Origin of the sequence: Glutamicibacter sp. JL.03c, from assembly GCF_025854375.1 — a bacterium.
In the GTDB taxonomy this organism is placed as follows: Bacteria; Actinomycetota; Actinomycetes; order Actinomycetales; family Micrococcaceae; genus Glutamicibacter.
In genome coordinates this window covers 3,325,958-3,381,269 of sequence record NZ_CP107575.1, presented here as the reverse complement: position 1 = coordinate 3,381,269, position 55,312 = coordinate 3,325,958, and the positions used below count along the sequence as shown (strand labels likewise).

The window sequence follows — 55,312 nt, the reverse complement described above, 5'->3', positions numbered from 1 at the left end:
CACCGCAAAGGGAAGCAGCAACTCATGAGCCAGCGCATCCACCTGAACGCCTTTGACATGACCTGCGTCAGCCACCAAAGCCCGGGGCTGTGGCGGCATCCGCAGAATAGGGCCGATGAGTACAACACCCTTGACTACTGGGTTGATCTGGCCAAGACCCTGGAGCGCGGTGGATTCGACGCGTTGTTCCTGGCCGATGTGCTGGGCATCTATGACGTGTACCAGAACTCCAGCGGGCCTGCGCTGCTCGATGCCGACCAGGTGCCGCTGAACGATCCCTTTATGCAGGTTTCCGCCATGGCCGCGGCCACGAAAAACCTCGGCTTCGCGGTGACCAGCGCGCTGACCTACGAGCAGCCCTACGCCTTGGCCCGGAAGTTCTCCTCGCTGGATCACCTCACCCGCGGGCGCATCGGCTGGAATGTAGTGACCAGCTACCTGGAGTCGGCGGCCCGCAACCTGGGCATGACCCGGCAGCTGGATCACGATGCCCGCTACGACATCGCCGATGAATTCATGGACGTGGTCTACAAGCTCTGGGAAGGCTCCTGGGAGGAAGGCGCGGTGCTCAAGGACCGCGAACGCGGCGTCTACACCGATCCTTCCAAGGTGCATCCGATCAACCATCACGGCGAGTACTTCACCGTGCCCGGCATCCACCTCTCCGAGCCCTCCATCCAGCGCACCCCGGCGATCTTCCAAGCCGGCGCGTCTTCCCGCGGCCGGCGCTTCGGCGCCCAGCATGCCGAGGGCATCTTCCTGAACTCGATCAACACCGCGGTCACCCGTCGGCAGACCGACGCGATCCGCGACGAATTCGAACTGGTCGGCAGGCCCCGGGATGCGGCCAAGATCTACGCGCTGATGACCACCGTGGTGGCCGACTCGGATGCCCAAGCCGAGAAGCTCTACCGCGAATACCAGTCCTATGCCTCGCGCGAGGGCGCCATGGCCTTCTACGGCGGCTGGTCCGGGCTGGATCTGAGCCAGTACGCGCCGGATGAGGAGCTGCAGTACCTGGAAACCAATGCGGCCCGCTCGGCGGTGTCGATTTTCACTACCGCGAACCCCCAGCAGAAGTGGACCCCGAATGCCATTGCCGACTACCTCGGGGTGGGTGGCATCGGGCCGGTGCTGGTGGGCTCGGCTCAGACCGTGGCCGATGAAATCGAGCGCTGGGTGGATGAATCCGGGCTGGACGGGATCAACCTGGCCTACGCCATCACCCCCGGCTCCTTCGAGCAGTTCACCGATCTGGTGGTCCCGGAGCTGCGCAAGCGCGGGCGGACCTGGGCAGGATACGAAGGCAATACCCTGCGCGAGTACCTGACCGAGCCTGGCACCACGCGGGTGGCTGGGCACCACCCGGCAGCGGCCTACCGCGGAGCCTATGCGGGCAAGGCCTCGGCGGCCGATGCGAAGGCCAGCCAAACCCCTGAAGCGGTATTGGGCGCACCGTGACATATGAGGAAATATGACGGATTCTTTCGCGGCTTCAGGGCCGCGAAAATGTCGATACATGACGATGTTCCGCCCTGTGACGCCGTCACTGCCAACGGGCAGGCCCCGATGCTTCACTGGTAGGGCAAACCATCCAGAGCGGCTGAGAGACCTGGCTCCGCGACGCCGCAGCAAGCCTGCCTTCCGCAGTAAGTGCTAACGCCAGGTTCGATGGATTCGCAGAATCTTTCTGCATCCTTCGGAATCCATGAAGATGAGGAGAACGAAGATGACCGTACTGAGCACCCAGCTGCCGCGTGTGCCATACACCGGCACCGCCGATGAAGCAGAACTCGCGCAGTGGCGCGCAGCAGCCCGGAAAGTTGCCGACCAGCTGGCCGCCGATGCCCTGGAGCGCGACCGCAAGAACGCCCAGCCTTTTGCCGAAGTGCAGCTGCTGCGCGACGCTGGCCTGCTGAACCTGTTGGTTCCAGCGCAGTTCGGGGGAGCGGGAGCTCACTGGGAAACTGCTTTTGAGGTGGTTCGTATTCTTGCTGCCGCCGATGGCTCTATTTCCCAGCTGCTGGCCTACCACTACGTGAACCAGTCGGGCATCGCTTTCTACGGGGCACCGGAAACCCAAGCCGAATGGTGGACCCGCACCGTGGAAGGCGGTTGGCTGTGGGGCGACTCGGTCAACCCTGTCGACCCGACACTGACCCTGATTCCGGAAGGCGATGGATTCCGGCTCAATGGCTCCAAGCGTTTCTCCACGGGCTCCGGGGTCGGCGAGGTCATCGTCATCAATGCCGAGGTCACTGAAGGTGAACGCAAGGGTCAGGTTCTGGCCTTCATCATTGATAGGAACCGTGAGGGCCTGGAAATTGTCGATGACTGGGACTACCTGGGTCAGCGCCTGAGCGCTTCGAACTCGCTGAAGTATCACAACGTGCGTATTGAGCCGACGGATCTGCTCGGCGAGGTGACCGAGGAACCAGTCTCGACACTACTCACCCCTGGCATCCAACTGGCGTTTGCCAACTTCTATCTGGGCATTGCAGAGGGCGCGCTGGCGCGTGGCAAGCAGATTCTGCTTGGTCGCAAGAACGCGTGGCTGTTCTCGCAGGCCGAGACCTACTCGCAGGATCCGATCTTCCAACGCACCGTGGGCGAGCTGAAGGCGCGCACCGCAGCGGTAGCGGCGCTCACCGAAAAGCTGGGACGCAAATTCGATGCGCTACTTGCCAAGGGCGGGGACGTCACCCAGCCCGAGCGCGCGGCGCTGGCCGTGGACATTGCCGAAGCCAAGGTGGTCTCCACCGAGGTCGGTGTCGAGGTGGCCAACCGCATTTTCGAAGTCACCGGTTCGTCCTCCACCGCCAACTCGGTGGGCCTGGACCTGTTCTGGCGCAATGTGCGCACCCACTCCCTGCATGACCCGGTGGACTACAAGAAGATCGAAGTCGGCGCCTACTTCCTGCGCGGGGAGTCCCAGCCGCTCTCGCTGTACACCTAAGAACTTTTCTACGGACAGGATCCTGTGATGACTTTATTGACTACCGATAATCGACTGAATCAACTCAAGGCCCGCTTCGCGCCACTCTTTGAACAGATTGCCGAGGGCGCTGCCGAACGCGACCGCAGTGGCGAGTTGCCCTACCAGCAGATTGCCGACCTGGCTGCCGCCGGTTTCGGGGCGGTGCGCGTGCCGGTGTCCCATGGCGGCGCGGGCGCCACCCTGCCGGAGCTCTTTGAGCTCTTTGTTGATTTGGCGGCCGCTGACTCAAATATCGCCCAGGCGTTGCGCGCCCACTTCGCCTTCGTGGAAGATCGGCTGATCGCTGCCCCCGGGGCGGGCCGGGATAAGTGGCTGGCACGCTTCGTGGCCGGCGAGCTGGTCGGCAACTCCTGGACCGAGGTAGGTACGGTGAAGGTCGGGGACGTGATCACCAAGGTCACCCCGAATGGGGAAGGTGGGTTCCGGATCAACGGCACCAAGTACTATTCCACCGGTTCCATCTTTGCCGACTGGCTGGATACCTACGCGGAGCGCACCGATACCGGCAAGCGCGTGATCGCCGCGGTCAACCGCCACCAGCCTGGCGTGGAATTGGCCGATGACTGGGACGGTTTTGGCCAGCGCACCACCGGCACCGGGACCTCGACCTTCACCGATGCGATTGTGGCCGAAGAGGATCTGATCGACTTCGATACCCGCTTCAAGTACCAGACCGCTTTCTATCAGCAAGTACTGTTAGCGGTGCTCGCCGGGTCAGCTAAAGCTGCCGAACGCGACTTCGCTGCAGAGCTGAAGGCTCGCAGGCGCACCTTCAGCCACGCGGCGGCCAATGTCGCTGCCGAAGATCCGCAGCTGTTGCAGGTGATTGGTGAGGTTTCGGCGGCTGCCTTTGCTGCGGCGGGAACCGTGGAGCGCGTGTCCCAGTCACTCCAAGGAGCTTACGAGACGGCGCTGGCCCTGCAGGCGGGCGAGATTTCCGTGGACGAGGACGAGGCGGCCAATGACGCCGCCGAGCTGGCCAGCGCGCAGGCCCAAGTGGTGCTCACCCCGCTGGTGCTCAACTCCATCACCCATGCCTTTGATGCGCTGGCCGCCTCGGCCACGAGCGTGTCGAAGAACCTGGACCGGCATTGGCGCAATGCGCGCACCGCGGGCAACCACAATCCGTGGGTGTTCAAGGCGCGGCTGATCGGCGATGTGGCGGTCAACGGGGCCGAGCTGCCGCGGATCTGGGCCATCGGCGCCTCGAAGTAGCCACCGGCCAGCGGTGATTGTGTAGGCTGATCCCAAAAGGCAGGGTCCGAGGGGAGAAGCATGGCCGATGAGAAGCGCAGCGCCCTAGCACGGTGGCTCTTGCCCGGGGGGACCGATCCCGATCCCCGGTTCACGCTGGCCAATGAGCGGACGTTTCTGGCCTGGATCCGCACCTCGCTGGCCTTTGTCGCCGGGGGCACGGCCTTGGAAGGATTCACCGCGGAGGTCTTCGCCGCCCCCTTGCGCACCATCGTCGCGGCACTGGTCATCGGCATCGGCATCCTGATCGGCACCGGCGCGGCCATCCACTGGCTGCGGGTTGAGCGCAGGCTGCGGCACGGCCGCTCGCTGCCGGTGCCGGCGATTGTCCCGCTGCTTTCGGCCGGTGCGGTCCTGGCGTCCGTGGCGGCCCTGGCCATGGTCCTGGGTGCCACCCGATGAGCGACGGATTCCCCGCGCCGCGCGATCCCGGGTTGCAGCCCGAACGCACCGTGATGGCATGGAGCCGGACGATGTACTCGTTCTTCATCACGGGCGCCATCTTCCTGCATTGGCTGCCTGCCATCGGTGCCTCGGCGATCTGGCTGTGCGCGCTGTCCGTGCTGGCAGGACTGGGAATTCTCGGCTCCCAGCGGACGCGCTACCGGCGCATGGACCAGCAGCTGCGCAGGCAGCGGATGCAGGCCGATGCAACCGCCGTCCTGGCCACCACGGCGCTGCTGGTCATCGTGGCCGCCGGCGCCCTGGCCCTGGTGCTGCTCGGCTAGGCCGGGCCCCGGGGCTAGCGATCCCAGCTGGGGGCCGCGGGCTTGCGCTGGCTGCCCCAGCAGCAGGTCGCCGAGCAGGCGCCGCTGCCCGGGCGCAACGCGCCCTCAGCGGTCACTGCCGGCGCCTCGACCGCTTCGCCGCGAACCTGGGCGGCCCGTTCCAGCACCGCATCCACCAGGCCCGAGACGAACACCGGGTCGACCCCGACCGTCGCGGCACGCACATACGCCAGCCCGAGGTCCGCGGCGGTCTGGGCGGCCTCGGTATCCAGGTCGTATTTCACCTCCATGTGGTCGGAAACGAAGCCCAGCGGCACGACGACCACGCCCTCGATGCCCGCCGCGGCGAGTTCCTCCAGCCGGTCGTTGATGTCCGGTTCCAGCCAGGGCGTCTGCGGCGAGCCGGAGCGCGAGCAGAAGACCAGTTCCGCGGTCAGCGGCTGCTGCCCTGCGAGCTGCTGGTCGATCCATGCCATCAGCTGCTCGTGCTGCGCGCGGTAGCCGATGGTTTCGCGCTGCGAGGCTTGCAGCATGGCCTCGGGAATCGAATGCGTGACATAGAGCAGGGCGTGCTTGGCTGGATCCAGCGTCCCGGCCTGTGCCGCGAGATCGGCCAAGCCGCGGCGCACGCACTCCAGCTGTGCGGCCGCGAAGCCGGGGTGGTTGTAGTACTGGCGGATCTTCTCGAAGGACACCTGCAGCCCTTCCTCGGCCAGCGCCTGCTCGGTGCGGGCGAAATCCTCGCGGTACTGGCGGCAGGAGGAATAGGAGGAGTAGGCGGAGGTGTCGATGGCGAGAAAGCGCGAGCCCGAGGTGCGCCGGGCGAACTCGCGCACCGTGTCGGTGAGGAAGGGGTCCCAGTTCCGGTTGCCCCACAACACCGGGGTGGCGATTCCGCGGCGCTTGAGTTCTTGCTGGAGGGCGGCGAGCAGTTCGCGGTTTTGGCCATTGATCGGCGATTTGCCGCCGAAGCCGTAGTAGTGCTCGCCGACCTCGACCAGCCGTTCATCGGGGATGCCGCGGCCGCGGGTGACATTCTGCAGGAAAGGCAGGACATCCTCTTCGCGTTCCGGTCCGCCAAAGGACATGAGCACTAGTGCGTCGAAAGGTTCGATGTGGGTGGGTTCCATAGGCTGGATTTTACAAAGCGTAGAAAATGAAGCGGCGGTCCTTTCAGGATCCGCTCAGGTTCCCGGGCTGGGACAACGCCTCGGTGTGCAGGCGCTGCACCTGCTCGATATCCTCCGGCGCGTGCAATGCGTGGCGGGCCCGGTGGAAGGACTCGATGGCTTGTGCGCGCAAGGCCGGGGCCCACTGCGCATCCGCGGCGGCGAGCAGCGCGCCCAGTTCCCTCTGGATGCGCATGGCCACTTCCACCGTTGCGGCGCCATCGCGCGAGACCGGGCGGAACGCGTCCTGCACCAGATCCTGCGGGTCCAGGGCCTGGAGATAGACCCGGGGCGCTGTGCGGGACGCGTCCAGATCGGTGCGCAGCGCCGGCTGCAGCACCCGGTGGGTGGCGCTGAGCACCTCGATCGCGGTGCCCGGATCGTTGACGGCCGGGGAGAGCGCGCGGCTGGAGATCTCTGAGAGCGCAATCAGGCCGAGCCGGGGGTCCTGGTCGAAGGTGCGGTGGGCGGCGATGGTGAACGCGTGGGTGATGGCCTCGCAGGCCGAATCGGGCAGCGCGATGCTCGTGAAGCCCAGGGGCTGGCCAGCGAAAATCCGGGATCCACCACGCCGATCCACCCAGATCATGCACTGCTGCTGTTCAGCGATCCGCTGCAGGGCGGCCACATCCACATTGAGCACGAACCCCGAGTCCTGGCCGGTGACCGGGTGCGCGGTGCTCGGCGGGGAGGCCCAGGGGCAGGCGCCCATCAGCGGGTTGTGCGCGTAATCGCCCATGGCCTTGGCCGCGGCGTTTTCCACGCGGTCGATGATATCGGACATGCGGCCAAAGCGGGTCAGGAAGGAAATCCAGCGCAGCAAGGTGATCAGGACGGCGAGGATGACCGCGACGGTGCCCAGCAGCAGGAAAGCCTGCCCGCCGTCGCCGTAGACGCCGGCGGATTGGGCGACGATGCCGACGATGGCGAAGGCGAAGGCCCCGATGAACGTGGAGAGCGCATGGTGCGAGGTGCGGTCCGCGGCGAGCAGCTGGATGGACCTCGGGGTGCCGATCTGGGTCGCCGTGGCGTAGGCGGAGACCATGGTGGTCAGCGAGAAGGTCGTGACCGCGAGCATCGAGGTCGCCAGGATTTGCAGGATCGAGGCCGTCGAATCCTTGCCCAGGGCCCGGGAGAGTTCGGGCGGGACCAGGTGCCCGAAAAGGTGCGCCGCCATCACCAGCGCAATGCCCAGCACCGTGAAGAGGGTTGCCGGGAACCATATGCCCCGCAGTGCCTGCCTCACATGCACAATCCATCGGTTCATCTGCGCTCCTCGGTGCTCTGCGGCGCGGGCTGCTGGAATCCGGTGCCTGGCCTGCTTGATGCTTGGAGTGATTCTAGCGCCCAATGACCCGGAACCATCCACGGGCCAGCGAATTGTGCGGTTCAGGGCTGTCGCCAAGATCACGGGGCAATGAGAGCCGGGGCACGGGAGGGTGAACCTAGAATTGTTGAGGACTTTCAACGATTTTTGAGGAACACCATGACCGCTCAGGGACAACCCAACAGCCCGTTCAACTACATTCAGGTCGTCATCGCCGCACTGGGCGCAGGCTACCTCAATGTGATCATCTTCTTCATCGGCATCGCCTCGGGCGCGTCGATGAAGGTGGGCAGCAATCCGGAGGAGATTGTCGGCTTCGACAACATCCTGCAGTTCACCTGGCTGCCCCTGCTGGTGCTGGGCCTGGTGGTCTTCCTGATCGGCCGCGCCAAGAAGGGTGTCACCAAGGTGGCCCAGTGGGTCGGCTTGATCGTTGCCGTCGTCTCGAGCCTGGCGGCCATCCTGTCCGCCGCGGATGCGGCCACGGCACTGACGCTGAGCCTGATCCACATTGTCACCGGCATCGCCTGGTTCTTCGCCGTGCACTACGGCAACAAGAAGCTGCACGTTGCTTCCAAGGACGTTGTGCTCGCCTAGCGAAGATGGCGCCCCAGCTGCGGCACCGCAGATCAGCGATGATCTGCGGTGCCGCGGTTTTTTGCCCGGTGGCCGCGCTATCCCAGAACCAGCGCCGCCCGGTAGCGGCCATCCTCGAGCACCGACATGGAATCCAGCTCCTGCGCCGCGATGGGCAGGCAGGTTGCATCAACCCAGCTCTCGGCACTGCTGTCATTGACCCAGGAATCCTCGATGACCACCACAGGCCGTTCAGCCGTGCCGGCGATCCCGTGGCACAGGACCCAATGCGGCACATCGAAACCGAGCATCCGCTCCAGCGACACCAGCAGCAACACCTGGGCGCCACCGGCCAGGGCCTCCACGATCTGCGGCATGGCCAAGCGTTCGGTGCGCAGATCCAGTCCGGCGGTGTCGGCCTGCAGCCGCGACTGCCGCTGCAGCACGGCACGCCAATCGCGGTCGGCCTCGGAATAGTAGTCGACCATCACCGGCTCGCGGGTATCCAGCCAGACCCTGACCGGGCTGCGGGGCCAGCGCCGGGCTACGGCAAGCCCCAATTCAATCGGTTCGCAGGCCATGAAATTGGTCGCCTCGCGCCACAGCATCAGCTCCGCGACGCGCAGTTCCCCGAGGGACTGGATGCGGGAGGTTTCCTGATGCGCGGTGAGCGCGGCGACCGCAGCGCAGGTGAAATTCTCCGTCTGCTGGTAATGCGGATTCCGGAGGTAGCGGGCCGGCGCGAGCCACTGGACGAACCCGGCGGCCGACGCCCGGCCGGTGCGGTGCGCGGAGCGCCGGGGCGCCGGTAAGCGCTCGAACCCCAGGTTCTGGGCCAGGTCCTGCAGGTCGGGATGCCCTAGCCGGATCTCCCATTTGACGCAGGCCAGCCCCTGCTGCCGCGCGTGATCGAGCACCGCCTGCACCACCTGCCCCAGATGCTCGGTCGTGCGCCCCAGGACGCTGGAGATTTTCAGGTAGGCCCCGGCCGAGCGGGCGGTCAGCAGCGCGCACCCGTCAATGGCGCCTTCGGCCGAGCGCATCGCCAGGATCTGTGCGTTGGACGCGGAAAGATCACGTTCCCAGGCCTCCCCGGGCGGAGCCAGGTGTCCCAGCTGCTCTGGATGGCTCGAGGGATCGAAGTCCTCGAGGGTGATGCCGGGGGCAAAATTACGGGCCATGCTCTCTCTCTTTCGCCGGCTGCCGAGGGTGCAACCCGGTCTTCGGTGTTATCTAGCCGCGCGAGCGGTAGAGCAGCCAGATGAAATACGGGGTGCCCAGCAGGGACACCACCAAGCCTGCGGGGATCTGGGCGGGGGCTATGACGGTTCGCCCCAGGGCGTCGGCCAGCGCCACGAGGACCGCCCCGAAGAGCATGGAAACCGGAATCGCGCGGTGATGCCGGGAACCAACCAGGGACCGCGCCAAATGCGGGGCGATCAACCCGACGAAGCCAACAACACCGATGGCTACGACACTCAGCGCGGCCAGCCCCGCCGCAAGGCTCAGGGCGATGAGACGGGTCCGCGCCGGGGCGACGCCCATGATCCTGGGCAAATCCTCGTCAACGGCCAGCAGATCAAGCTTGCGGCCCATCAGCACTGCGGCCGGAAGGGCGCCGAGGAGCATCACCGCCACCGGCAGGACATCGGCGAATTCCCTTCCGTAGGTCGAGCCGGAGAGCCAGGTATAGATTCTCGGGGTCTGCCAGGAATTGATGCTCAGCAGCAAATAGGTGGTCACCGCCGAGAGCGTGTATCCCGCGCCGATGCCAATCAGCACGAATCGTTCCGGGGAGAAGCCCCGGCGCCAGGCGAGCGAGGCGACGGCAGCGAAGGTCGCCAGGCCGGCAACCACCGCGAAAACCACGAGCAAGGATCGGGAACCGCCGAAGACGGTGACAACAATGGCCGCACCCAAGCCGGCGCCGGCGGTGATGCCCAGAATCCCGGGTTCTGCCAGCGGATTGCGGACGGTGCCCTGCACCAGGCAACCAGCCAGCCCCAGGGCGGCCCCGGCGCACAAGGCCGCGGTGGTCCGCGGTGCGCGCTCGGAGAAGGCCCGGTCGATCAGCGTCGGGGCGGCATCTTGGAGCCATAAGGCCAGATCGCCCAGGCGCAGCAGCATGCTGCCGGACAGCAGCCCGAGCACGGCGGCAACGACCAGCAGGAACACGCCCCATCCGAGGGTGAACGCGAAGCGCCGCCGGCTGCGCAATTTGCTGGCGGCGTGCAGCGCATTTCCTGTCCTGGAAGCCTCGGGCAGCCTGAACGCGAGCACGATAATCAGCACTCCACCCAATATCGCCGTGGGCACCCCGGTGGGGATGGAGGCCGCACCCTGTGCGCCGAGCAGCGCGCGCAGCACCACGTCGGCCAGCAGAATCAGCAAGGCGCCGATGAGCCCGGTCGCGGGGAGCAAGAACAGCTGCCGGCGCAAGACGGTCAGCTTGCGCGCCAGCAATCGGGCGAGCACCGGAGCCCCAAGACCCACAAAAGCGATGGGACCGGCCAGGGAAACCGAGACGCCGGTGAGCAGCACCGCGCAGAGCAAAGCCAGGATGCGCGTGGAACGAACTGGAATCCCGAGGACCACCGCGTTGTCATCCCCCAGGGACAGGACATCGAGACGGCGTGAAAGCAGCAGGCACACGGCAAGCACCGCCAGCATCACCGGCAGGCTGCGCAGGAATGCATCCAGATTCAGCTGGGCGAGCGAGCCGGAGCCCCAAGCGTACAACCCGGTGGTGTTTTCCTTGAAGAGCAGCAGGACGATGCCGCTGCCGGCTTCCAGGGCCATCGCGATCGCCGAGCCGGCCAAGATCAGCCGAGTGGTGGCACTCCCGGTACTGCGACCGGCCAGCGCCAGCACCGTGCCGGCGGCAGCTATGCCACCGGCAAAGGCCACTGCGCTGGAGGCCAGGGTGGAGAGACTGAGCCCGAAGGCAGCCACGATGCATAGCGCAAAATAGGCGCCGGAGGTAACTGCCAAGGTATCCGGTGAAGCCAGCGGATTGCGGGTCACCGATTGAAGCAGGGACCCGGCCACCCCGAGGGCGAGGCCCACCGCGGCTCCCGCGCAAAGGCGCGGCAGGCGGGAACCGGTGAATATGTCGGAGGCCCGCACGCCGCCAACACTTGTGCTCTCTCCGCCCAGGGCGCGCCATAGCTCCGGCAATCCCACCCCGGACGTTCCCTGGGTCAGGTGCCAGGCCCCTGCCAGCAGCACCGCGGCCAGCAAGGCTGCCAGCACCCCCGCCCCGGCCGCGGCGCGCGCGCCGATGACCGGGGGCATCGCCGAGTGAGGCAGGGGAGAAGGCGAGGCCGCATTGCCGTGCCGGGCTGGCGACTGAGCGGTTTTTTCAGCAGTGTTCATTGCCGTGGTGAACTACTCGGCTTTCGCAGCGGAGGTGAGTGCATCGGTGAAGGCATCCACCGCCTGGCTGGTGGATTTTGGTCCACCGGCGCCCCAGATGTTCGGGAACTGGTAGGTGCGTCCTTCCTTGACCGCCGTCAGATTCTTCCAGATCGAGCTCGATTCAAGCTCCGTCGTCCAGCCGGTGCCCGCATCATTGGAGTAGAAGAGATTGGCATCGCCGACGCCAGCCAGGCCCTCGACGTCGGTTTGGGCCAGGCCGTACTCCTTGTTGACACCGCCTGAACCGAAGGACTCATTGACCTGGTCGTTCCAAGCGGGAGTCAGGCCCAGTTCCTTGCCCAGCTCGGTGAACAGGGCGCCATCGGTATATGGGCGGATGGTGAGATTCGAGCCTTCAACCCAGCCGTCGAAGAAGAGGAAATCGGTGGTCTGGGGTTTCACGTCGGCGACTTCCTGCTTTTTCTGCGCCAGGTGGGCATCGAACTCTTTCAGCACCGCCTCGGCCCGTTCAGTGCGGCCCGTGGCCTGTGCGACCTGGGAGAAGACGTTTTTCATGTTGCCGATGGGATCCGACGAGTCGTTGCCTTTCAGCGCGAGGACCGGGACATCTGACTTGTCGAGCTGGGCCAGTACTGGGTCGTCTTCGCTGAAGGCGTCCACGATGATCAGATCGGGGTTGAGCGCGTAGATGGAATCCAGGTCCGGTTCCCCGCGCTCGCCTACTGATTCAACCCCCTCAGGGAGCTTTTCGGCGGTGACATAGGTGCTGTAGCCCTCTGGCGAAGCCACACCGACAGGGTTGATGCACAGAGTCAGTGCGTCTTCAATCTCCTGCCATTCCAGGACGACCACGCGTTCGGCGGGCTTGTCCAGATTCAGGCTTCGTCCCAGGTCATCGGTCATCGATACCGGGTCCGTGCTGGTTTTTGTCGTGTCCTCGGCGCAGCTGGCCGAGGCGACCGTGGTGCTTTGCGTTGCCGCTGAGCTGGAAGTGTCGGTGACGCCACAGGCGGTGGCGGAGAGGAGCAAGGCGAGGCCGGTCAGGCTGACAACGGCGCTACGTGCGAGTGTAGGCATGAGTTTCCCTTGGTGTTGGATGGGGTAATGGCAAAAGTGCGGATCAGTTTTGATGGTGGCGGCTGACCGGCTGGACACGGAGTGCTCCGGTCGCGGCATCGGCGTGCACCTGCACGGTGATCTCGTAGACCTCCGTGAGGTTCTGTGCGGTGAGCACTTCAGACGGGGTTCCGGTTGCATAAACGCGCCCGTGCTTCATCAAGACCAGGGAATCGGCCAGGGCCGCGGCCTGGTTGAGGTCATGCAGCACAATGCCGATGGCCAGCGCGTTGTGCTGGGCGAGGTCATGGACCAGGTCCAGGGTCTCAACCTGGTATTTCAGATCCAGGTGGTTCGTTGGTTCATCCAGCAGCACCACGTTGGTTTGCTGCGCCAGGCACACTGCCAGCCAGACCCGTTGGAGTTCGCCACCGGAGAGTTCTCCGGCGGCCTTGGCAGACATGTCCGTGGTTCCGGTCAATTCCATGGCCCAGGCAATCGCTGCGCGGTCTTTGGCGGAAAGCCCTGCGAAACCGCGCCGGTGCGGATGCCGGCCAAAAGCGACGATGTCGGCTACCGCCAGGCCTTCCGGCGTGGCATGGGATTGGGCGAAGAGCGTGACTTCATGTGCGAAATCCCGCCCGTTCAGGGTGCTGATTTCGCGGGACGTCCCCTGGGAATCGGTGAGCGTGATCGTTCCCGCGGCACGCTCGTGCAATCTGGCCATGGATCGCAGCAAGGTGGATTTGCCGCTTCCGTTGGGGCCGATGAGCGCGGTGACATGTCCCGGGGAGAGGCTGATGGATGCGTTCTCAACAACGGTGTGCTTGCCGTAGCGCAGTACGACATTTTCGGCTTTCATGCTGCCGGTGGCACTGATGGTGGCTGCGGTCATGGGAGCTGGCCGGGATTGCCGAAGGACCAAATACGTCCGTGCTGAGTATGGATTTTCACTTAGGTAAGTCTAAGTTAAGTTCTTCCTGTCAGCAATCGATGATTTCAGACAGGTAATCAGGTTTTTCGGTCACATATGTGCGTTTCCACTAGTAAATGCGCCAGGAGTAGATCCCATAATGCGGCGAAATGCATCGATAAAGGTGCTCGGTTGCGCATAACCCAGCAGGTCGGAGACGTCCTGGACGACCTCGCCACCTGCCAGCAGCTCCAAGGCGCGGTGGATTTTCACCGCTTGACGCCACTGGGCGAAAGACAGGCCGGTGGATTCCCGGAAAGCGCGGGTAATGGTCCGGGCGCTCACCTTGCTATCGGCGGCCCATTGATCGAGGGATCGCTGATCTGCCGGGTCAGCCAATAATTGATCAGCGATGGCACTGATCCGCGGATCATCTGGCAGGCGCAGCGCCAGCTGGTTCGCAGAAGGCGTGAGCACGTCAAAAACGACAGATTCGGCTCTCGCCCTTTCCTTTTCTCCGAGTTCCGTGCGGGAGAGGTAGACCAGCAAAGCCTCCAGCAGCGGCTCCATCGTGATGACCGTGGGGTCTTTGAACGCAGCGGACGTTCGTTCGACGGCGAAGAAGGCGCTGAAAAGCTTGATGTGCGCGGTGAGCCGCCCGCCGTGGAGTTTTCCCGCCGGGATCCACAGGCCGTACCCTTCGGAGACGGTGAAGATCTGGCCTTCGATTTGGGCAGTCAACGTTCCTTCGTGCGCCCATAGCAACTCGTGGGCTTGATGGAAGTGAGGTTCCCATTCCGTGGAAACGTCTATGGCGTGGGCTTCGCTCAGAATCACAAAGGACGACGTGGCGCCACTGGGCAGGGCTGAAGCCTGTGCCAAGGCAGTGTCTGGTTCGCGCGGCCAGGCGCCGAGCCCAGAAACTGGGGCAGAAGGGTAGGTCATGTCTAGCAGTATAGAAAGCGAATCAGGGCGAAGGATAAGCCCGTGGGGTGGGGCTCACCGCGCGGGCAGGTTCAATACGTATTGCTCCAGTTCGTCACTGCTGCTTTCGAGGACAAAACCCCGTGTGGTCAGCAAGTGCGCGGAGACCGTATTCCCCGCGGCGACACCCGCGCTGAACGTTGCGACACCGAAGAGCTCAGCCGTTATCGCCAGCGCGCGGTCGAGCATCGATCCGCCGATTCCGCGTCCCCAGTGCTCGGGGGAAACCCAGTAGCCGATTTCTACGCTGCTGTCCTGGCGAGTTGAAAAGACCACGCCAACCCGGTGGTCCGCTTCCGTGGCCACAAACCAGCGTGATGCGCCGATATGCTCCAGATTCTCGTGGTGAAGAGCCGCTTCGACGCACGAGTCGATCTCCAGTTGGCTCCACGGTTGCCCGTAGCCAATGAAGCGCACGACTCGCTGGTCCGAGGCCAAGGCGGCAAAAAACTCTGCGTCGGTGTCGAGAAATGGGCGCAGCTCAAGCCAGGAGCGGGGCATTGGGTGCTCGCTTTCAAGATCGGAGAAATCAACATCAGTGCGAGGGGCTGATGATTGGTGTTGCGTGCAACCAGCTTACTCATCGCCGCCATGCCAGCAAGGCAGGAACTCGCGATCGGGGCTACCCCAGTTTCGCTGCGCGCGCCAAGGTGGCACGGGCTTGACGCAGAAGCGGTTCGTCCACCATCTTTCCGTCCAGGGAGAAGACGCCGGGATGGCGCTTGGCCTCATCCAGGACGCGCTCGGCCAGTTCCACCTCTGCCGCGGTCGGTGCGTAGGCGCGGCGGATGATCTGCATCTGGCTGGGGTGGATTGATGCCTTGGCCGCGAAGCCGGAGGCCTTGGCGTCCTGGGCTTCGAGGAACAGTCCGTCGGTATCCGGGATGTCCAGATAGACCGAATCAATGGCTGCCTTGCCCTGGGCGGCCGCGTGGATCAGCACGTGGGAGCGGGCGAAGCGGGCCACCTGCCGGTAGCTTCCATCGCCATGGCGTGATGAGGTTCCGCCCAGCGAGGCAATCAGATCCTCGGCGCCCCACATCAAGGCCACCACATTCGGTGCCGCCGCAATTTGCGCCGCGTTGGCGACGCCGGCCGCTGTTTCGCACAGCGCCACCACCGAATAGTCCGCCAGCTGGGCGCAGTCTTCCGGGGATTGGGCCTTGGGCAGCATCACGGTGGAGTACGTGGTGCCCTTGAGCGCATTGAAGTCCTCGGCGAAGTGCACGGAGTCCACCGGGTTGACGCGCACGATCGTGCGCGCGGGGTGCAGTTCGCTCTCGCGCAAGGCACGGCGGGCGGCCTCTTTCTGGTCTTGGGCGACGGCATCTTCCAGGTCGATGATCACCGCGTCGGCCCGGTCGGCCGCCTTGGCGAAGCGCTCGGGCCGATCGCCCGGGCAGAACAGGATGGCCGGGCCCATCATGAACTCATTCATCCCCGGCCGCCTTCCTGGATGCCTCATGGGCCTGTCGGGTCCACATCAGGCAGGTGCGGGTGGCCGTGGCAACGATCTGGCCGTGCTGGTTGCGTCCGGTGTGAGCCATCGAGGCCAGCCCCTGCCCGGGCCTGGACTTCGAGGGCCGCAAGGCGGTGATCTCGGTTTCGGTGTACAGGGTGTCGCCGTGGAACATCGGATGCGGGAAGCGCACGTCGTTGATTCCCAGTTGCCCGATGATCGTTCCTTCGGTCAGCTGGGCCACCGACTGGCCGATCATCGTGCTCAGGGTCAGCAGCGAGTTGACCAGCGGCTTGCCGAAGGGCTGGGTGGCGGCCCACGCGGCATCTAGGTGCAGCCCCTGAGTGTTCATGGTCATCGTGGTGAAGGCGATGTTATCCGCTTCGCTCAGCGTGCGCCCGGGCTTGTGGGCGTAGGTGGCACCGAGCACCAGCTCGTCAAAGTACAGTCCACGTTGTTCGATCCGTTGTGCGCTCATGCCGGTTGCTCCTCTGCTTCGGGATCTGCTGCTTCGACGGTGGCGATGACCTGCTTGGCCTTGACGGTGTCTCCCGGGGTCAGCGCCGCCAGGTGCACGATTCCATCGGCCGGTGCCAAAAGTTGATGCTCCATCTTCATGGCTTCCACGATGGCCAATAATTGCCCGGACACCACCTGCTGGCCGTCGCTGACCTGTACCGAAATGACGGTTCCCGGCATCGGGGAGAGCACATCAGGGCAGTAGGCTCCTGACTGCTGGGCCCGGGAGGCGAGCTGTTGGTCCAGGACCTCTTCGCGGCGCAGCTTGCGCACCGCGGCGCTCCAGCCGGATTCACTGAACCACCAGGTGCCATCGGCCGCCAGCGCCTGCTTCGTGGTGCTGCGCGCGGCGTTGATTTCAAGACCGGAATCCACGGCTCTCACGAGGAATTGCTCCCCGGACACCGTGACGAGGCTGCCCCCGGGGGTGGGCAGCAACGTGGTTTCCACGACCTGCCGGCCGTCGTCGAAATGCTGGGTGATCGGCCGATGCTGCCCAGCCCGCCACCCATCTCGCGCGCCCCAGGGCGTGCGGCTGGCGGGAAGGCTCTGGCAGTGGAGATGCGCGGCCAGAGCCAGTTCACGTGGGCCAGGGGCGCGGAAGGTGAACTCGCCCATTTTGCGTTCGATGAGGTTGGTATCCAGCCTTCCTGCCACCACATCCTCCTCGGCCAGCAGCAGGCGCAGGTACTCGCCATTGGTCAGCACCCCGAGCACTACGTTCTGCTCGAGGGCGCGATCAAGCCGTGCCAGGGCACCGGCGCGATCCGGGGCCCAGGCGATCAGCTTGGCCAGCATCGGGTCGTAGTGGGCGCTGATTTCCAGCCCGCTGCGCAGCGAGCTGTCCACTCGCACGCCATCTGGTTCCCTGACCTCCAGGATCCTTCCCACCGAGGGCAGGAAGTTCGCCGAGGGGTCTTCGGCATACAGGCGGGCCTCGATGGCATGGCCGTGCAGCGTCAGATCATCCTGGGCGAAATCCAGCCGCTGGCCGGCGGCGATGCGCACCTGCCAGTCCACCAGATCCAGCTTCTGCCCGCGCACCCGCACGACTTCTTCGGTGACCGGGTGCTCCACCTGCAGCCGGGTATTCATTTCCATGAAGAAGAATTCGTCGGGGTTCTCATCGCTGACCAGGAATTCAACGGTTCCGGCACCGACATAACCCACCGATTGCGCGGCGGCCACCGCGGCGGCACCGATGCGCTCACGGATCTGCGCACCGCGTTCCAGGTGCTCGAAGAGCGGGGCGGGAGCCTCCTCGATGACCTTCTGGTGGCGCCGCTGCAGCGAGCACTCGCGTTCACCCAGGTGCACCGTGGTACCGTGCGCGTCGGCCAGGACCTGCACTTCGATATGCCGCGGGTTGCGCACCAGGCGCTCGAGGAAGAGCGTGTCATCGCCGAAAGCCTTCAGCGCGGTGCGCCGGGCGCTGGCCAGCGCCTCGGGCAGCTGCTCGGCGGCGTCCACGGCGAACATGCCCTTGCCGCCGCCACCGGCCGAAGGCTTGATCAGCAGCGGGTAGCCCACCTCGGCCGCGGCGGCCAGCAGCTGCTCATCGCTGAGCGAGGGTTCGGCGATGCCAGGAACCACGGGGACCTGATGGGCCTGGACGTGGTTCTTGGAGCGGATCTTGTCGCCCATGAGGTTGATGGCGTGCACCGGGGGGCCGATGAAGGTGATCCCCGCAGCCTCCAGGGCACGGGCGAAGTCCACATTCTCGGAGAGGAAGCCGTAGCCCGGGTGGACCGCTTGGGCGCCACTGGCCTGGCAGGCGGTGATTACCGCCTCGATATTCAGGTAGCTGTCGGCCGCTGGGGCTCCGCCGAGGCGGATGGCGGTGTCTGCCTGGGAGACATGCAAGGCACCGGCATCCGCATCGGAGTACACGGCCACCGATTTGATGCCCAGGGCGCGCAGGGTGCGGATGATGCGCACCGCGATTTCTCCGCGGTTGGCCACCAGGACCGTGTCAAAGAGTGGGGTGTTCATGGTGATCTCCTCGCCTACATCCGGAACAGGCCGAAGCTGGTCTCCGGCAGTGGGGTACGGGCGCAGACCTCCAGGGCCAATCCGAGCACCCGGCGGGTATCGGCAGGGTCGATGACTCCGTCGTCCCATAATCGGGCGGTGGAATAGTACGGGCTGCCCTGGGTCTCATACTGCTCGCGGATCGGCGTCTTGAAGCGTTCCTCGTCCTCGGCGCTCCAGGTGCCGCCGGCGGCCTCAATGCCATCGCGCTTGACCGTGGCCAGCACGGAGGAGGCTTGGGCTCCGCCCATGACCGAAATGCGCGCATTCGGCCACATCCACAGGAATCGCGGGCCGTAGGCGCGCCCGCACATGGAATAGTTGCCGGCGCCAAAGGAGCCGCCAATGATCACGGTCAGCTTCGGCACCCGGGCGGTGGCCACCGCGGTGACCATTTTCGCGCCGTGCTTGGCGATGCCGTCGGCCTCGTAGTCCCGGCCCACCATGAATCCTGCCAGGTTCTGCAGGAAGAGCAGCGGGATGCCGCGCTGGTCGCAAAGCTCGATGAAGTGGGCCCCCTTCATCGCCGATTCGGAGAACAGCACCCCATTGTTCGCGATGATCCCGACCTGGTGGCCATGGAGGTGGGCGAAGCCGGTGACCAGGGTGGTGCCGTACTCGGCCTTGAACTCGTGGAACCTGCTGCCGTCCACCAGCCGGGCGATGACCTCGTGCACATCGTAGGGGGCATTCACGTCGACCGGAACGATCCCGGCCAGTTCGCTGCCCGGGTAGAGCGGTTCGGCCACCTGGGGTTCGACCTGCCACGCGGGGGCGGGGTTCGGCGGCAGCGTGGAGACGATGTCGCGGATGATCATCAGGGCATGCTCGTCGCTTTCGGCCAGGTGGTCCGCTACGCCCGAGGTCCTGGCGTGCAGGTCGCCGCCGCCGAGCTCCTCCGCGGTGACGACCTCGCCGATGGCCGCCTTGACCAGCGGCGGGCCGCCCAGGAAGATGGTGCCCTGGTTGCGCACGATCACCGTCTCGTCGCTCATCGCCGGGACGTATGCGCCGCCCGCGGTGCACGAGCCCAGGACCGCAGCCAGCTGCGGGATCTTGCGCGCGGAGAGCTGTGCCTGGTTGTAGAAGATGCGGCCAAAGTGGTCGCGGCCCGGGAAGACCTCGTCCTGCATCGGCAGGAACGCGCCGCCCGAGTCGACCAGGTAGATGCAGGGCAGCTGGTTCTCCAGGGCGATGTCCTGCGCCCGCAGATGCTTCTTGACGGTCATGGGGAAATACGTTCCGCCCTTGACGGTGGCATCATTGGCGATGACCAGCACGTGCCGGCCGTGCACCAGGCCGATGCCGGCAATGATTCCGGCGCCGGGGCTGGCATCCTCGTACAGGTCTTCGGCAGCCAGCGGGGCGATCTCCAGGAAAGGCGAGCCTTCATCGAGCAGCTGGTCGACCCGTTCGCGGGGAAGCAGCTTGCCGCGCTCAACGTGGCGGGTGCGGGATTTTTCTGAACCGCCGCGGGCCGCGCGCTCCAGGCGCTCCTGCAGCTCGGCCAGCAGCGGGGCGTTGGCCGCGGCGTTGCGTTCGAATGCTGCGGGATCCGGGCGGGAAGAAAGCGTCTTCACTAGTCAATCCTTAGGTTCGGGTTCGCTGGCAAGGGACGGGGGGATCGGCAGTTCGCCGGCATCCAGCGGATGCTCGTCGGCGACCCCGAGCATCCGCATCACCAGGGTGACGAAGTTCAGCTGGACCTCGGGCAGGGTCAGCCGCCCGGTCGGCCGGTACCAGTGCGAGGTGCCGGTGCCCATCTCCATGATGGCCAGGCGGGCGATGCCCAAATCCGCCGCGTGGAGCTGCCCGGCCGCCTGGCCCGCTTCAAGGGTCCTGGCGAAAAGCCGTTCGTAGGCATCGCGCAGGGCCTGCATGCGAGCTGCGTTCTCCGGTGCCAGTGCGCGCATCTCGTGATCGGCTACCCGGGATGTCTTCGGATTGCTGGCGGTGAAGCCCACGTGGAAGGCCACGAGCATCGCTAGTTGGCGCAGCGGATCCGCGCTGGTGGACAGCGCCCGCTGGGCGCCTGCGATCATCGAATCCAAGCAGTTTTCGATGAGTCCGACCAGAAGCTCCTCTTTGCCGCCGACGTAGTGGTAGAGGGTTGCCGAGTTCAGGCCCACGGCGGCTGCAAGCTCGCGGATCCCGGTGGCTGCGAAGCCGCGCTGGGCGAAGCAGGTGACGGCCACCTGCTGGATTGCGCTGAGCTGCATGAATCGTTCCCCCGGATTCCCAATCAATCGATTGATAATTCACATCCAACTCCAGAAGAGGTGTGTTGTCAATCACACCTAGGCGGTGGTCCGGCCCCGCGGAAGCGAGTTTAACGTCCGCGAAATCATTCTTTGCTAGCGTTCGATCCGTGGAACTTGATATCCGATGGGCAGATTTTGATGATCCCGCGCTGAGCGCATTCCTGGCGGCCCACCTGGCCGACATGGCACCGCAGTCTCCGGTTGAATCCCAGCACGCCCTGGCCCTCGAGGCACTGCGGCGGCCGGGGATCAGGATGTGGGTCGCGATGCTCGACGGGCGCATCGCCGGTACCTGTGCCCTGGCCGACGTCGCTGCGGAGCACGAGGAGCTCAAGAGCATGCGGACCGATCCGGCCTTGCGAGGGCGCGGCGTGGCGTCGAGGCTGCTGCGCCACGTGCTCGACGACGCTGGGAGGCGCCAGCTTGAGCGCGTGTCGCTGGAGACCGGGGCTGCGGAATTCTTCGCCCCGGCACGAGCGCTGTACCGGAAATTCGGCTTCGCCCGTTGCCGGCCGTTCGGAGCCTATGCCGAAGACCCTCACAGCGTCTACATGACGCGCTATCTGCGTGAAACGGACCGTTCCGGCGTCCCGGCCTGAGGGCGATGCGGTGGCGGGCCGGGCAGCGGTGTAAGGCCTGGAGCAAGCATCAGCATCCGGGAGGCGGAGAGATCCGCTGCTTCCGCAGGGTGGTGCAGCGAGGATAATGCGTCAAGATTTCTGCTGGGGTCGTCGTTGAACACCGAAATCACGGCGCTTAGTTGATAAATTCTTCCAGAATATCTTGCGGTGATGCCTCTGTTAATTCTCCGCGTTTCTGGCAGCCGCGGCACCGTCCAGGGTTGGCGGAACAGTACCAAAGCTGGCTTTGGGAATGTAGTAAACAATTCCTGGCTAAATGAATTCATGCGTCCATCCCGGACAAAAGCATTAATTCTCGGCAAACAAGACTAATATTTTCCGCCAGAACAGTGTATTACTGAATCATGACTGGTGAACCCCGCGAGAACTCCCTTCCCGGTGATGCGCGCGCTGCCTCCCGCGATTCCTTCTTTGCCTCCATCTGGAATGCCACCGATGCCGCGGGCCTGCAGCGGATGCGCGAGCGCCTGTATCTCTCCGAGGGGCTGGCGGCCAAGAACCTTTCAACGTTCTGCGTGCTGCTGTTCTTGTCGGCCGTTATCGCGACCGCCGGAGTCGTGGCAGACTCGACGGCCACCGTCATCGGAGCCATGATCGTGGCGCCGCTGATGACCCCGATCCTTGGAACAGCGCTGGCGTTGACCCTGGCGAACCGCAAGCAGATTGTCCACAACATAGCGCTCGTGGCCGCCGGATCCATCGGAATCATCTGCATTGCGTACCTGATTGGGCTGGTAACCCCGCTGGATGTCACAGCCACGACAAGCTCATAGACCTCGTCTCCGCTTTCGCGGTCGCCCGCATAGACATCTCCGACGCGCTTCCTGTCGTTGCCGTCGCCATTTCGCGGGTGCCGCCCTCAGTCGTTGTCGGATTAACGATGGATGCCGGAGACTATGGCCATTCGGTGGGGGTGCTGTTGCTCTCTGGAAAGAAGTGCGAGAAGTTGATCCCTGCTACCCATCTGGAGAAGAACAGCGTGCTGGTTGTTTTCGGCCGTCGGAAAATAACATCAAGACTGCTGCGATAATCGGGACCGAACCGATGGCTATGCCCGCATTTAGTGGTAGTAGTTCGCCAATAATTGACGTGATCAGGTTGCGCTCTTCGATTAGATCGAGGCCTTTTCAGATGAATTTTTCAATTCCCTGTTAATTGAAAGGAAGTCTCTGTCTAAACTGCTTTACCTCAAGCCGTTGATGACTAGATTCGTGATTAAAGTAATTCCCAATTAATTCCAAAGGAGCACCTCAGTGGCTGCACTTTCTGTGTAGAAGACCCCGCAGCACCCGGCGCACCGGATGCCCGATGCATCCTGCGTGACCATGAACGACAAGCGCATATTCGCTTCCACGGTGCCGCTGTGCTGTACTGGGAATAGAACGATAAGAAGCCGAGGAGGAGGCTCATTCTGGGGCTTCCTCTTCGGCTTGCTGTTTTTCGTCCCGCTGCTGGGTGCGGCCATGGGTGCAGCGCTCGGTGCCCTCAATGGTTCGCTGGGCGACGTGGGCATCGATGACTCCTTCATCAAGGAAACGCGCGACAAGATCGTTCCCGGCACCTCCGCGCTATTCGTCTTGTCCTCCCGCGGCGTCACCGGCCGCGTGGCCGAGGCCTTCAAGGGGACCGACGTGGAATTGATCCACACGAACTTGAGCCATGATGAAGAGGAGTGGCTCCGTTCGGAGTTCGAAGAGGGAGCGCCGGCTGAGAAGTAGTCCCTCAGCACGCCGCGCATGATTTCCTGCGCGGCTGGCTACGAAGCGTCAAGAAAAGTGCCATCCGCAGTGCATGGATCATGCAGTGCGGATGGCACTTTTCTGCCATGGCGCAGGGGTGCTTGGCGTTCAGGGCTGGCTGCCCGTTCCGCCCGCCGGCGCCCGCGTGCCGGCTAGCCTTCTTCCCGCAAGGTCACTGATTCGATGGGTCGGCCGTGCAGATCCTCGACCACCAGGTCGACCACCACCTCATTCCAGGCAAACAGCGGGGTGATGGCCTCCCGGACCAGGTCCAGGACTTCCTTCTCGATCACGGGCACCGATGTTTCCTCGGCCATGCTGATCCAGCATTGCACGTTCCATTGACGATGCGGGGCTCCGGTGTCGGTGGCCTTGATTTCGGTGTAGTTCAGCTGAATCGTGGTTGCTTCGGCGAAAACCCGCCGAATGGCCTTGACGATGTCCAATGACGACAGACGTGTGTGTGCACCCGTTGAGGCATCTTGGACGTCCCAGAGCTTCTGACGCGGAATCAATTGGGAGATTTTTCCCAGGACGCTGTCCGAAACGGCTTGGGGTTCATGCTGAGGTGTCGAGGATTCCAGCAGGTGGGTAATGAAGCTGTTTTGATCCTTGAGCCGCTGGCGTTCGGCATGGCACCACTGGCACTGCAATTCATGCACGTCGGCTGGCTCATCCAGCTTGAGTGCGACGTCTTCGGCGGAACGCCCACAGGGAAGAATATTCATGACACAGCCTCGCTGATTGCATTGCGTGCCCGTGCAAGGCGTCCTCGCACAGTCGATTCTGAAACGTTGGTGACCAGAGCCGCTTCCTTGTAGCTCATGCCTTGGAGCGCAATCAGCACGAATGTCTGGCGCAGTGCCGATGGCAATCCATTGATGATGGCCCAGGCATCGTCAACCTCTCCGCGCTGCAGGGCCAGGTTCTCGGGCAGCTCCCTGTCGGGAACGGGGGTTTGCTCCAGCACCCTATCATCCACGGATTGCTGGTCATTCGCACGTTGGCGAATGCGGTCGAGGCAAATATTTCGTGCCAGCCGGAAGAGCCAGGTCTTGAAAACCGAACGGTCGCGCAGCGAGCCCAAGGATTGCCAGGCGCGGATCCAGGCATCCTGTGTCGCATCCTCGGCATCGTGCCAGCTGCTGAAGAACGTCTTGCAGTATTGGCGCAGTCCCGGGGTCAGCAAAGTCACGAGCTCGCCAAAGGCCTCGGGATCGCCCTCCAGGGAGCGGCCCACCAAGCCGGTCAACCGGGGTGAATCCAAGCAACTCTCCTTAAGTGATCTATATCACATTAAAATTGTGTGATGATTTCAAACAAGATCTCGTCTGTATGAGTGTAAGACACAAGAGATCCCTTCAAAGTACGAGGAGACGCAGTCATGTCACAGCACGATTCACAAGGACCAATCGTCAAGCCAACCGGCGAGGAGCTGGAGCGCCAGGCCAAGGCGAAAGCCGCAACGGAGCAGCAGGCCAGCACGGAATTGCGCGGCCCGCTGCATACCGAGCTGGGCAAGACGACCATCGAGGACCGCGTCGTCCAGAAAATTGCCAGCGTCGCAACCCGGGAAGTGCCTGGCGTCTATGCGATGGGCAATGCCGCACGCCGCACCTTCAACTCGCTGGCCGAGCGCATTCCCGGCGCCCAAGCCAATACCGCCGGGGGAGTGAGCGTCGAAAAGGGCGAGCAGCAGACCGCCATCGACGTGTCCATCGTTGTCGCCTACGGATTCTCGATTGTCGAGGTTTCCGATGAGATCCGTTCCAATATCGTCACCCAGGTGGAGCGGGCCACCGGGCTGGAAGTGATCGAAGTGAACGTCGATGTCACCGACGTGCACCTGCCCGAGGACGATGACGACGACACCGAAACCCGCGACGGCCTGAAATAACGGTCCGCATCTAAGGAGCAGAACATGTTGCACGTCAAGTGGGGTTTGGCGATAGGCTGCCTGGCCGGTCTGCTGATTGCCTTCGGATCATTCACCCAGTTCATCGTGGTGGCCTTCTTTTCCATCGTGGGTGCCGCGGTGGGCTGGCTCTTGCAGGACAGGGTTGATCTTGGCCAAGTGTTCAGCAAACGCCGGCGGTGACGCAGATGGCACAGCTGTCCTTGAACCGTGGACGCACCACGGTGAACACGGCCGTCTACTCAAAGATCGCCGCCCAGGCCGCCTACAAGGTCCCGGTGGTCGGGGCGGCCGCCGGAGGAATCCTGGGGCTGGGGAAATACAAGGATTTTGATCGCCGGCCCAAGGCCAAAGCCGAGGTGCTGGGACAAACGGTGGTGATCGGCCTGGACCTGGGCCTGAGCTACCCGAGCAATGTCCAGCAGGCCTGCGAAGACGTGCGGAACATGGTCGCCGCCGACCTGCACCAATTCCTCGGGGTTGAGCAGGTGCAAGTCGATATCCGGGTGAGCTGGATGTCGGCGCCGGAAGAAGGAACGGGAAACAGGAGGCTGAGATGAACAGGTTCTGGCATGTCCGCAGTGCCCGGACGCTGGCCTTGATGGTGAGCTTTGCCTTGGTGCTGACTGCGAGCACACTCGTGGCGCTAGCCTGCATCCTGCGCTTGGCCACCGGCCAGTGGCCCGGGGCCGCCGAGCAGGGCATCAGCACGGTCAGCAACATGCACTTCACTGACCCCCTGGCTGTGATCGCCATGGTGGTCCTCGCGGTGCTCGGTCTGCTGCTGATGTTCAGTGCGCTCCTTCCGGGGCGCCGGCAGAGCATCCTGCTCACCAGCGATGATCCCGCTGCCGGGTCGGAACAGGCGATCTCATGCCGTGGAATATCAGCCTTGGTGGGACATGAGGTTGAACGAACTGATTCGGTGACCCGGGCGAGCGTGATAACCAGCCCCGGCCTGGTGCACGTGAGGGTGCAGACTCCTGCCCACTCGGTGCAGCGCGTACGGGATAACGCGCAGGCCCGGGTGCAGCGGGTGATCGATGGCTTGCCATTGCGCCGCGCTCCCAAGATCAAGGTCTCGGTGCAGCGGCGAGGAGGGAACTAGGAAATGTTCAGAACGCATGTGGTGCGCCAGCGACTGATCCTGGCGGTCCTCGGCCTGGTGCTGCTGGCCGCCGGCTGCCTGGGGCTGGCCGCGGTCTGGTGGGGGCTGGGCGGGAGCGCCAGCCTGGCCCAAGCACGGATTGGCAGCAGCCTGCCGATCGGCCAGAAGTATCTGGTGCCGATGGGAGTGGCCCTGGGGCTGCTCGGCATGGTGCTCTCGTTGGCCGTGCTGATCACCGCCATTCCGCGCCGCCCCTCGGCGCATGAATTCAGGTACGCATCGAGCTCCGAGGGAGTTAGTGAAATCGAAACTTCGGTCATAGCCAAGGCTGTGGAAACTGCCGCGCAAACGCAACCGGAAATCGTGGATGCGAATGTCCAGATCGGTGGCAACGCCAGCGAACCTGTGTTGTATGCACGGTTCACCTTGCGTGCCGACGCTCCGGCGAATCGCGGCATCGACCTGGTCAACGGGCGCGTCATCCCGGACATCGAAATGGTGCTGGGCGTGCCCTTCGCCAGCAAGCATGTTTCCTTCAGTTTCCAGAAGCCGGAAAAACAGGATCCGCAAAAGGCCGTGCTCATCTGAGCCGTCCTGGGAGAGCAAGAGCAAATTACTAGCGGCACGCTGAGCGTGCCGTAACACCGGGAAAGCAAGAACAAATGGGAATTATCGGCTGGATCATCCTCGGCCTCATCGCTGGAGCGATCGCCAAGGCCATCAAGCCCGGGAAGCAGGGCGGCGGCTGGCTGGCGACGCTCCTGCTGGGCATCGTCGGCGCGCTGCTCGGAGGCCTGATCGGGTCGGCAATTTTCGGTGTCGGCGTGAGCCAGTTCTGGTCGCTGTCTACCTGGCTGCTGGCCATTGGAGGTGCGCTGCTCGTATTGATCGTCTGGGGCTGGGTGACCGGAAAGCGCCACTAGGACTTCAAGCAGCGGGCGGGATCCTCGGATCCCGCCCGCTGCTGCGTGTTCTGGAATGCTCGCATGTTCCAGCTGGGCGGTGCCTTCAGCGGCGCGGGTGATGGGTCCCGGGATCAGCCCGCGACGATGACCTCGACGCTGGCTTCCCTGAAAGGCGCGAGTTGGCCGGTACTGGCCTGCGCATCGGTGATCAGCGTCCAGCCTTCGGGCAGTTTGGCCCATGCGTGGAAGGGATGCTGGTTGAGCTTGGTGCTATCGGCAAGCACGAAGACGCGCTGCGCCCGTGACGCCATTTTCTCCTTGAGGCGGGTTTGCACCAGGTCGGCCTCGCAGATGGCGTCCGGCGTGACCGCATCGGCACCAAGGAAGACGGAGTCGAAACTCATGCGTTCCAAGCTGTACTCGGCCAGCGGGCCAACGAACGCCGCACTGCGATGGCGCAGGGTTCCCCCGAGGCATTCAACGTGCACCGACTCGGCTTCGGCCAGTTCCTCCACCACCACCAGCGAAGTGGTGGCCACGGTCAGATCGCTGGCGTCGCGCAGTTCATGGGCCAGGGACGCGATGGTTGATCCCGAATCAAGCAGGATGGTTTGCCCCTCGGCCACCATTGCGCGCGCCTTGCGCCCGATGGCATTCTTCGCGTCCGCGTTCTGGAGGTTGCGCTGCCGGAAGGTGGACTCGATCACCGGCGCGGTCAGCGGCATGGCGCCACCGTAGGTGCGGGCGATCTTGCCTTCTTCGGTCAACCGGGAGAGATCCCGGCGGATCGTCGAAGCGGTGACACCGAAACGTTCGGAAAGTTCCTCGACGCTGGCCAACCCGCTGGTATGGGCCAGCTCGAGGATTTGCCCTTGGCGTACCTTGGCGCTGGTTGACATGGAGCCCCTTTCCCTTCCTGGATCGGTGAAGCTACTACGCCGAGTGTATCGAGAATGGAACCATTCGTTTACTTAACCGGGATCGACGCCAGGTTCACCGACTGCTGCAGGGCCTCGATCATGCTGCCTACTTCCACGATGCCCTTGCCGGCAATATCGAAGGCCGTGCCGTGGTCCACGGAGGTGCGGATGACGGGCAGGCCCACGGTGATGTTCACGCCGGCCTCGATGCCCAGGACCTTCACCGGGCCGTGGCCCTGGTCATGGTACATGGCCACAATCAGATCGTAGTCGCCGCGTCCTGCCAGGAAGAATGCGGTGTCGGCCGGCAGGGGGCCAATGGCGTTGATGCCGTCGGCCTGCAGCTGCTGCAGCGCGGGAATGATCTTCTTCTCCTCCTCGCCGTAGCCAAAGAGGCCGTTTTCCCCGGCATGGGGGTTGATGGCGCAGACACCGATCTTCGGATTCGGATTGCCGGCGCGGACCAAGGCCTCATGGCCGCGGCGGACGGTGCGCTCGACCAGGCCCGGCTCGATTTTCTTGATCGCATCGATCAGGCCGATATGGGTGGTCACGTGGATGACCTTGACCTTGGGGGTGGAGAGCATCATCGATACTTCTTCAATGCCCATGAAGTGGGCGAGCAATTCGGTGTGCCCCGGGTAGATGTGGCCGGCTTCATGCAGGGCGGCCTTGTTCAGCGGCGCGGTGCAGATGCCCTGGACCTCACCGCGCATGCCCAGCTCGCAGGCAATGCGGATGTAGTGGTAGGCGGCGTTGCCGGCTTCTGCCGAAACCTTGCCCCATTCAAGATCGTCGGACAGCAGATGGGGGTCGATGACATTGATGCGCCCTGGGGTGAATTCGGCCTGGGAGACCTCGGTGATTTCCACGATCTCGACATCCAGGCCCAGTGCCTTGGCGCCCAGGGCCAGGCGGTGGCAATCGCCAATGACAATCGGGCGGCTGATCTCGTAGGCGTTGGCATCAACCAGGGCGCCGACGGTGACCTCCGGGCCGACACCGGATCCGTCTCCCATGGTTACGGCAATGAATGGGCGGGTATCTAGGGTGGTAGTGCTCATGGATTCTGGCTCCTGTGAGAGAGGGGCGCGTAATGTGCGCAGGGTGGCTAATGCGTGGGTGAGTATGCGGGGGCTGCCGAAGGAGCCGGGTTTGCTCCCGACCAGCCGGCCGTGGGCGGTGCGGCAGATGACCACACCGGGTTCCAGCTGCTTCAGCGGGGTGAGCGACCTGATGCCGAGGTCATCGAGCACGGCCCGGGCGGTTTCGCCACCGGTCAGGAAGAGGTCTGCGTCCGGGTGCGCCAGCAGGAATTCGGCCGCCTGCGACCGGAGTTCGGCCAGTGCTGCCGCAGGTTCGGTCCTGGTGCGCGTTGCGTGCAGGATCACCGGCTCTCCGGGCGCGGGGCTTGGCAGCTCGTGCGCGGTTTCGCCGCAGGGAATCCCGGCTTTGCCGGCAATCCCGAGCTGCTCTCCGGCCGGTCCGGAGGCCGAGCCAACCACGCCGAGGATGTGGCGAGGACCTGCATCGATCTCTGCCTGGCCTGGCACCCGGCCCCCAGCGGTGCCTGCGCCCGTTGCTGCCAGCGTGCCAGCCAGCGCAGCGTTCAAGGCGCCGGTGCCTACCAGGATGCTGTGCTGGAATGCCGGCGTGTTCTCCGCCCGCAGCTCCAGCCAGGTTGCTGCGATGGCCTGCAGGTCGGCTTCGGTGGCGCAGTCCACGATGACGGCGGAATGGGTGCTGGCCGCCAGGGCGAGCCGCTGCGCGAAATTCTCGACCGGGCCCAGGGTGGCGGGGCTCGGGATGCTGGTTGCTTCCAGGTCGCTGAGCAGTTCGGCGATTGTTTCGGGGGCTTGGGCCGCCTCGACCTGCCAGGCGTCGGTGGACGAGAGCGGTTGGCCATTGATCAGCGGGCGTCCATTGGCCACGGTGCGGTTCAAGTGCGGCAGTGCACCGGCAATAATCAGCGTGTGCCCCTGGCGGGCCAGGGCCGCGAGTTCTGCGTTGAGGTTGCCGCGCCAGAGGGAATCGATCTTCTTGAAGATGGTGGTCCCGGCCGGCTGAGCGTGGCAGAGGGCCTGGATGCGATGGTACGCGTCGGCCGGTTCGAGATAGCGGCTGTTGGTATCGATGACAATCGCCTGGTGCGTGTTCTGCGAAGTGGCGCCGTCGTCGTCAAGGGAAATCCGGGTCGAAAATCCGTGCTCGCTCCACGGCAAGGACACTTCGCAAGCGCCGGAGAAATCGTCGGCGAGAATCAGGAAATCCGCGTGGTTATTGGTCATTTGGGTGCTTGTCACCTCCTTGGGTCTCGTCCCGGGCTGTCCCGGGACTCCGTGTGCTTCTGGAGTCATCATGACATAGTTGCGCGAAATGCGCTATGCCTATTGCGCATTTCGCGCAATCGTGACAAAGTGACATGAGTTACACACCACGGAGAGTGTATGGCCCTTGAATCACCTGGGGCGAAGCGCTCCAGAAAAGTCGATTGGGAGGTCGAAGATGACCGCAAGATTCTCAGCTCCTGGGATGTCGCGACGCCAGCTGCTCAAGCTGGCCGGCGCCGCCGGGATCTTTGCTGCAGTGGGAGTCAGCGCCACCGCGTGCGCAGGGCCCACCGGGTTGCCGGGCAAGGATACGCTGACCCTGGCCCTGAACCGTTCTCTGGTATCGCTGGATAACAAGCTCAACCAGTTTGATGCCGCGGTGACGGTCCAGCGGTCGGTGCGCGAGGGGCTGACCGCCATCGGACCGGACATCGCGCCGATTCCCATGCTCGCCGAATCCATGGAAATGACCTCGCCGACGCGCTGGACCGTCAAGCTGCGCGAGGGCATCACCTACTCGGACGGGCGCGCAGTCAAGCCGAAGGACGTTGCCACCGCCCTGGAAATGTACTCCAAGGTGCAAGGCTCCTTCGTCGCCAGCTTCTTCCCGGAGTTCCCCATGGTCACCGAAGTCGATGCCCGCACGTTCCACCTGGATTCCAAGGGGCCGATTCCCATCCTGGATGCCCTGATGGCACTGATCCTGATCTCGCCCGCCGAAGACAACAAGGCCGAGGAATTGCAGACCGGCGTGGGCACCGGACCCTATCTCGTGCAGTCCTACGACCGCGGAGCTGGAACCTACACCCTGGTGAAAAACGAGAACTATTGGGGCGAACCTGCGCCGATTCGCCAGGTCAACGTGCGCTTCCTGCCAGAAGAATCCTCCCGCGTGATTGCGCTGCGCAGTGGCGAGGTCGATGTCATCGACTCCATCTCGCCGAACTCCATGGAGCAGCTCCAGGGCCTTCCGGGAGTCAGCATTGAAACCGCCTCCTCGCTGCGCTTGAACCAGATTTTCTACAACTTCCGCAAACCGAAGTCCCACCCGCTCTCCGATGCCAAGGTGCGCCAGGCCCTCTCCTTCGCCGTGGACGGCAAGTCCCTGGTGCACGATGTGCTGATCGACACCGTGGAGCAAGCCCAGGGGGTCACCGCGACCAGCCTGTCCGGGTTCGCCAAGACCGGCGACTACATCTACGATCCGGGCAAGGCCAAGTCGATGCTCTCGGACCTGGGGGTGGAGAACCTGAAGCTCAAGATCATTTGGGAGACCGGCGAATTCCCTTCGGATACCGCCATCATGGAAGCCCTGGTGCAGATGCTGGGCGACATCGGCGTGACCACCGAGCTGCAGCAATTCGAGCCCGGTGGCAACATCCTGCAGTGGCGCCAGGGCAAGGAGGGGGATTGGGACCTGCTCGGCAACGGCTTCTCCAGCCCCACCGGCCTGGCCATCACGATGCTGCAGGGCATGTACGCCGGGACCGCGGAAAAGGAAAAGACCCGCGACACCTACCAGGGCTACGTCATTCCCAGCGTCGAACGCAAGATCGTGCGCGCCGCCTCCGAAGTCGACGAAGCCAAGCGCACCGCCTACCTGGAAGAAGCTCAGAAAGCCGTCTGGGACACCTGGCCCTGCGCCTGGGCCTTCACCCCCAAATCAATTCTTGCCCGCCGCAACCGCGTGCAAAACCTGGAACTATCCGCCGCCAACGCCTATCCGCTGGCTCGTGTTGGATTGGAGAGCTGAGCTGTGTTGACCTATCTACCCAAGCGTATCGGTCAGGGACTGCTGACGGTATTCCTCACCGTCTCCGTCGTCTTCCTGCTCATCCGCATGGCGCCGGGCGACCCGGCGGCCTCCTTCGCCGGCCCGCTGGCCACCAATGAGCAACTGGCTGCTGTGCGTGAGCAGTTCGGCTTGGACAAGCCGCTATTGCAGCAGTACGTGATTTTCCTCGGCCAGCTGTTCACCGGCCACCTCGGCCAGTCCTATTCCTTCCAGGCCCCGGCGGTGCAGGTGGTCATGGACCGCCTGCCCTACACCCTGACCCTGGCCACCAGCTCCATCCTGCTGGCAGCGCTGGTCGCGATCCCGCTGGGCATGTGGATGGCCCGTCGTGCGGATACCGATGCTGAACTGGGCGTGAACGTGTTGACCATCGCCGGGCAGTCCATGCCCGACTTCTGGACCGGCATCATGCTGCTGACCGGATTCTCCGTGATCATCCCGCTGTTCCCGGCCTCCGGCTTCACCACCTGGGGTGGCCTGGTCCTGCCGACCATCACTGTCGCCATCTTGCAGATCGCCTTGGTCTCACGCATGGTCAAACGCGAGATGGTCACCAACTTCAACGCCCCGTATCTCACCATCGCCCGCTCCCGCGGTGTCAGTGAACGCACGCTGACCTGGCGCTACGCACTGGGCAACGCGGGGATCCCGGTCTTCACCGCACTGGGCACCCGGTTCGCGGCGATGCTCAACGGCGTGGTGGTTGTCGAAGTGGTCTTCGGCTGGCCCGGCGTCGGTTCGCTGATTGTCCGCGCGCTGGAAACGCGCGATTACCCCCTGATCCAGGCCACCGTGCTGATCACCGCCCTGCTGGCCGTTGCCGTCCAGCTGCTGATCGACCTGGCCTACCCACTGCTGGACCCACGGGTCCGCCTCGGAAAGGCAGCTTCGGCATGAGCACCACCATCCAGAACCCCACCCAAGCCCCGGAGCCGGTCCGCCGTTCGGCGGTCACCAAGGAGCTGGCCAGGAAGTCATCGGCGGCCCGGCGAGCCCGCTCAACGCGCATCAAGCTCTGGTTGGGCACCATCCTGACACTGCTGGTGGTCGTGCCCATCGCCCTGGCCAACCTGCTGCCCATCGCGGACCCGAATATGCAGGACCTGGGCGCGCGGCGCCTGGCTCCGCTGGTTGACGGGCACCTGTTCGGCACCGACCAATTGGGACGCGACCTGCTTTCCCGCGTGCTGTTCGGAGGACAGACCTCGCTGATGATCGGCGTGCTCGCCGTGGTCGTCTCCGGTGCGGTGGGCGTGATCCTCGGATCCATTGCCGGCTTCTACGGCAAATGGGCCGATGTGATCATCTCCCGCCTGCTTGAAGCCCAGCTGTCGTTGCCGCTGCTGATGATGCTGCTGCTGGTCGTGGCCCTCTTCGGCCCCTCGATTCCCGTGATCACCGGCGTGATCGCCATTGCCCAGTGGCCCGAAGTGGCGCGCCTGACCCGTTCGCTGGTGCTGGTGGAACGCGAAAAGCCCTACGTGGATGCGGCCAGGACCCTGGGCCTGCCCAAGCTGCACATCCTGGCCCAGCACGTGATCCCCAACGTCTTCAAGCAAGCCAGCCTGGTCATCCTGCTCCTGCTGGCGCAGGCAGTGCTGCTGGAAAGCGCCCTGTCCTTCCTTGGCGCCGGACCGCAGCGTCCCTTCTCCACCTGGGGCAGGCTGATCTCCGATGGCCAGGACTACATCACCACCTCATGGTGGATGGTGACCCTGCCGGGCCTATTCATTGTGGTTCTCGTGGTCGGGGTCAACCTGCTCGGTGACGCCCTGCGCGACGGCAACCTGCGGCGCACCCCAAGGAAGGAAGGCAAGTGATGAGCGAACAGAACACCGCAGTGCTGGAAGTGAAGAACTTCAGCGTTGAACTCATGACCGACAACGGCGTGTTCAAGGCGGTCAACAACGTCAGCTTCCGCATTGGCCACGGAGAAACCGTGACCATCATCGGTGAATCCGGTTCCGGCAAATCCACCACCGCCATGGGCCTGCTGCAGCTGTTGCCCCCAGGCTTGGCGGCGCTCTCCGGACAGGTAGCCATCAAGGGCGAGGACATCCTGTCCAACCCGAAAGCCATCACCAAGTTCCGCGGCCGCGGCCTGGCGCTGATCCCGCAGGATCCGATGACCGCACTGAACCCGGTGGCAACCATCGGCTCGCAGCTGCGCGAAGCGATCAAGGTGGCCGGGCGCATCACCGGCAAGCAGCAGATGCACAGCAAGGCCGTTCAGCTACTGGAGCAGGTGCGCATCCCCCGGGTGGAAGAGCAGCTGAAGAAGTTCCCGCACCAGCTCTCCGGTGGCATGCTGCAGCGGGTGCTCATTGCCATCGCGCTGGCCAGCGAGCCGGAACTGCTGGTCGCGGACGAACCCACCAGCGCCTTGGACGTCACAGTCCAGGCGGGAATCCTGGATCTGCTGCTGGAACTGCAGCAGCGCCGAGGGATTTCGGTACTGATGATTACGCACGACATTGGCGTCGCACGGCTGGTTTCCGACACTATTCATGTGATGAAGTCCGGCCAGTTCGTCGAGTCCGGCGCGGCAGCGCAAATCGTTGACGCGCCGGCCGAAGAATACACCCGCACACTGCTTGCGGCCGTGCCGCGGCTCGGGGAGTGGGACGAAACATCGTTGGCATCCAAGGGAGCATCATGAACCAGCAAGCACCGTTCCTCTCGGTCAGGAACCTGACCGTTGAATACCCCACCCGTGATGGCCTGTTCCGCGCCGTCGATGATGTGTCCTTCGACGTGCAGCGTGGCCAGACCCTGGCCGTCGTGGGCGAATCAGGCTGCGGCAAGTCGACCATCGCCAAGTCCATCATGCGGCTGATCAAGCCCGCCCGGGGGCAGATCCTGCTTGACGGCACCGATTTGGTGTCGCTGAATGAAAAGCAGCTCCGTCCCCTGCGGCGCAAGTTCCAGATGGTCTTCCAGGACCCCTACGGTTCCCTGGATCCCAGCCATAGCGCCGAGCAGATCATCACCGAGCCACTGCGGATCCACAAGGAGGGAACACCGCGCGAACGCACCCGGGAAGCCAAGCGGCTGCTGGACCGGGTCGGGTTGCCCGAGAGCGCGCTGCACAAGCGCGCCAATGAATTCTCCGGGGGCCAGCGCCAACGCATCGGCATCGCCCGGGCGCTGGCCTCGAAACCCGAACTGCTGGTCTGTGACGAAGCCACCAGCGCCTTGGACGTCTCGGTGCAGGCCCAGGTGCTCAAGCTGCTCGCCGAAATCCAGGCCGATACCGGCATCTCCTACGTCTTCATCACCCACAACCTCGGTGTGGTGCAGGAAATCAGTCGGCAGGTGATGGTGATGCAACGCGGGAAACTGGTCGAATTCGGCACCACCGAACAGGTGCTGACCACGCCGGTGGAAGAATACACGCGCACACTGCGCCGAGCAGCCCTGGACCCCAGCGTGATGGACGGCGTGAAACCGCGCCATGTTCTGGCTGGGCTCACCAGCTAGCAACGCACACGACGAGCAAGGAATAGAAGAGAATGAACCAGAAGAAGCCAGCCGAATTAGTCCTGGGCACCATGACCTTCGGGGATACCGCGGATGCCCAAGCCAGCGAGGCCATGCTGAATGCGGCACTCGATGCGGGAATCACCCATATCGACACGGCCAATGCCTATGTGGCCGGTGCCACCGAAGAACTGCTGGCCACCTTATTGGAAGGCAAGCGTGATTCGGTGTTCCTGGCTTCCAAGGCGGGCATGCCGCACGCTGATGCCGGGGATGACGCGCTGCTCTCGCCGGCAGCCGTGCGCCGAAGCGTTGAGGCGTCGCTGCGCCGGTTGAAGACGGACCGCTTGGACCTGTTCTACCTGCACCAGCCGGACTACTCCACCTCATTGGAGGACACGCTGGGCGAAGTAGCCAAGCTGCACCAGGAAGGCAAGATCCTGTCCCTGGGCGTCTCCAACTTCGCCGCCTGGCAGGTGGCCCAGGCCAGCCACATCGCCGAGGCCGTCGGCGCGCCGAAGCCCGTGGTAGCCCAGCAGCTGTACAACCTGGTGGCACGGCGCATCGAAACCGAATACCTGCCCTTTGCCCAAGCCAATGGCGTGCAGACCATGGTGTACAACCCCTTGGGCGGCGGCCTGCTCACCGGGCGCCACAGCTTCGGACAGCAACCGGCAGAAGGTCGCTTCGGCAGCTCCCGGCTGGCTAGCATGTACACCGAACGCTACTGGGACGAAGAGCTGTTCAAGGGCATCGAAGCGCTGAGCACCTTGGCCAACGAGGCTGGCATCACGCTGATCGAGCTGTCCTTGCGCTGGCTGGCCTACCATCAGGGAGTCGACGCGCTGCTGCTTGGCGGGTCCAAGGCCAGCCAGCTCGAATCCAACATTGCCGCCATCAACAGGGGGCCGCTGGAGCAAGGACTGGCCGAGGCGGCCGCCGCTGCCACCGCCTCGCTGCACGGCCCGATGCCCGCCTACAACCGCTAACCAGAAAGAGATCCCCACACCATGACTTCAGCAGTTGCCACCGAATTCGCCCGCAAGATCCGTGAACGTGAACCAGCCGTCGGCTACTGGGTGGTGCTCGACTCGCCGGTCTCCACCGAGCGCATCGCCCGCCTGGGCTATGACTATGTCGCCCTCGACGCGCAGCATGGCCTGCTCGGATACAACGGGATGCTCACCGGGCTGATGGCCATTGACGCATCCGCCCAGGCCGCCGGCGTGGTCCGTGTAGAAGCCAACAACGCCACCGCGATCGGCAAGGCGCTGGATGCCGGGGCGGTGGCTGTCATCGTGCCCCTGGTGAATAACGCGCAAGACGCGGCCGAAGCGGTGAAGGCCGCCAAGTACCCACCGCACGGCATCCGCTCCTACGGCCCCATGCGTTCGGCGCTGCGCGTGGGCCCGGTGCCCGCAGAATCCGATGCCACCACCATGGTCTTCGCCATGATCGAGACCCCCGGCGGCCTGGAGAACGTCGAGGACATCGCGGCCGTGGAAGGACTGGACGGGCTCTATGTGGGACCAAGCGACCTCGCCTTGGCCATCGGAGCGGCCTTCCCCGGCGATCCGGCCATCAAGGACGAATTCGAAGCAGCGCTCAAGCGCGTCAGTGCCGCCGCGCAGCAGGCCGGCATTGCCGCAGGCATCCACAACGCCAACGGTGAACTGGCCAACCAGCGGCTGGGCGAGGGCTACACCTTTGCCACCGTGGCCTCGGACCTGACCCATTTGGAAGCAACGGCCGCTGCGCACCTGCAGCAGGCTCGCTCCTAGCAAGCATTCAAGAGCAAGGAATCAGAGAATGTCGGTGACTGAATTTTCCACCATCACCCCGGACGGGCACGTCCACGAGGACAGCTCGCTGGCCTACGCCTACCTGCCCGCGCCCACCGTGCAATCCCACGCCGCCAACCTGATGACCCTGGGCAACGGGGACCTGGGCTGCGTCTGGTTCGGCGGAACGCAGGAGGGGGTGGCAGATATCAGCATCTACTTTTCCACCCTCCAGCGCCTGGCCGATGGGCAATGGGCCAGGAGCTGGTCAACAGCGCAGCAGCTGTCCTCCGATTCGACCCGCTCCGAGCAGAATCCCATCCTGTACCGCCACGGCGAAGAACTGTGGCTGATCTACACCGCCCAGCATGCGGGCAACCAGGACACCTCCGAGGTGCGCCGCCGGATTTCAACGGATGACGGGCAGAACTGGTCCGAGCCCGAAACCCTCTTCGCGGCCACCGAGCACGGCGGCGTCTTCGTCCGGCAGCCGCCGGTGCAGGTGGGGGAGCGGCTGATGATTCCGATCTTCCGCTGTGCCACGGTTCCCGGGCAGAAGTGGGTGGGGGACTTTGATGACTCCGCCCTGATGGTCTCCACAGACGGCGGGGCGACCTGGAGCGAGCAGATCATCGAGGGGTCCACCGGGTGCGTGCACATGAATGTCGCCGCGCTCGCCGATGGCAGCCTGCTGGCCTTGTACCGCAGCCGCTGGGCCGACTGGATCTATGCATCGCGTTCCGAAGATGGCGGGGTGACTTGGAGTGTTCCCGAGGCCACCGAACTGCCGAACAACAATTCCTCGATCCAGTTCGTTGCCCTGGGAGATGGACGCCTGGCGCTGATCTACAACCACTCGCAAGCCGACGAGCACACCGAGCGCCGGCTCTCGCTCTACGATGAGATCGATGACGAGGGGCTGGATTCTTCGGTGGACGGACCGGTGGCCTTTGAACCGGTGCCCACCCAGGACGGCGCTGAGCGCAAGGCCTTCTGGGGCACCCCGCGTGCGCCGTTGACCGTGGCGATCTCCTCGGACCAGGGACGCAGCTGGCCAGAGCGCCGCAACCTGGAAGTCGGCGACGGCTACTGCCTGTCCAACAATTCGCGTGAAGGGTTGAATCGGGAATTCTCCTACCCTTCGATCCATGAAGGACAGGATGGGGCCTTGCATTTGGCCTATACCTACTTCCGCCAAGCCATCAAGTATGTGCGCATCGACCCATCGTGGGTCGGTGCCCAGGATGGCGGCGCCGATGCCTAGCGCGCTGGTGACCGGGGTCAGCTCGGGCATCGGGGAAGCCATCGCCAAGGCCTTGCTGGATGCGGGATTTGAAGTCCTGGGGCTCAGCCGCCGTGCTCCGTCCTTGGAGGACAACCGGTTCAGCTGGCTCGGCATCGACCTGGGCGACCTGGCCCAGGTGAAGGCAGCCGCGGAGCAGATCGAAGCCCCGGATCTATTCGTGCACGCCGCCGGGTTCATGGCCACCGGTGCGCTGGGCGAGCTGAAGGCCGACGACCTGGCCGCGATGCATGCGGTGCATGTGCAGGCACCGATGGTGCTGGTCAATGCCTTGGCGCCGAAGATGGCTGATGGCTCGCGGATCATCCTGATCGGCAGCCGCACCATGACCGGTGTGGCCGGAAAGAGCCAGTATGCCGCCACCAAGTCGGCGCTCGCCGGGCTCTCGCGCAGCTGGGCCATGGAGCTGGCTCCTCGCGGCATCACCTGCAACGTGGTGGCGCCGGGGCCGACCAACACCCCGATGATGGTGGATCCGCGTCGTGCCGGAGTCCCGCCGGTCACCCCGCCCTTGGGCGCGCTGGTGGACCCGGCTGATGTTGCCGCGCTGGTGCTGTTCCTCGGCGGGGCGCATGGCAAGTCGATCACCGGCCAGGTCCTGACCATCTGCGGCGGGGCCTCGCTGAAAGGCTAGTAGTACACCGCCAACGGTCCGTTGGGGCCGGGGATGACGCTCACCGGGGTCTCGAACACCTCGGTGAGGATCTCGTCCTGCATGATCTGCCCGGGGGTGCCGAACTGCACGACCTTGCCGTGCTTCATGGCGCAAATGTAGTCGGCATAGTGCCCAGCGAAATTGATGTCATGCAGCACGATGACAATGGTGCGATTCAGTTCCGCAGCGGCGCGCTTCAGGTGCTGCATCATGATGACCGAATGCTTCATGTCCAGGTTGTTCAGCGGCTCATCCAGCAGGACCGTATCGGTATCCTGGGCCAGCACCATGGCCACGTAGGCGCGCTGCCGCTGGCCGCCGGAGAGCTCATCGAGGTAGCGGCCTTCCAGCTCGCCGAGGTCCAGGAAGTCGATGGACCGCGAGATGATCTGCTCATCGGCCTGGTTCAGCCGGCCCTTGGAGTGCGGGTAGCGGCCGAAACCCACCAGCTGGCGCACCGTCAGCCTGGTGACGAAGTGGTTTTCCTGGCGCAGGATCGACACGATCTTCGCCAGGTCCTTGGAATTGGTTTTGGTGACGTCGTAGCCGGCGACTTCGATGCTTCCCTCGTCGATGCCCAGCAGGCGTCCGACCATGGTGAGCATCGTGGACTTGCCGGCGCCATTGGGACCGACCAGGGCGGTGAGCCCGCCGCTGGGGATTTCAAGGGTGACCGGGCCGATGGCCACGGTGGAGCTGTAGTTCTTGCTGACGGCGTTGAGGGTAATCACAGTCGGCCCTTTCGCAGGATGAAGATCAGGAAGGTGATGCCGCCGACGGCTTCAATGATGATGCCCACCACGCCTTGGGCGTAGAAGACGTTCTTCATGATGAAGTAGGCGCCGGCCAGGACGACGAAGCCGATCAAGAATGACATCGGGTAGATGTAGCGGTGGTCGTAGGTGTCGGCCAGCTGGTAGGCCAAGGTGGCCACGAGGAAGCCCAGGAAGGTCAGCGGGCCCACCAAGGCGGTAGTCACGGCCATCAGGATGGAGACGAAGAACAGCGTCTTCATGACCTCCTTGCGGTGGTTGATCCCCAGATTGATGGTGGTTTCCTTGCCCAGGGCCAGGATGTTCATCTTCTGGGAAGCCAGTACCAGGCAGCCGCCGGCCACCACCACCAGCCCGATGGCCACGGGCATGTAGCTCATATCCGCATTGGCCATGGAGCCGAAGAGCCGGGCAGTGAGCACATCGAATTCGCTGGGCGTCAGCAGGCGCTGCATGAAGCTGGAGATCGAGCCCAGCCCGGTGCCGATGATGATGCCCACCAGCAGCATGATCTGGATATTGCCGAGCTTGCCCGACAGCAGCCACCCGTACAGCGCCACCGACAGGCCCACCATGATGGCCACCTGCAAGATGAACTGGCTGACCCCGGTGAAGAAGGTGATCCCGGCAACGCCCAGGAAGAACACCGCCCCGGTTTGCACCACCCGGTACAGGGCTTCGAAGCCCATGATGGACGGGGTGATGATGCGGTTGTTGGTGACCGTCTGGAACGCGACGGTCGCGATGGACTGGCAGGCGGCCACGACCAGCATGGTCAGGATATTGCCAGCTCGCAGCTTCGCGATCACCCAGAACCCGGTGGAGCCCACCGGCATGGGGTTGTCCCAAGCCAGCAAGCCGAAGGCGAAGAGCACGGCCAGGCCCATCAGGATGCCCAGGGTGATCCAGTAGCGCTTGCGGACCTTGGCGCTGGGCAAGGGGCCTGAAGAGCGGCCGGGATGGTGGGCCGGCAGGACGGGGGAAGTTACGAGATTAGCCAATTTTGCGCTGCCTCAGCAGAAGGAAAATGAATACGATCGCGCCGAGCACGCCCAGGATCAGGGACACCGGAACTTCGAAGGGCATGATGATGGTGCGGCCGATCAAGTCGCACACCGTGGTGATGGCGATGCCCAGCAGGCACACCCACGGCAGGTTGCTGCGCAGGTCGTCTCCGCGGATCAGCGAGACGATATTCGGCACGATCAGTCCCAAGAACGGCAGGTTGCCGATGACCACGGTGACCACGCCGGTGGCGATGGCGATCAGCGCGGTGCCCAGCAGCATCACCCGGCGGTAGTTCAATCCGACGTTGGTGGCGATCTCTTCGCCCAGCCCGGCCACGGTGAAGCGGTCGGCCACGATGTAGATGGCCACGGCGACCAGGGCAACAATCCACAGGACTTCGTATTGGCCGCGGATCACCGAGGTGAAGGAGCCTGCCATCCAGATGCCCAGCGATTGCAGCTTGTCGGTGGACAGCGCCAAGAAGGTGGAGAATGCCCCCACAACGGATCCGAGCATGATGCCCACAATCGGGACGGTGAGCGAGGCCTTGAGTGATACGCGCTGCAGGAACAGGAAGAAGACCATGGTGCCGATGAAGGCGAAGGCGATGGCTACGCCCATTTTTGCCAGCAGGCTCGCGGTAGGGAAGAGCACCAGCATGGTGAGCAATCCCAGGCCCGCCCATTCGGTGGTTCCGGTGGTGGTCGGTTCCACGAAGCGGTTCTGGGTCAGCAGTTGCATGACCAATCCGCTCATGGACATGGCCGCCCCGGCGAGCACCAGGGCGATGGTGCGGGGGATGCGGGTGATGGCGAACATCTGCGCGCCATCGTCCTTGCCGAAAATGTCATAGACGCCGGTGAACAGCGAGAGGGCCAGGAGCAGCAGGACCCCGAGGATGCCTAATGCGAGTTTGCCGGTGAAGACCTTGGGTTGCGTCCGCACGGGCGTGGTGGTGATTGTCATGGTGCCGCCGTGAAAAGTGTGGTGGGAAGACAGCTCTAGTGGCGAAGCCGAAGCAAGGCTTCGCCACTAGGACTGCGTCAGAGGCGTGGAGGCTACTTGGCAGCTTCCAGGGCGTCAGCGAATTCGTTGAGGAATTCGGTGTAGGTCTGGATGCCCTCATTCGTGTAGGTGTCGGCTGGCATGACCACCACGTGGCCTTCCTTGGCCGCGGTGACATTCTGCAGCGCCTCGGAGTTTTCCAGCAGTTCCTTGGCAGGCTTGTACTCTTCCCCGTCGGAGCCGACGGCTGCGTCGCGGTCCATGACGATGATCCAGTCCGGGTTGGACTTGGCGATGGCCTCGACGGAGACGTCGTCGCCTTCGTGGTCGGTGGAGGATTCCTCCAGTTCCAGGGCCGGGGTCAGGCCCAGGAAGTCGAACATCGGGCCAACGGTGCGGCCGGTGCTCGGGGCGGAGTAGCCGAGCTCGCCGCCGGAAGCGATCAGGCCCATGACGGTTTCATCCTTGTCGTAGGCATCGGTCACCCGCTTCTGGGCTGCTTCGAAGTCGTCGACGAGTTTCTTGGCTTCGTCCTGCTTCTCGAAGATGTCGCCCAGGGTGGTGACCTGGCGTTCCAGCTCCGAGTCGAAAGGCTCGCCTTCGCGGGGATCCAGCGAAACGATGGTGGCGTTGGGGGCGAGTTCCTTGAACTTGTCCGCGTACTGCGTGAAGCGCTGGCCGTTGATGATCAGATCGGGGTCCACGGTCACCACGGATTCCAGGTTTGGCTCCTTGTGGTTGCCGAGATCCAGGATGTCCTTGTCCTGGGTGTAGGAGATGGTGTCTGGCATCAGGGAAACTGCGCCGGCGCTGAGCTTGATGCCCCAGGCATCCAGGGTTTCAAAAGTCCGGTTGTCGGTGGCGACGACGGACTTGGCTGGCACTGCGACGCTCTTTTCACCGTCGTTGTCGGTGAAGGTCACGGTCTTGGTGTCCTGGGCATTGGCGTCCGCGGCCGTGCCGGTGTTGGAACCGCAAGCGGTGAGGGACAGGGCGGCGATGCCCAGAAGGGCAGCGGCGCGAAGCTTCATGGAGGCCATGACATCCTTTTGTTATGGCAACCTACCTTGGTTGCGTGAGCGAATGATCTGGTAATTAGCCTAGCCTTAGCTGATCAAATTAAGCCAAATATTGTTGGTGTTGACTATGTCACCTTGAGTAGCATTTTTGCATCAGGATCTTCGCGAATGAATTTCCATTCAAGTCAGAGTGCATGCGAACTGGGCAGTAATCGCGAAAATTAACCATCAAAACCGTGCTTTATTTAGCCGTGCAATGGTGTCCGATAGGATGCACTCATGACAGCTTCCCTGGATCTCATCGCTTGGCCGGTCACGACCGACAGGCTCACGCTGCGTCGCTTGACCGAGGATGATCTGGAAGCAACCTGGAGCTATCGCAAGCTGCCGGAAGTCACCGAATGGATTACCGCTGGCCCCAAGGACTTTGAAACCTATCGCGCGCAATTCCTTGAATCCGGGAAGATCAACCGCGATATCGCTGTCGAGCTCAGCGATGGGCAGGGCGGCAGCCGCTTGATCGGGACCGTCATGGTCTATATCAAGGACGCGTGGGGCCAGCGTGAAGTCGCAGAGCAAGCCAAGGCGGTTGAAGCGGAACTCGGATGGAGCTTTGACCCGGAATTCGCGGGCCGAGGCTACGCCACCGAAGCGGTGGAAGCCGCCATGCGACTGTGCTTCGACGATCTGGGGCTACGCAGAATCGTTGCCGGATGCTTCGCCGCCAATGAACCGTCGGTGCGGCTGATGGAACGCGTGGGAATGCGCAGGGAAAGCTGTGAAAAAGCCAATTCCCTGCATCGCAGCGGGCAGTGGATGGACAGCTATTCCTATGCGGTGCTCAAGGAAGAATGGGTCGAAAAACCTTAGCGCTTCTGCCTGGCGTTGTGCAGAACCAGGTCCAATAATTCCTGCACCTCTTCGGATCGAGAAGTCCAATATCCGGTATCCAGGCCGAAGCCGAGCATGGCCTCATTCGCACGCTTCCTGAAGTAATCGCGGTGGTCTTCCAGAGCATTGGCGAGGTCTGCAAATTGATCATTGCTGAGTTCTAGGGTCAGGGTTTTCTGCTTCATGAGCGTTGGTCCTGTGTCGGAGAGCCTGTTGATGAGCCGAGGCTACGCCCACGAAATGCGGATTGAAACCGGCATGGAGCGGACTATCAGTTTTAACGGGTGTACTGGGTCAGGAATATCGTGGCGGGTGCGACCGTTATGCCGAAGGTAGCGATGTGAACAACGATCAGAAGGAGCAATGCATGTCTGAAGTACGTCGAGTAGTCCTCATCGGTGGCCACGGCAAGGTAGCCTTGCTGGCCGCGCCAAAACTGGTCGAACGCGGCTTCGCCGTCGACTCGCTGATTCGCAACCCAGACCATTCCGCGGAAATCTCCGCGACCGGAGCGAACCCCGTGGTGCTTGATATCGAGAACGCAGGGGCGCAGCAGCTCGCCGAAGCATTCAAGGGTGCGCACGCCATCGTCTTCTCGGCCGGAGCGGGCGGCGGGAACAAGGAACGCACCCGCGCCGTGGACTTCGACGCCGCCGTGCGCTCCATGGAAGCCGCCAAGCAAGCAGGCGTGTCCCGCTATGTCATGGTTTCCTACTCGCGGGCCCTGGTAGATGTCGATCGCCTCGACCCGGATCATTCCTTCTACACCTATGCCAAGGCCAAGCATGATGCGGATGCCGTCTTGCGCGAGAGCGACCTGGACTACACCATTCTGGGTCCCGGAGCCCTGACGCTGGATCCTGCCACCAAGAAGATCACCATCGCCGATGAAACCGGAAATATCGATGGCAAGGCTCCTGAGGCGGAAAACGGCAAGGTTTCCCGTGAAAATGTCGCCGAGGTGATCACCCACGTGGTTGATACCGACGCGGCACAACGCTCGACCGTGAACTTCTACGACGGTTCCACCGCAATCGCCGAGGCCATCAGCTAGATAATCGCGACACAAGAAATCCCTGCATCCGCATGGTTGCAGGGATTTTCCATGTTGCGGCGCGTAACGAAAATCCCGATGTGAAGCGCGCTCGCAATATGCGCGGGGGAGAAGCCGGTGGTGGCCTACGCTAAGGGCTGATCCCACCACAGCGAAAGAACAACCACCATGCCACACGCCTCCAAGCCCCATGATCCAGCGAAAATGCATCTGATCCTGATGCTCGTGCTGACCTTCTCGACCGGAATTATTGACGCTGTCGGCTATCTCGGCCTGGACCGGGTCTTCACCGGAAACATGACCGGCAATGTCGTGATCCTCGGGATGGCGCTCATGGGCGCCGACGGATTGCCGGTCTTAGGGCCATCCGTGGCCCTGGTCGGCTTCGTAGCGGGCGCGGCCATCGCCGGGCGAGTCCTGAAAAATGAATCCGCAGGCTGGAGCAGGAGGACAATGGCCCTGATCGCGGTCGTCGGCGCCTGCCTGGTGCTGACTGCCATCGCCCTGTTTGCTGGCGTGCACCATGCCGCCCAGAGCGCCGCCCTGTCCGTGACGGGCTTCATCGCCGCGGCCATGGGGCTCCAAGCGGGCACCGCGCGGCATTTGGCCGTCAAGGACGTGACCACGGTGGTGGTGACTTCCACATTGACCGGCCTCGCTGCCGATTCCCCGCTAGGCGGAGGCAGCGGCAAATACTGGGAGCGCCGGCTGCTGGCGGTGGCGCTGATCCTGCTTGGCGCGGCGGCAGGCGCAGCGTTATTGCAGGTGCATATCGGTTTGGGTGTGCTGTTCACCGGCCTGCTGGCGATTGCCGTGGCCCTGGTCGGGGAACGCTCGCGCCGGCAGGTGGAACAGGCCGAAGTGCTGGTGCAGGCCCGGTCGTTGTAGCGCAAAAAAGTTTGGTCCCGATGCCGAGGCATCGGGACCAAACTTTTGTCATCACTCGCACCTTCATGAGGTACTTATAACTGTAAGCGCGCAGCCTGTGCGCTAACTGGGATGCGCCTGCGCATTCACTTGGGAATGCGCTCCGGGGCCACCGGCTTGCGGCCCAGGATCATGGGCATGGTCGCGGCAGCGTGCCATGGGACCGCATCGCCGGTCGTTGATTGGACTCTTCAGCCGTGCTGTCCCACGCCTGGTCGGTGGAAAACTGTTCTTTGCGCGGGTCTTGCGTGCCCGTTTGCTGCCCCCTCCATGAGGCCCTATCGCGCCCGAGGCTCAAAGAACTCACGTATTAACGGATGAATTGTGGACTCCAGGGCGACGAGGCCATATCCTATGATGTAGAGCACTATTCCGACTGACGGAATTAAAGTTTCATCGTTTGAAAGGAATCTGGTCTTCATGAAGGATGTAATCGACCTGGACAGCCCCCGTGACTTGATCGGCTACGGCCGCCATACTCCGGATCCACAGTGGCCCGGGGGCGCAAAGCTCGCCGTGCAGTTCGTGGTGAATTACGAAGAAGGCGGCGAAAGCAACATCCTTGATGGCGATGACGCCTCGGAATGCCTGCTCTCGGAAATCGTTGGCGCCGCACCCTGGCAGGGCCAGCGCAACCTGAATATCGAATCCATCTACGAGTACGGTTCACGTGCCGGCTTCTGGCGCCTGCACCGCATGTTCACCCAGATGGATCTGCCGGTCACCGTCTACGGCGTCACCACCGCCATGGCCCGCAACCCCGAAGCCGTTGCCGCGATGAACGAGGCCGGCTGGGAAATTGCCAGCCACGGCTACCGCTGGCTGGAATACAAGGACGTGCCCGAGGAAGTCGAGCGCACCCACATCCGCGAGGCCGTGCGCCTGCACACCGAGGTCGCCGGTGAACGCCCCTATGGCATGTACCAGGGTAAGCCCTCGGACAATACCTTGCGCCTGGTCCAGGAGGAGGGCGGGTTCCTCTACTCGGCGGACAGCTATGCAGATGACCTCCCGTACTGGGTTGCCACGGACGAGGGAAAGCCCTTCTTGATGATCCCGTACACCCTTGAAGCCAATGACATGCGCTTCGCCAGCGCCCAGGGCTTCAACTCCGGAGACCAGTTCTTCTCCTACCTCAAGGACACCTTCGATACCCTCTACCAAGAAGGACAGGACGGTGCGCCGAAGATGATGTCAATCGGCCTGCACTGCCGGTTGGTCGGGCGTCCAGGCCGTGCCGCGGCACTGCGCCGCTTCCTCGAATACGTGAAGTCGCACGAGGACATCTGGGTCACCCGCCGCGTGGACATCGCCCGCCACTGGCATGATAAGCACCACCCGGAGAACACCGCCGGCTAAACCGGGGTGCGATTCCGCAATTGAATTAAAAGCATGTGAAGCGGGTGTCTGCGGGCATCGTGCGCTCTGGAGGAATCCGGAGGGCGCGGTGCCCGCAAGTGCATCCGCCACTGGCATCCTGCCCGAGGGGCGCATGTCCCAAACGATGGCATGGAACAGGCCCTCTGGAGGGAAGCCGATGCATCTTCGAGCACTTCCTCGAGCGCTGCCGGCGGATAGCCGCGCCCTGCGCAATCTCCAGGGGCCGCTGGCCCAACGGCGTCGGGCCAGCCGGTGCCCAACCCGACTGCAGAACGGCCATGGCGCTGCCAGGTTCGACAGGGCCGAAAAAGCGGCTGCCCGCTATGACAACGCACGCTCCGTTGGCATCGTCGGCTATTGCCCAGGCCTGGATATCGAGACAAAGGAAGGTCCGCTTCATCCTGATGCTGTGTGGATGAAGCGGACCTTCGGCCTTGGCGGGGTAGCGCTAGAGCGCGGCCACCGCCTGGGTCAGCGGCCAGCCGGTCACGGTCTTGGGCCGCGGCGGAGCGTAGGTACGCACCTTGGAGGTCGTCAGCCCCAGGCGCACCAGCGATTCGGCGATGGCCACCGCGGCGCGGACGCCGTCGACAATGGGCACCCCGGTGGCTTCCCGGACCTGTTCCTCCAGCTCGGCCATGCCGCCGCAGCCCAGGCAGATGACTTCGGCCTTGTCCTGCTCCACGGCGATTCGGGACTGCTCGACGATGGCTGCCACGGCGCGCTGGGGATCTGATTCCAGCTCCAGTACGCCCAGCCCGCTGGCCCGGACGGAAGCCAGCCGATCGGTCAAGCCGGCCAGCTTCAGCCGGTCTTCGATCAGCGGCACGGTACGGTCCAGCGTGGTAACCACAGAGTACTTGTGGCCCAGGAACTGTGCGGTGGAAGCGGCGGCTTCGGTGATGTCCACGACCGGAACCTCCAGCAGCTCCTGGAGCCCTTCACGTCCGTGCTCGCCGTAGCCGGCCTGGATGACAGCGTCATAAGGCTCCGTGTAGCGGACCACCTTGTCCATGACGGCGATGGCGGCGAGGTAGCTCTCGAAGTTGCTCTCGCAGGAGTCCGCGCCGAAGTCCGGGGTGAGCTCGATGATTTCGGTGCCTGGCGAAGCGGCCTGCCGGGCTGAATCGCCGATGGCCCGGGTCATGGACGCGGTGGTGTTGACGTTCAGAATGAGAATTCGCATGAGTTCCTAGTGGGTCGGAGCCACGGCGATGGGCTCGCCGTCGATGTCGGTCAGGTCATGCTGGCGCTTGGCCAGGGCAAGGTAGGCGAGCGCGCCGGCGCCGGAGCCGAGGAACCAGGCGAAAGGCCCGAGAACATGCAGCGCCGGAACGAAGGCCAGCACCAGGGCGATGGCGGAGCTGATCGCCAAAGCTCCAACAGCGCGATAGTTCACGCCTCGGGTGAAGTAGTAGGTGCCTTCGGGGTGGTCGCGGTACAGGTCCATGACGTTGATCCGCGCTTTGCGGATCAGCCAGTAGTCGGCCATGATGATGCCGAAGAGCGGGCCGAGCAATGCGCCCAGGCCGCCGAGGAAGTAGTTGATGATTTCCGGGGAGTTGTAAAGATTCCACGGCAATATCACCAGCCCGATCACGCCGGAAATCATCGCGGCGCTGCGGAAGTTCAGTTTCTTCGGGAAGAGATTGGTCAGCGCGTAGGTGGGAGCTACGAAGTTCGCCATCAGGTTCACTGCGATGGTCAGGACCAGAAGCGCGGCGGAGGCGAGAAGCAACAGCAAGGTGTTGGGAATCGCTCCGACAACATCCGACGGCGAAGTGATGACCTTGCCGTTGATGGAGAACTGCGTTCCGGTGAGAACCACGACGATGGCTCCGAAGAAGAGCATGTTCAACGGGATGCCGAAGAAGTTGCCCTTGACGATGGATTTCTTCGACTGCGCTCCGCGGGTGAAGTCGCAGAAGTTCAGGACGAAGGTTCCGTAAATGGAGACCCAGAGCGCGGCAGCGCCGAACATTGCCGCCCACATTGCGCCACCGCTCTTGGTCTCGCCGGTGCTCAACGAGATGCTGAAGCCAGATTCGATAAGCATCCAGATGGCCAGTGCCAAGAAGGTCACCAGGATCACCGGGCCGGCGAAGGCTTCGTATTTGCGGATCATCTCCATGCCGTAGCTGACGATCACGAGCTGAATGGCCCAAAGGACTATGAAGCAGATCCACCCCAGGGTGTTCAGTCCCAGGAAGCTTGAATCCTCAAGTCCGGATGCCGCGGGAGCGACGGCGATCACCATGACCGAAAGGACCTGGGACGCCAGATAGGTCTGGATGCCGAACCAGGCGATCGCCACCGCGCCGCGGATCAGGGCCGGGATCTGGGCTCCGGTGATTCCGAAGGCGATGCGGCTCATCACCGGGAACGGGACGCCGGTCTTTTCGCCCATGAACCCAGAGAAATTCAGCAGGGCAAAGAGCAGCACCGCGCCGATGGCAAGGGCACCGAGGATCTGTCCCGCGCTCATTCCCAGGGCGAACAGGCCGATGGCGAAGGCGTAATTCCCCAGCGAGTGCACGTCGTTGGCCCAGAGGGTGAAGATGCTGTAGGCATTCCACGAGCGCCCCTTGCGGGTGGTTGGAGCCAGATCCTGGTTGTACAGGCTGGGGCTGAGTTCATGCGGATTGGAGCGGTCGATCCCCTGGTGGCTGGGGGCGACCGGTGGTACGTCGGTGGAGCTTGGCTCCGAGAGTTCTTGCCTCATGGCGAGGTCCTTTGCTCATGAGCATGCTGAAGGCAGGGCGAAGCCACCCGGTGTCCGGGATGGGAAATTCGTGTGCTGTCGGCCCGCCTGCGCAAGGCATGCTGATCTATTCGTGGTGGGTTTGCCGTGGGTCCGCGCTGCGGACGGGATCACCGGCTACGGATAGATCGGCTGGCCGAAGTTCTGGTAGAACTCCGATGGGGTACCTACCACTGGCTGGGCGGTCAGGGCCTGCTGCCAGTCTGGGTGCCCGAGTAAACTCCCGAGGGATTGTGCGCTCATGGCTGCTCCTGAGTCAGTATCATGCACTCCGAGATGTGTGCCGCATCACCTTCCAGTCAACTGTAAGCCCCGATCGCGCCTACCGCAATAGAAAATACTGATTTCATATGACGGAAATATGGGCGCAACTCATTCGCCACCTCCATGGGGTGGTTCATTCGATCCAGCGCAATTTCTAACAAACAGGTTTCGCATATTAAGCAAGAGTTACTTGCCTCTCGCCGTGCGCCAGCGGCCTTGCCCGGAGGTGCTGGAGGGTTGCAAGAAGTTGAGTGCACAGGGGTTGACAGTCAGCCGCCCGGGTCGTAGTGTTTTCATGAAGCAAAACATAATTTCCACAAAGCGGAAACTTGAAACCTGGTCTTGGAGGGGAATCCGGTGTCCTACACTCTGAATTGCTCAATTCTTCTTACTGAATTGCCACTGCTGCAGCGCGCAGAGGCAGCGCGCCAGGCAGGGTTCGACAGCGTCGAATTCTGGTGGCCCTTTGCTGAGGCCGTCCCCGGGGACCGGCAGGTGGACGAATTCATCGCGTCGCTCAAGAACGCCGGCGTGAAGCTCGACGGACTGAACTTCTTCGCCGGCAATATGCCCGAAGGAGATCGCGGCCTGGTGTCCTGGAAGGGGCGCAGTTCCGAGTTCACGGACAACGTCGCCGTCGTGGCCGCCATCGGCGAAGCCACCGGATGCACCTCCTTCAACGCCCTGTATGGCAACCGCCTTGCGGACTACACCCCTGAGGAGCAGGATGAGCTGGGGCTGGAGAACCTGGTCGTGGCCGCCGAAGGCGTCGCGGGGATCGGCGGCACCGTGCTGATCGAACCGGTCTCCGGGACCGAGGCCTACCCGTTGAAGACCGCCGCCGATGCGCTGGCGATCGTCGACGCCGTCAAGGCAGAAGGCCAGGGCAATATCGCGCTGCTGGCCGACTTCTACCACCTGGCCGTCAACGGCGACGATGTCGCCGCCGTGATCGAGGACCACGCCAAGGACTTCGGGCACATCCAGATCGCCGACGCGCCGGGCCGCGGAGCCCCGGGCACCGGCAACCTGCCGCTGTTCGACTGGATCAGCCGCTCGCGCGAGCTGGGCTACATCGGCAAGGTCGCCCTGGAATACAAGCAGGATCAGGCCACCGCCTTCGAGTGGCTCAAGACCGCCTCCGCCAGCGCCTAGAGCACCCCCATACCTGAGATTTTGGAGAACAACATGTCGCAGAACGTTGCATTCATCGGCCTTGGCATCATGGGCCTGCCAATGGCGAAGAACCTGGTCAATGCCGGTTTCGCCGTCACCGGTTTCAACCGCAGCCAGAAAGCCATCGACGACCTGGTCGCCGCTGGCGGGCAGGGCGCCAACTCGATCGCCGAAGCTGTCAAGGACGCCGACGTGGTCATCACCATGGTCCCTGATTCCCCGGACGTCGAAGCCGTGGTCACCGGCGAGGACGGCGTCTTCGCCCACGCCAAGGCCGGAGCGTTGTGGGTCGACAACTCCTCGATCCGCCCGGATGTCTCGGTGGATCTGGCCCAGGCGGCCCGCGCCGCCGGACTGCGCCCGCTGGACGCCCCGGTCTCCGGCGGCGAAGCGGGAGCCATCGAAGGGGTGCTGTCCATCATGGTCGGCGGCGAGCCGGCAGATTTCGAGGCCGCGCAGGGCGTGCTCAACGCCGTGGGCAAGACCATCGTGCTGGTGGGCCCCTCGGGCTCGGGCCAGACCGTGAAGGCCGCCAACCAGCTGATCGTCGCCGCCAACATCCAGGCGCTGAGCGAAGCCGTCGTCTTCCTGGAAGCCTATGGCGTGGATACCGATGCAGCCATCAAGGTGCTCGGCGGCGGGCTGGCCGGCTCCAAGGTGCTGGACCAGAAAGCCCAGAAGATCCTGGACCGCGAATTCGCCCCGGGCTTCCGCCTGGCCTTGCACAACAAGGACATGGGCATCGTGACCTCGGCGGCCCGCGAAGCCGGCGTGGTCCTGCCGCTGGGCGCCCTCGTGGCGCAGCTGGTCACCTCCACCGTGGCCTGTGGGGACGGGGCACTGGACCACTCGGGCCTCTTCCGCGGCGTGCAGCGCTTCTCCGGCACGGTTGAAGCCCCGGTTCCGGCCTAGGGCCCACACATCTTCCTACGGCGGGCGTTGCCGGTAGCGCCTGCACCTCAGATCACGGCACCCTTCACCAGCAGCGCGGACGCCGGTTGCGGTTTGCGTACACGGTTCACCGCGGCCGGCACCGCCGGTGGGGCGCGAGGACTTCGTTCCGGTCCGTTCCCGGGATCTGGTGCTCAAGGGGCAGGCGTTGTGGTGACTCATGCGCCGTGCTGCCCGCCGTAGGTTCCTTTTCACTTCTTCCCCGCTATCCATGAACAGCTTGATTGTTCTTCCCAAAGGACGTGTTTGCCATGCCAAAGATGCGCGCAGTAGATGCCATCGTACAGATCCTGGAAAAAGAGGGTGCCACCGAGGCCTTCGGCCTGCCAGGAGCAGCCATCAATCCGCTGTATTCGGCCATGAAGGACCATGGCGGAATCCGCCATACCCTGCACCGCCACGTCGAAGGCGCCAGCCACGCGGCCGACGGCTACTCGCGGGCCACCGGAAAGATCGGGGTGTGCCTGGGCACGTCGGGCCCGGCGGGCACCGACATGATCACCGGCCTGTATGCCGCCATCGCCGATTCGATCCCGATGCTGTGCATCACCGGACAGGCCCCGACCAGCGTGCTGCACAAGGAGGACTTCCAGGCCGTGGACATCGAGTCCATCGCCAAGCCGGTCACCAAGTACGCGTCGACCATCCTGGAGCCGGGGCTGGTGCCGGGCACCTTCGCCAAGGCCTTCCAGATCATGCGCTCCTCGCGTCCCGGCCCGGTGCTGCTGGATTTGCCGATCAATGTGCAGATGGCCGAGATCGACTTCGACATCGACGCCTACGAGCCCTTGCCGGTGGACAAGCCGAAGGCCACCCGCGGGCAGGCAGAGAAGATCGTCGACCTGCTGCTGAGCGGCACGAAGCCGCTGATCATCGCCGGTGGCGGTGTGATCAACGCCAACGCCTCCCAGCAGCTCGTTGAGCTGGCCGAGGAGCTGAACATCCCGGTTTCCCCGACCCTGATGGGCTGGGGCGCGATCGCCGACGACCACCGCCTGCAGGCAGGCATGGTCGGCATCCAGACCCACACCAGGTACGGCAACGCCACCTTCCTGGAATCCGACGTGGTGCTGGGACTGGGCAACCGCTGGGCCAACCGCCACACCGGCGCCCTGGATGTGTACCGCGCGAACCGCAAGTTCATCCACGTGGACATCGAGCCGACCCAGATCGGCCGCGTCTTCTCGCCGGATCTGGGGATCACCTCGGATGCCGGTGCCGCCATCGACGCCATCCTTCAGGTGGTGCGCGAGCGCAAGGCCGCCGGCACCCTGCCCGACTACAGCGCCTGGGCCGATTCGGCCGCCGCGCGCAAGGGCACCGGGCACCGCAAGACCAACTTCGATAACATCCCCATCAAGCCGCAGCGCGTGTACCAGGAAATGAACGCGGCCTTCGGCCAGGACACCACCTACGTGTCCACCATCGGCCTCTCGCAGATCGCCGGCGCGCAGATGCTGCACGTCTTCGGCCCGCGCCGCTGGATCAACGCGGGACAGGCCGGCCCGCTGGGCTGGACCGGTCCGGCCGCACTGGGCGTGGTGCGCGGCAAGCCGGGGAAGAAGGTGGTCGCCCTCTCCGGAGACTACGACTTCCAGTTCATGATCGAAGAGCTGGCCGTGGGCGCGCAGTTCAAGCTGCCGTATGTGCACGTCGTGGTGAACAACTCCTACCTGGGCCTGATCCGCCAGTCGCAGCGCGGCTTCGAGATGGATTACCACGTGCAGCTGGGCTTCGATAACATCAACTCCCCGGAAACCAACGGCTACGGCGTGGACCACGTCAAGGTCGCCGAAGGCCTGGGCTGCAAGGCGGTGCGCGTCGAGGATCCTGCCAAGCTGGCCGACGGCTTCGCCGAGGCGCAGCGCCTGGCTGAAGAGTTCCAGGTGCCAGTGGTGGTCGAGGTCATCCTGGAGAAGGTCACCAACATCGCCATGGGCGCAGCCCTGGACGCTGTGAACGAGTTTGAAGATCTGGCATTGACCGCCGAAGATGCACCAACCGCGTTGGTGCCGCTCGGCGCACGTGCCACCGTGAGTGCCTAAAGGCTAGTCGTCACTACCTGGACACGCACAACTGCCAGGGCGCGGGGCACCGGTTCACCATATTTCGGGTGTGCCCCGCGCACTGGCCATTGAACGTGGCGCCCGGCTGCTGGGCCGCAGGGCGCCTGCTGAATGACGGTTTATGACGCACGATTGCCGTGCGAGAGCGGCTGCCGGCCGAATATGACGGCATCCAAGGCGCCTGGGTTACTTAGTGTGACTATTCATTTCCGCCAATCGATGGGCTGGGGCCGCGGCTCTTAAAGTGGAGGCAATCCCGCCGCCGTTTCAATGGAGAACCCCAGATGGCCCAAGCCCCCAGCACTGCACTACCTGCCACCAAAGCCCAGCCATCCGGCTCGCTGCGCGGAAACCTCTCGGTGGCTTCCATCGTCTTCATTGTCGTCGCCGCGGCGTCTCCGCTGGGCGTGATCGGCGGCCCTGTCCCGTTGGGCATTGCCTCGGGCAATGGCGCTGGCTTCCCCTTCTCCTTCGTGATCGCCACGCTCGTGCTGCTGCTGTTCTCCGTGGGGTTCACCCAGATGACGCGGTTTGTTCCCCATGCCGGCGCGTTCTACGCCTACATCGGTGCCGGGCTCGGGCGCGCAGTGGGCCTGGGCGCCGCATTCATCGCACTGCTGGCGTACCTTGCCCTGGAAGCGGGGGTGTTCGGGCTCTTCGGGCCGGGACTGGGCGAGCTGGTCGAAGCCTACGGCGGTCCCGAGCTGCCGTGGTGGGTTTGGGCAGCCGCCTGCTTCGCAGTGGTCGCGGTCCTGGGCTACCGGAATATCGAGCTGTCGGGGAAACTGCTGGCCGTGCTGCTGATTGCCGAG

58 protein-coding genes and 1 riboswitch (2 of these 59 cut by a window edge) are annotated in these 55,312 nt (G+C 63.8%); of the genes, 33 read left to right on the top strand and 25 right to left on the bottom strand.

Annotated elements, in window-relative coordinates; all coding sequences use genetic code 11:
• From OF385_RS15665 to OF385_RS15640, 6 genes are all read left to right on the top strand, one after another.
• Window positions 1-28, top strand: the end of a protein-coding gene (locus tag OF385_RS15665) for an ABC transporter permease (RefSeq protein ID WP_264276228.1). Its footprint begins 1,079 nt before the window's first position; the window shows 28 of its 1,107 coding nt (coding positions 1,080-1,107); the start codon falls outside the window, past its left edge; the stop codon is at window positions 26-28.
• Window positions 25-1,461, top strand: coding sequence for an LLM class flavin-dependent oxidoreductase (locus OF385_RS15660; protein WP_264276227.1), 1,437 nt, complete (start codon window positions 25-27; stop codon window positions 1,459-1,461). Before OF385_RS15665 ends, OF385_RS15660 begins: the two co-directional genes overlap by 4 nt.
• A 126-nt stretch (window positions 1,462-1,587) precedes the next feature.
• Window positions 1,588-1,678: riboswitch (SAM riboswitch) on the top strand.
• A gap of 51 nt (window positions 1,679-1,729) precedes the next feature.
• A complete protein-coding gene (locus OF385_RS15655) occupies window positions 1,730-2,956 on the top strand; it encodes an acyl-CoA dehydrogenase family protein (protein WP_264276226.1) in 1,227 nt (408 codons plus the stop codon).
• 27 nt (window positions 2,957-2,983) lie between these two features.
• Complete coding sequence (locus OF385_RS15650; RefSeq protein WP_264276225.1) at window positions 2,984-4,213, top strand: acyl-CoA dehydrogenase family protein; 1,230 nt, start codon at window positions 2,984-2,986, stop codon at window positions 4,211-4,213.
• A gap of 60 nt (window positions 4,214-4,273) precedes the next feature.
• Window positions 4,274-4,654: a YidH family protein gene (locus OF385_RS15645; RefSeq protein WP_264276224.1), complete on the top strand. Its 381-nt coding sequence runs from the start codon at window positions 4,274-4,276 to the stop codon at window positions 4,652-4,654.
• Complete coding sequence (locus OF385_RS15640) at window positions 4,651-4,980, top strand: DUF202 domain-containing protein (RefSeq protein ID WP_264276223.1); 330 nt, start codon at window positions 4,651-4,653, stop codon at window positions 4,978-4,980. The genes OF385_RS15645 and OF385_RS15640 overlap by 4 nt, the downstream gene beginning before the upstream one ends.
• A 14-nt stretch (window positions 4,981-4,994) precedes the next feature.
• On the opposite strand, the gene OF385_RS15635 is transcribed toward OF385_RS15640, so the two are convergent.
• On the bottom strand, window positions 4,995-6,110 hold the full coding sequence (locus tag OF385_RS15635) for a ferrochelatase (RefSeq protein WP_264276222.1): 1,116 nt from the start codon (window positions 6,108-6,110) through the stop codon (window positions 4,995-4,997).
• A 43-nt stretch (window positions 6,111-6,153) separates the two neighbouring features.
• The gene (locus tag OF385_RS15630; RefSeq protein WP_264276221.1) at window positions 6,154-7,416 is read right to left on the bottom strand and encodes a DUF2254 domain-containing protein; all 1,263 of its coding nucleotides are present in this window, start codon (window positions 7,414-7,416) and stop codon (window positions 6,154-6,156) included.
• Between the two features lie 219 nt (window positions 7,417-7,635).
• On the opposite strand from OF385_RS15630, the gene OF385_RS15625 reads away from it, so the two are divergent.
• Window positions 7,636-8,073, top strand: a complete 438-nt coding sequence (locus tag OF385_RS15625) for a DUF6069 family protein (RefSeq protein ID WP_264276220.1) — start codon at window positions 7,636-7,638, stop codon at window positions 8,071-8,073.
• A 77-nt stretch (window positions 8,074-8,150) separates the two neighbouring features.
• On the opposite strand, the gene OF385_RS15620 is transcribed toward OF385_RS15625, so the two are convergent.
• The 11 genes from OF385_RS15620 to OF385_RS15570 all read right to left on the bottom strand — a co-directional run bounded on the left by OF385_RS15620 (window position 8,151) and on the right by OF385_RS15570 (window position 20,611).
• Complete coding sequence (locus OF385_RS15620; RefSeq protein WP_264276219.1) at window positions 8,151-9,233, bottom strand: N-acetyltransferase; 1,083 nt, start codon at window positions 9,231-9,233, stop codon at window positions 8,151-8,153.
• 52 nt (window positions 9,234-9,285) lie between these two features.
• A complete protein-coding gene (locus OF385_RS15615; RefSeq protein WP_264276218.1) occupies window positions 9,286-11,427 on the bottom strand; it encodes an iron ABC transporter permease in 2,142 nt (713 codons plus the stop codon).
• A 12-nt stretch (window positions 11,428-11,439) separates the two neighbouring features.
• Entirely contained in the window at window positions 11,440-12,507 is a 1,068-nt protein-coding gene (locus OF385_RS15610) for an iron-siderophore ABC transporter substrate-binding protein (RefSeq protein ID WP_264276217.1), read from the bottom strand.
• Between the two features lie 43 nt (window positions 12,508-12,550).
• Window positions 12,551-13,381, bottom strand: coding sequence for an ABC transporter ATP-binding protein (locus tag OF385_RS15605; RefSeq protein ID WP_264276216.1), 831 nt, complete (start codon window positions 13,379-13,381; stop codon window positions 12,551-12,553).
• A 129-nt stretch (window positions 13,382-13,510) separates the two neighbouring features.
• Window positions 13,511-14,344 carry a helix-turn-helix domain-containing protein gene (locus OF385_RS15600; RefSeq protein WP_264276215.1) on the bottom strand — a complete coding sequence of 278 codons (834 nt, stop codon included), beginning with the start codon at window positions 14,342-14,344 and terminating at the stop codon, window positions 13,511-13,513.
• A gap of 54 nt (window positions 14,345-14,398) precedes the next feature.
• Window positions 14,399-14,884 (bottom strand): GNAT family N-acetyltransferase, encoded by a 486-nt coding sequence (locus OF385_RS15595; protein WP_264276214.1) that lies wholly within the window; start codon window positions 14,882-14,884, stop codon window positions 14,399-14,401.
• 121 nt (window positions 14,885-15,005) lie between these two features.
• Window positions 15,006-15,821: an HpcH/HpaI aldolase/citrate lyase family protein gene (locus OF385_RS15590; RefSeq protein WP_264276213.1), complete on the bottom strand. Its 816-nt coding sequence runs from the start codon at window positions 15,819-15,821 to the stop codon at window positions 15,006-15,008.
• Window positions 15,814-16,320 (bottom strand): MaoC family dehydratase, encoded by a 507-nt coding sequence (locus OF385_RS15585; RefSeq protein ID WP_264276212.1) that lies wholly within the window; start codon window positions 16,318-16,320, stop codon window positions 15,814-15,816. Before OF385_RS15585 ends, OF385_RS15590 begins: the two co-directional genes overlap by 8 nt.
• The gene (locus OF385_RS15580) at window positions 16,317-18,353 is read right to left on the bottom strand and encodes a biotin carboxylase N-terminal domain-containing protein (RefSeq protein ID WP_264276211.1); all 2,037 of its coding nucleotides are present in this window, start codon (window positions 18,351-18,353) and stop codon (window positions 16,317-16,319) included. The genes OF385_RS15585 and OF385_RS15580 overlap by 4 nt, the downstream gene beginning before the upstream one ends.
• Before the next feature lie 14 nt (window positions 18,354-18,367).
• Window positions 18,368-19,972: a carboxyl transferase domain-containing protein gene (locus OF385_RS15575; RefSeq protein WP_264276210.1), complete on the bottom strand. Its 1,605-nt coding sequence runs from the start codon at window positions 19,970-19,972 to the stop codon at window positions 18,368-18,370.
• Between the two features lie 3 nt (window positions 19,973-19,975).
• Window positions 19,976-20,611, bottom strand: coding sequence for a TetR/AcrR family transcriptional regulator (locus OF385_RS15570; RefSeq protein WP_264276209.1), 636 nt, complete (start codon window positions 20,609-20,611; stop codon window positions 19,976-19,978).
• A gap of 65 nt (window positions 20,612-20,676) precedes the next feature.
• Between OF385_RS15570 and OF385_RS15565 the strand changes: the two genes are divergently transcribed.
• From OF385_RS15565 to OF385_RS15555, 3 genes are all read left to right on the top strand, one after another.
• The gene (locus OF385_RS15565) at window positions 20,677-21,252 is read left to right on the top strand and encodes a GNAT family N-acetyltransferase (protein ID WP_264276208.1); all 576 of its coding nucleotides are present in this window, start codon (window positions 20,677-20,679) and stop codon (window positions 21,250-21,252) included.
• 386 nt (window positions 21,253-21,638) lie between these two features.
• Window positions 21,639-22,067 carry a DUF389 domain-containing protein gene (locus OF385_RS15560; RefSeq protein WP_264276207.1) on the top strand — a complete coding sequence of 143 codons (429 nt, stop codon included), beginning with the start codon at window positions 21,639-21,641 and terminating at the stop codon, window positions 22,065-22,067.
• 657 nt (window positions 22,068-22,724) lie between these two features.
• Entirely contained in the window at window positions 22,725-23,012 is a 288-nt protein-coding gene (locus OF385_RS15555) for a DUF1269 domain-containing protein (protein WP_264276206.1), read from the top strand.
• A gap of 173 nt (window positions 23,013-23,185) precedes the next feature.
• Here OF385_RS15555 and OF385_RS15550 read toward each other — a convergent pair whose 3' ends face one another.
• Window positions 23,186-23,761: a hypothetical protein gene (locus tag OF385_RS15550; RefSeq protein ID WP_264276205.1), complete on the bottom strand. Its 576-nt coding sequence runs from the start codon at window positions 23,759-23,761 to the stop codon at window positions 23,186-23,188.
• Window positions 23,758-24,300 carry an RNA polymerase sigma factor gene (locus tag OF385_RS15545; RefSeq protein WP_264276204.1) on the bottom strand — a complete coding sequence of 181 codons (543 nt, stop codon included), beginning with the start codon at window positions 24,298-24,300 and terminating at the stop codon, window positions 23,758-23,760. The genes OF385_RS15550 and OF385_RS15545 overlap by 4 nt, the downstream gene beginning before the upstream one ends.
• Window positions 24,301-24,417: 117 nt before the next feature.
• Here OF385_RS15545 and OF385_RS15540 point away from each other — a divergent pair, with 117 nt between their 5' ends.
• The 6 genes from OF385_RS15540 to OF385_RS15515 all read left to right on the top strand — a co-directional run bounded on the left by OF385_RS15540 (window position 24,418) and on the right by OF385_RS15515 (window position 26,979).
• Window positions 24,418-24,930 (top strand): Asp23/Gls24 family envelope stress response protein, encoded by a 513-nt coding sequence (locus tag OF385_RS15540; protein ID WP_264276203.1) that lies wholly within the window; start codon window positions 24,418-24,420, stop codon window positions 24,928-24,930.
• 24 nt (window positions 24,931-24,954) lie between these two features.
• Complete coding sequence (locus OF385_RS15535) at window positions 24,955-25,131, top strand: hypothetical protein (RefSeq protein WP_264276202.1); 177 nt, start codon at window positions 24,955-24,957, stop codon at window positions 25,129-25,131.
• Between the two features lie 5 nt (window positions 25,132-25,136).
• Entirely contained in the window at window positions 25,137-25,508 is a 372-nt protein-coding gene (locus tag OF385_RS15530) for an alkaline shock response membrane anchor protein AmaP (protein ID WP_264277953.1), read from the top strand.
• The gene (locus tag OF385_RS15525) at window positions 25,505-26,056 is read left to right on the top strand and encodes a DUF6286 domain-containing protein (RefSeq protein ID WP_264276201.1); all 552 of its coding nucleotides are present in this window, start codon (window positions 25,505-25,507) and stop codon (window positions 26,054-26,056) included. The genes OF385_RS15530 and OF385_RS15525 overlap by 4 nt, the downstream gene beginning before the upstream one ends.
• A gap of 3 nt (window positions 26,057-26,059) precedes the next feature.
• Entirely contained in the window at window positions 26,060-26,644 is a 585-nt protein-coding gene (locus OF385_RS15520) for a hypothetical protein (protein WP_264276200.1), read from the top strand.
• A gap of 74 nt (window positions 26,645-26,718) precedes the next feature.
• The gene (locus OF385_RS15515; protein WP_264276199.1) at window positions 26,719-26,979 is read left to right on the top strand and encodes a GlsB/YeaQ/YmgE family stress response membrane protein; all 261 of its coding nucleotides are present in this window, start codon (window positions 26,719-26,721) and stop codon (window positions 26,977-26,979) included.
• A gap of 113 nt (window positions 26,980-27,092) precedes the next feature.
• Here OF385_RS15515 and OF385_RS15510 read toward each other — a convergent pair whose 3' ends face one another.
• Complete coding sequence (locus tag OF385_RS15510) at window positions 27,093-27,860, bottom strand: DeoR/GlpR family DNA-binding transcription regulator (protein WP_264276198.1); 768 nt, start codon at window positions 27,858-27,860, stop codon at window positions 27,093-27,095.
• Window positions 27,861-27,928: 68 nt separating this feature from the next.
• Entirely contained in the window at window positions 27,929-30,184 is a 2,256-nt protein-coding gene (gene pdxA / locus OF385_RS15505) for a 4-hydroxythreonine-4-phosphate dehydrogenase PdxA (protein WP_319019153.1), read from the bottom strand.
• 229 nt (window positions 30,185-30,413) lie between these two features.
• Between pdxA and OF385_RS15500 the strand changes: the two genes are divergently transcribed.
• From OF385_RS15500 to OF385_RS15460, 9 genes are read left to right on the top strand one after another with little or no spacing between them, the layout of a single operon-like run.
• Window positions 30,414-31,964, top strand: a complete 1,551-nt coding sequence (locus tag OF385_RS15500) for an ABC transporter substrate-binding protein (RefSeq protein ID WP_264276197.1) — start codon at window positions 30,414-30,416, stop codon at window positions 31,962-31,964.
• Between the two features lie 3 nt (window positions 31,965-31,967).
• Window positions 31,968-32,903, top strand: a complete 936-nt coding sequence (locus OF385_RS15495) for an ABC transporter permease (RefSeq protein WP_264276196.1) — start codon at window positions 31,968-31,970, stop codon at window positions 32,901-32,903.
• Window positions 32,900-33,826: an ABC transporter permease gene (locus OF385_RS15490; RefSeq protein WP_264276195.1), complete on the top strand. Its 927-nt coding sequence runs from the start codon at window positions 32,900-32,902 to the stop codon at window positions 33,824-33,826. The genes OF385_RS15495 and OF385_RS15490 overlap by 4 nt, the downstream gene beginning before the upstream one ends.
• Complete coding sequence (locus OF385_RS15485; protein WP_264276194.1) at window positions 33,826-34,665, top strand: ABC transporter ATP-binding protein; 840 nt, start codon at window positions 33,826-33,828, stop codon at window positions 34,663-34,665. Before OF385_RS15490 ends, OF385_RS15485 begins: the two co-directional genes overlap by 1 nt.
• The gene (locus OF385_RS15480; RefSeq protein ID WP_264276193.1) at window positions 34,662-35,486 is read left to right on the top strand and encodes an ATP-binding cassette domain-containing protein; all 825 of its coding nucleotides are present in this window, start codon (window positions 34,662-34,664) and stop codon (window positions 35,484-35,486) included. The genes OF385_RS15485 and OF385_RS15480 overlap by 4 nt, the downstream gene beginning before the upstream one ends.
• 32 nt (window positions 35,487-35,518) lie before the next feature.
• Entirely contained in the window at window positions 35,519-36,475 is a 957-nt protein-coding gene (locus tag OF385_RS15475) for an aldo/keto reductase (RefSeq protein WP_264276192.1), read from the top strand.
• Window positions 36,476-36,496: 21 nt separating this feature from the next.
• The gene (locus tag OF385_RS15470) at window positions 36,497-37,267 is read left to right on the top strand and encodes an HpcH/HpaI aldolase family protein (protein WP_264276191.1); all 771 of its coding nucleotides are present in this window, start codon (window positions 36,497-36,499) and stop codon (window positions 37,265-37,267) included.
• 28 nt (window positions 37,268-37,295) lie between these two features.
• Window positions 37,296-38,531 (top strand): sialidase family protein, encoded by a 1,236-nt coding sequence (locus OF385_RS15465; protein WP_264276190.1) that lies wholly within the window; start codon window positions 37,296-37,298, stop codon window positions 38,529-38,531.
• On the top strand, window positions 38,524-39,204 hold the full coding sequence (locus tag OF385_RS15460; protein WP_264276189.1) for an SDR family NAD(P)-dependent oxidoreductase: 681 nt from the start codon (window positions 38,524-38,526) through the stop codon (window positions 39,202-39,204). The genes OF385_RS15465 and OF385_RS15460 overlap by 8 nt, the downstream gene beginning before the upstream one ends.
• On the opposite strand, the gene OF385_RS15455 is transcribed toward OF385_RS15460, so the two are convergent.
• The 4 genes from OF385_RS15455 to OF385_RS15440 form a co-directional block, all read right to left on the bottom strand.
• On the bottom strand, window positions 39,201-39,956 hold the full coding sequence (locus tag OF385_RS15455) for an ABC transporter ATP-binding protein (RefSeq protein WP_264276188.1): 756 nt from the start codon (window positions 39,954-39,956) through the stop codon (window positions 39,201-39,203). The genes OF385_RS15460 and OF385_RS15455 overlap by 4 nt on opposite strands.
• Window positions 39,953-40,999, bottom strand: coding sequence for an iron chelate uptake ABC transporter family permease subunit (locus OF385_RS15450; RefSeq protein WP_264276187.1), 1,047 nt, complete (start codon window positions 40,997-40,999; stop codon window positions 39,953-39,955). The genes OF385_RS15455 and OF385_RS15450 overlap by 4 nt, the downstream gene beginning before the upstream one ends.
• A complete protein-coding gene (locus tag OF385_RS15445) occupies window positions 40,992-41,972 on the bottom strand; it encodes an ABC transporter permease (protein ID WP_264276186.1) in 981 nt (326 codons plus the stop codon). Before OF385_RS15445 ends, OF385_RS15450 begins: the two co-directional genes overlap by 8 nt.
• A gap of 92 nt (window positions 41,973-42,064) precedes the next feature.
• On the bottom strand, window positions 42,065-43,051 hold the full coding sequence (locus OF385_RS15440; RefSeq protein ID WP_264276185.1) for a siderophore ABC transporter substrate-binding protein: 987 nt from the start codon (window positions 43,049-43,051) through the stop codon (window positions 42,065-42,067).
• Between the two features lie 258 nt (window positions 43,052-43,309).
• On the opposite strand from OF385_RS15440, the gene OF385_RS15435 reads away from it, so the two are divergent.
• A complete protein-coding gene (locus OF385_RS15435) occupies window positions 43,310-43,900 on the top strand; it encodes a GNAT family N-acetyltransferase (protein WP_264276184.1) in 591 nt (196 codons plus the stop codon).
• Here the strand turns inward: OF385_RS15435 and OF385_RS15430 are convergent.
• Complete coding sequence (locus tag OF385_RS15430; RefSeq protein WP_264276183.1) at window positions 43,897-44,106, bottom strand: hypothetical protein; 210 nt, start codon at window positions 44,104-44,106, stop codon at window positions 43,897-43,899. The two genes, OF385_RS15435 and OF385_RS15430, sit on opposite strands and share 4 nt — an antisense overlap.
• 182 nt (window positions 44,107-44,288) lie before the next feature.
• On the opposite strand from OF385_RS15430, the gene OF385_RS15425 reads away from it, so the two are divergent.
• From OF385_RS15425 to puuE, 3 genes are all read left to right on the top strand, one after another.
• Window positions 44,289-44,975: an SDR family oxidoreductase gene (locus tag OF385_RS15425; protein WP_264276182.1), complete on the top strand. Its 687-nt coding sequence runs from the start codon at window positions 44,289-44,291 to the stop codon at window positions 44,973-44,975.
• 168 nt (window positions 44,976-45,143) lie between these two features.
• Window positions 45,144-45,863, top strand: a complete 720-nt coding sequence (locus OF385_RS15420) for a YoaK family protein (RefSeq protein WP_264276181.1) — start codon at window positions 45,144-45,146, stop codon at window positions 45,861-45,863.
• A gap of 459 nt (window positions 45,864-46,322) precedes the next feature.
• Window positions 46,323-47,261 (top strand): allantoinase PuuE, encoded by a 939-nt coding sequence (gene puuE, locus OF385_RS15415; RefSeq protein ID WP_264276180.1) that lies wholly within the window; start codon window positions 46,323-46,325, stop codon window positions 47,259-47,261.
• A 469-nt stretch (window positions 47,262-47,730) separates the two neighbouring features.
• Here puuE and OF385_RS15410 read toward each other — a convergent pair whose 3' ends face one another.
• From OF385_RS15410 to OF385_RS15400, 3 genes are all read right to left on the bottom strand, one after another.
• Window positions 47,731-48,468: an aspartate/glutamate racemase family protein gene (locus OF385_RS15410; RefSeq protein WP_264276179.1), complete on the bottom strand. Its 738-nt coding sequence runs from the start codon at window positions 48,466-48,468 to the stop codon at window positions 47,731-47,733.
• Window positions 48,469-48,474: 6 nt separating this feature from the next.
• Entirely contained in the window at window positions 48,475-50,004 is a 1,530-nt protein-coding gene (locus OF385_RS15405; RefSeq protein ID WP_264276178.1) for an NCS1 family nucleobase:cation symporter-1, read from the bottom strand.
• Between the two features lie 156 nt (window positions 50,005-50,160).
• A complete protein-coding gene (locus OF385_RS15400; protein ID WP_264276177.1) occupies window positions 50,161-50,286 on the bottom strand; it encodes a hypothetical protein in 126 nt (41 codons plus the stop codon).
• A 378-nt stretch (window positions 50,287-50,664) separates the two neighbouring features.
• On the opposite strand from OF385_RS15400, the gene OF385_RS15395 reads away from it, so the two are divergent.
• The 4 genes from OF385_RS15395 to OF385_RS15380 all read left to right on the top strand — a co-directional run.
• Entirely contained in the window at window positions 50,665-51,462 is a 798-nt protein-coding gene (locus tag OF385_RS15395) for a hydroxypyruvate isomerase family protein (RefSeq protein WP_264276176.1), read from the top strand.
• A 33-nt stretch (window positions 51,463-51,495) separates the two neighbouring features.
• The gene (locus OF385_RS15390; protein WP_264276175.1) at window positions 51,496-52,395 is read left to right on the top strand and encodes a 2-hydroxy-3-oxopropionate reductase; all 900 of its coding nucleotides are present in this window, start codon (window positions 51,496-51,498) and stop codon (window positions 52,393-52,395) included.
• Between the two features lie 290 nt (window positions 52,396-52,685).
• Entirely contained in the window at window positions 52,686-54,479 is a 1,794-nt protein-coding gene (gcl, locus tag OF385_RS15385) for a glyoxylate carboligase (RefSeq protein WP_264276174.1), read from the top strand.
• 305 nt (window positions 54,480-54,784) lie between these two features.
• Window positions 54,785-55,312, top strand: the 5' portion of a protein-coding gene (locus tag OF385_RS15380) for an APC family permease (RefSeq protein ID WP_264276173.1). Its footprint extends 903 nt past the window's final position; 528 of the gene's 1,431 nt are visible here — the first part of the coding sequence; it begins with the start codon at window positions 54,785-54,787; the stop codon falls past the right edge of the window.

Bases quoted from the DNA above. Each gene is read 5' to 3' on its own strand.
- OF385_RS15510 (WP_264276198.1), bottom strand. From the start codon at position 27,860: ATGTCAACCAGCGCCAAGGTACGCCAAGGGCAAATCCTCGAGCTGGCC.
- OF385_RS15650 (WP_264276225.1), top strand. From the start codon at position 2,984: ATGACTTTATTGACTACCGATAATCGACTGAATCAACTCAAGGCCCGC.
- OF385_RS15500 (WP_264276197.1), top strand. From the start codon at position 30,414: ATGTCGCGACGCCAGCTGCTCAAGCTGGCCGGCGCCGCCGGGATCTTT.
- OF385_RS15600 (WP_264276215.1), bottom strand. From the start codon at position 14,344: ATGACCTACCCTTCTGCCCCAGTTTCTGGGCTCGGCGCCTGGCCGCGC.
- OF385_RS15535 (WP_264276202.1), top strand. From the start codon at position 24,955: ATGTTGCACGTCAAGTGGGGTTTGGCGATAGGCTGCCTGGCCGGTCTG.
- OF385_RS15420 (WP_264276181.1), top strand. From the start codon at position 45,144: ATGCCACACGCCTCCAAGCCCCATGATCCAGCGAAAATGCATCTGATC.
- OF385_RS15440 (WP_264276185.1), bottom strand. From the start codon at position 43,051: ATGGCCTCCATGAAGCTTCGCGCCGCTGCCCTTCTGGGCATCGCCGCC.
- OF385_RS15550 (WP_264276205.1), bottom strand. From the start codon at position 23,761: ATGAATATTCTTCCCTGTGGGCGTTCCGCCGAAGACGTCGCACTCAAG.
- OF385_RS15630 (WP_264276221.1), bottom strand. From the start codon at position 7,416: ATGAACCGATGGATTGTGCATGTGAGGCAGGCACTGCGGGGCATATGG.
- OF385_RS15570 (WP_264276209.1), bottom strand. From the start codon at position 20,611: ATGCAGCTCAGCGCAATCCAGCAGGTGGCCGTCACCTGCTTCGCCCAG.
- OF385_RS15635 (WP_264276222.1), bottom strand. From the start codon at position 6,110: ATGGAACCCACCCACATCGAACCTTTCGACGCACTAGTGCTCATGTCC.
- OF385_RS15460 (WP_264276189.1), top strand. From the start codon at position 38,524: ATGCCTAGCGCGCTGGTGACCGGGGTCAGCTCGGGCATCGGGGAAGCC.
- OF385_RS15540 (WP_264276203.1), top strand. From the start codon at position 24,418: ATGTCACAGCACGATTCACAAGGACCAATCGTCAAGCCAACCGGCGAG.
- OF385_RS15595 (WP_264276214.1), bottom strand. From the start codon at position 14,884: ATGCCCCGCTCCTGGCTTGAGCTGCGCCCATTTCTCGACACCGACGCA.
- OF385_RS15520 (WP_264276200.1), top strand. From the start codon at position 26,060: ATGTTCAGAACGCATGTGGTGCGCCAGCGACTGATCCTGGCGGTCCTC.
- OF385_RS15590 (WP_264276213.1), bottom strand. From the start codon at position 15,821: ATGAATGAGTTCATGATGGGCCCGGCCATCCTGTTCTGCCCGGGCGAT.
- OF385_RS15400 (WP_264276177.1), bottom strand. From the start codon at position 50,286: ATGAGCGCACAATCCCTCGGGAGTTTACTCGGGCACCCAGACTGGCAG.
- OF385_RS15480 (WP_264276193.1), top strand. From the start codon at position 34,662: ATGAACCAGCAAGCACCGTTCCTCTCGGTCAGGAACCTGACCGTTGAA.
- OF385_RS15585 (WP_264276212.1), bottom strand. From the start codon at position 16,320: ATGAGCGCACAACGGATCGAACAACGTGGACTGTACTTTGACGAGCTG.
- OF385_RS15620 (WP_264276219.1), bottom strand. From the start codon at position 9,233: ATGGCCCGTAATTTTGCCCCCGGCATCACCCTCGAGGACTTCGATCCC.
- OF385_RS15525 (WP_264276201.1), top strand. From the start codon at position 25,505: ATGAACAGGTTCTGGCATGTCCGCAGTGCCCGGACGCTGGCCTTGATG.
- OF385_RS15465 (WP_264276190.1), top strand. From the start codon at position 37,296: ATGTCGGTGACTGAATTTTCCACCATCACCCCGGACGGGCACGTCCAC.
- OF385_RS15485 (WP_264276194.1), top strand. From the start codon at position 33,826: ATGAGCGAACAGAACACCGCAGTGCTGGAAGTGAAGAACTTCAGCGTT.
- OF385_RS15640 (WP_264276223.1), top strand. From the start codon at position 4,651: ATGAGCGACGGATTCCCCGCGCCGCGCGATCCCGGGTTGCAGCCCGAA.
- OF385_RS15660 (WP_264276227.1), top strand. From the start codon at position 25: ATGAGCCAGCGCATCCACCTGAACGCCTTTGACATGACCTGCGTCAGC.
- OF385_RS15430 (WP_264276183.1), bottom strand. From the start codon at position 44,106: ATGAAGCAGAAAACCCTGACCCTAGAACTCAGCAATGATCAATTTGCA.
- OF385_RS15425 (WP_264276182.1), top strand. From the start codon at position 44,289: ATGTCTGAAGTACGTCGAGTAGTCCTCATCGGTGGCCACGGCAAGGTA.
- OF385_RS15515 (WP_264276199.1), top strand. From the start codon at position 26,719: ATGGGAATTATCGGCTGGATCATCCTCGGCCTCATCGCTGGAGCGATC.
- OF385_RS15655 (WP_264276226.1), top strand. From the start codon at position 1,730: ATGACCGTACTGAGCACCCAGCTGCCGCGTGTGCCATACACCGGCACC.
- OF385_RS15625 (WP_264276220.1), top strand. From the start codon at position 7,636: ATGACCGCTCAGGGACAACCCAACAGCCCGTTCAACTACATTCAGGTC.
- OF385_RS15580 (WP_264276211.1), bottom strand. From the start codon at position 18,353: ATGAACACCCCACTCTTTGACACGGTCCTGGTGGCCAACCGCGGAGAA.
- OF385_RS15560 (WP_264276207.1), top strand. From the start codon at position 21,639: ATGACTGGTGAACCCCGCGAGAACTCCCTTCCCGGTGATGCGCGCGCT.
- OF385_RS15475 (WP_264276192.1), top strand. From the start codon at position 35,519: ATGAACCAGAAGAAGCCAGCCGAATTAGTCCTGGGCACCATGACCTTC.
- OF385_RS15445 (WP_264276186.1), bottom strand. From the start codon at position 41,972: ATGACAATCACCACCACGCCCGTGCGGACGCAACCCAAGGTCTTCACC.
- OF385_RS15605 (WP_264276216.1), bottom strand. From the start codon at position 13,381: ATGACCGCAGCCACCATCAGTGCCACCGGCAGCATGAAAGCCGAAAAT.
- OF385_RS15615 (WP_264276218.1), bottom strand. From the start codon at position 11,427: ATGAACACTGCTGAAAAAACCGCTCAGTCGCCAGCCCGGCACGGCAAT.
- OF385_RS15530 (WP_264277953.1), top strand. From the start codon at position 25,137: ATGGCACAGCTGTCCTTGAACCGTGGACGCACCACGGTGAACACGGCC.
- OF385_RS15490 (WP_264276195.1), top strand. From the start codon at position 32,900: ATGAGCACCACCATCCAGAACCCCACCCAAGCCCCGGAGCCGGTCCGC.
- OF385_RS15645 (WP_264276224.1), top strand. From the start codon at position 4,274: ATGGCCGATGAGAAGCGCAGCGCCCTAGCACGGTGGCTCTTGCCCGGG.
- OF385_RS15435 (WP_264276184.1), top strand. From the start codon at position 43,310: ATGACAGCTTCCCTGGATCTCATCGCTTGGCCGGTCACGACCGACAGG.
- puuE (WP_264276180.1), top strand. From the start codon at position 46,323: ATGAAGGATGTAATCGACCTGGACAGCCCCCGTGACTTGATCGGCTAC.
- OF385_RS15390 (WP_264276175.1), top strand. From the start codon at position 51,496: ATGTCGCAGAACGTTGCATTCATCGGCCTTGGCATCATGGGCCTGCCA.
- OF385_RS15405 (WP_264276178.1), bottom strand. From the start codon at position 50,004: ATGAGGCAAGAACTCTCGGAGCCAAGCTCCACCGACGTACCACCGGTC.
- OF385_RS15610 (WP_264276217.1), bottom strand. From the start codon at position 12,507: ATGCCTACACTCGCACGTAGCGCCGTTGTCAGCCTGACCGGCCTCGCC.
- OF385_RS15410 (WP_264276179.1), bottom strand. From the start codon at position 48,468: ATGCGAATTCTCATTCTGAACGTCAACACCACCGCGTCCATGACCCGG.
- gcl (WP_264276174.1), top strand. From the start codon at position 52,686: ATGCCAAAGATGCGCGCAGTAGATGCCATCGTACAGATCCTGGAAAAA.
- OF385_RS15470 (WP_264276191.1), top strand. From the start codon at position 36,497: ATGACTTCAGCAGTTGCCACCGAATTCGCCCGCAAGATCCGTGAACGT.